General features: G+C 41.5%; 53 protein-coding genes, 1 tRNA gene and 4 pseudogenes (2 of these 58 running past the window's edge). 27 read left to right on the forward strand and 31 right to left on the reverse strand.

Annotated features, from left to right (window positions below; translation table 11 throughout):
• Positions 1 to 10 carry the start of a flagellar filament capping protein FliD gene (gene fliD / locus SLS51_RS00510; RefSeq protein ID WP_323834497.1) on the reverse strand. 1412 nt of this gene lie to the left of the window's left edge, so only the first 10 of its 1422 coding nucleotides appear in the window; the start codon lies at positions 8 to 10; its stop codon lies beyond the left edge, outside the window.
• 274 nt (positions 11 to 284) lie between these two features.
• Between fliD and SLS51_RS00515 the strand changes: the two genes are divergently transcribed.
• From SLS51_RS00515 to fliZ, 3 genes are all read left to right on the forward strand, one after another.
• Positions 285 to 1352: a FliC/FljB family flagellin gene (locus SLS51_RS00515; RefSeq protein WP_323834500.1), complete on the forward strand. Its 1068-nt coding sequence runs from the start codon at positions 285 to 287 to the stop codon at positions 1350 to 1352.
• 246 nt (positions 1353 to 1598) lie between these two features.
• Entirely contained in the window at positions 1599 to 2321 is a 723-nt protein-coding gene (locus tag SLS51_RS00520; RefSeq protein WP_323834502.1) for an RNA polymerase sigma factor FliA, read from the forward strand.
• A 52-nt stretch (positions 2322 to 2373) separates the two neighbouring features.
• A complete protein-coding gene (gene fliZ / locus SLS51_RS00525; RefSeq protein WP_011146218.1) occupies positions 2374 to 2886 on the forward strand; it encodes a flagella biosynthesis regulatory protein FliZ in 513 nt (170 codons plus the stop codon).
• 78 nt (positions 2887 to 2964) lie between these two features.
• On the opposite strand, the gene putA is transcribed toward fliZ, so the two are convergent.
• Entirely contained in the window at positions 2965 to 6945 is a 3981-nt protein-coding gene (putA, locus tag SLS51_RS00530; protein WP_323834509.1) for a trifunctional transcriptional regulator/proline dehydrogenase/L-glutamate gamma-semialdehyde dehydrogenase, read from the reverse strand.
• A gap of 491 nt (positions 6946 to 7436) precedes the next feature.
• On the opposite strand from putA, the gene putP reads away from it, so the two are divergent.
• Positions 7437 to 8921, forward strand: coding sequence for a sodium/proline symporter PutP (gene putP, locus SLS51_RS00535; protein WP_323834511.1), 1485 nt, complete (start codon positions 7437 to 7439; stop codon positions 8919 to 8921).
• Between the two features lie 78 nt (positions 8922 to 8999).
• Here putP and SLS51_RS00540 read toward each other — a convergent pair whose 3' ends face one another.
• Together SLS51_RS00540 and SLS51_RS00545 are read right to left on the reverse strand one after the other, a co-directional pair.
• On the reverse strand, positions 9000 to 9518 hold the full coding sequence (locus tag SLS51_RS00540; RefSeq protein ID WP_439126830.1) for an FGGY-family carbohydrate kinase: 519 nt from the start codon (positions 9516 to 9518) through the stop codon (positions 9000 to 9002).
• A pseudogene (locus SLS51_RS00545) lies at positions 9511 to 9873 on the reverse strand (alcohol dehydrogenase catalytic domain-containing protein); the annotation flags it as partial. The pseudogene SLS51_RS00545 and the gene SLS51_RS00540, both read right to left, overlap by 8 nt.
• A 468-nt stretch (positions 9874 to 10341) precedes the next feature.
• Here SLS51_RS00545 and SLS51_RS00550 point away from each other — a divergent pair.
• Positions 10342 to 10476: pseudogene (locus SLS51_RS00550) on the forward strand (IS982 family transposase); the annotation flags it as partial.
• Positions 10477 to 10509: 33 nt separating this feature from the next.
• On the opposite strand, the gene SLS51_RS00555 reads toward SLS51_RS00550, so the two are convergent.
• From SLS51_RS00555 to SLS51_RS24575, 3 genes and pseudogenes are all read right to left on the reverse strand, one after another.
• Positions 10510 to 11538: an alpha-xenorhabdolysin family binary toxin subunit B gene (locus SLS51_RS00555; protein WP_323834513.1), complete on the reverse strand. Its 1029-nt coding sequence runs from the start codon at positions 11536 to 11538 to the stop codon at positions 10510 to 10512.
• A gap of 42 nt (positions 11539 to 11580) precedes the next feature.
• Positions 11581 to 12807: an alpha-xenorhabdolysin family binary toxin subunit A gene (locus SLS51_RS00560; protein WP_323834515.1), complete on the reverse strand. Its 1227-nt coding sequence runs from the start codon at positions 12805 to 12807 to the stop codon at positions 11581 to 11583.
• Positions 12808 to 13075: 268 nt separating this feature from the next.
• Positions 13076 to 13173: pseudogene (locus tag SLS51_RS24575) on the reverse strand (IS1 family transposase); the annotation flags it as partial.
• Between SLS51_RS24575 and SLS51_RS00565 the strand changes: the two are divergent.
• Positions 13161 to 13271: pseudogene (locus tag SLS51_RS00565) on the forward strand (Tn3 family transposase); the annotation flags it as partial. The pseudogenes SLS51_RS24575 and SLS51_RS00565 overlap by 13 nt on opposite strands.
• A 177-nt stretch (positions 13272 to 13448) precedes the next feature.
• Here the strand turns inward: SLS51_RS00565 and wrbA are convergent.
• Entirely contained in the window at positions 13449 to 14048 is a 600-nt protein-coding gene (gene wrbA, locus SLS51_RS00570) for an NAD(P)H:quinone oxidoreductase (RefSeq protein ID WP_011146225.1), read from the reverse strand.
• A gap of 379 nt (positions 14049 to 14427) precedes the next feature.
• The gene (gene cycA, locus SLS51_RS00575) at positions 14428 to 15834 is read right to left on the reverse strand and encodes a D-serine/D-alanine/glycine transporter (RefSeq protein ID WP_323834518.1); all 1407 of its coding nucleotides are present in this window, start codon (positions 15832 to 15834) and stop codon (positions 14428 to 14430) included.
• Positions 15835 to 16085: 251 nt separating this feature from the next.
• On the opposite strand from cycA, the gene SLS51_RS00580 reads away from it, so the two are divergent.
• Positions 16086 to 16161 (forward strand) — tRNA-Lys (locus SLS51_RS00580).
• A 176-nt stretch (positions 16162 to 16337) separates the two neighbouring features.
• Here the strand turns inward: SLS51_RS00580 and SLS51_RS00585 are convergent.
• Positions 16338 to 16886: an Ail/Lom family outer membrane beta-barrel protein gene (locus SLS51_RS00585; RefSeq protein WP_323834521.1), complete on the reverse strand. Its 549-nt coding sequence runs from the start codon at positions 16884 to 16886 to the stop codon at positions 16338 to 16340.
• Positions 16887 to 17194: 308 nt separating this feature from the next.
• Positions 17195 to 18133, reverse strand: coding sequence for a DNA-binding transcriptional regulator DsdC (gene dsdC / locus SLS51_RS00590; protein WP_323834523.1), 939 nt, complete (start codon positions 18131 to 18133; stop codon positions 17195 to 17197).
• Positions 18134 to 18374: 241 nt separating this feature from the next.
• Here dsdC and dsdX point away from each other — a divergent pair, with 241 nt between their 5' ends.
• Together dsdX and dsdA are read left to right on the forward strand one after the other, a co-directional pair.
• Positions 18375 to 19712, forward strand: a complete 1338-nt coding sequence (gene dsdX / locus SLS51_RS00595) for a D-serine transporter DsdX (RefSeq protein WP_323834525.1) — start codon at positions 18375 to 18377, stop codon at positions 19710 to 19712.
• 675 nt (positions 19713 to 20387) lie between these two features.
• Positions 20388 to 21719, forward strand: coding sequence for a D-serine ammonia-lyase (gene dsdA / locus SLS51_RS00600; protein ID WP_323834527.1), 1332 nt, complete (start codon positions 20388 to 20390; stop codon positions 21717 to 21719).
• 92 nt (positions 21720 to 21811) lie between these two features.
• Here dsdA and SLS51_RS00605 read toward each other — a convergent pair whose 3' ends face one another.
• A complete protein-coding gene (locus SLS51_RS00605; RefSeq protein WP_323834529.1) occupies positions 21812 to 23533 on the reverse strand; it encodes a phospholipase D-like domain-containing protein in 1722 nt (573 codons plus the stop codon).
• Positions 23534 to 23978: 445 nt separating this feature from the next.
• Here SLS51_RS00605 and SLS51_RS00610 point away from each other — a divergent pair, with 445 nt between their 5' ends.
• From SLS51_RS00610 to SLS51_RS00635, 5 genes are all read left to right on the forward strand, one after another.
• Complete coding sequence (locus SLS51_RS00610) at positions 23979 to 24215, forward strand: TA system antitoxin ParD family protein (protein ID WP_323834531.1); 237 nt, start codon at positions 23979 to 23981, stop codon at positions 24213 to 24215.
• Positions 24184 to 24489, forward strand: coding sequence for a type II toxin-antitoxin system RelE/ParE family toxin (locus SLS51_RS00615; protein WP_323834533.1), 306 nt, complete (start codon positions 24184 to 24186; stop codon positions 24487 to 24489). Before SLS51_RS00610 ends, SLS51_RS00615 begins: the two co-directional genes overlap by 32 nt.
• Before the next feature lie 655 nt (positions 24490 to 25144).
• Positions 25145 to 26200, forward strand: a complete 1056-nt coding sequence (locus SLS51_RS00625; protein ID WP_323834535.1) for an alkene reductase — start codon at positions 25145 to 25147, stop codon at positions 26198 to 26200.
• Between the two features lie 181 nt (positions 26201 to 26381).
• Positions 26382 to 26783, forward strand: a complete 402-nt coding sequence (locus tag SLS51_RS00630; protein ID WP_323834537.1) for a nuclear transport factor 2 family protein — start codon at positions 26382 to 26384, stop codon at positions 26781 to 26783.
• A 206-nt stretch (positions 26784 to 26989) separates the two neighbouring features.
• Positions 26990 to 27454, forward strand: coding sequence for an Rrf2 family transcriptional regulator (locus SLS51_RS00635; RefSeq protein WP_323834539.1), 465 nt, complete (start codon positions 26990 to 26992; stop codon positions 27452 to 27454).
• A gap of 58 nt (positions 27455 to 27512) precedes the next feature.
• Here SLS51_RS00635 and SLS51_RS00640 read toward each other — a convergent pair whose 3' ends face one another.
• Positions 27513 to 28553, reverse strand: coding sequence for a LacI family DNA-binding transcriptional regulator (locus SLS51_RS00640; RefSeq protein ID WP_323834541.1), 1041 nt, complete (start codon positions 28551 to 28553; stop codon positions 27513 to 27515).
• A 273-nt stretch (positions 28554 to 28826) separates the two neighbouring features.
• On the opposite strand from SLS51_RS00640, the gene SLS51_RS00645 reads away from it, so the two are divergent.
• From SLS51_RS00645 to ulaA, 3 genes are read left to right on the forward strand one after another with little or no spacing between them, the layout of a single operon-like run.
• Entirely contained in the window at positions 28827 to 29270 is a 444-nt protein-coding gene (locus tag SLS51_RS00645) for a PTS sugar transporter subunit IIA (RefSeq protein WP_323834543.1), read from the forward strand.
• Between the two features lie 28 nt (positions 29271 to 29298).
• Positions 29299 to 29586, forward strand: coding sequence for a PTS sugar transporter subunit IIB (locus tag SLS51_RS00650; protein WP_323834545.1), 288 nt, complete (start codon positions 29299 to 29301; stop codon positions 29584 to 29586).
• Between the two features lie 13 nt (positions 29587 to 29599).
• Complete coding sequence (ulaA, locus tag SLS51_RS00655) at positions 29600 to 30856, forward strand: PTS ascorbate transporter subunit IIC (RefSeq protein ID WP_011146242.1); 1257 nt, start codon at positions 29600 to 29602, stop codon at positions 30854 to 30856.
• 321 nt (positions 30857 to 31177) lie between these two features.
• On the opposite strand, the gene SLS51_RS00660 is transcribed toward ulaA, so the two are convergent.
• The 6 genes from SLS51_RS00660 to SLS51_RS00685 form a co-directional block, all read right to left on the reverse strand.
• Positions 31178 to 31873, reverse strand: a complete 696-nt coding sequence (locus tag SLS51_RS00660; RefSeq protein ID WP_323834548.1) for a helix-turn-helix transcriptional regulator — start codon at positions 31871 to 31873, stop codon at positions 31178 to 31180.
• A gap of 180 nt (positions 31874 to 32053) precedes the next feature.
• On the reverse strand, positions 32054 to 32875 hold the full coding sequence (locus SLS51_RS00665; protein ID WP_323834550.1) for a helix-turn-helix transcriptional regulator: 822 nt from the start codon (positions 32873 to 32875) through the stop codon (positions 32054 to 32056).
• 121 nt (positions 32876 to 32996) lie between these two features.
• Positions 32997 to 33284: a hypothetical protein gene (locus tag SLS51_RS00670; protein ID WP_323834551.1), complete on the reverse strand. Its 288-nt coding sequence runs from the start codon at positions 33282 to 33284 to the stop codon at positions 32997 to 32999.
• A gap of 378 nt (positions 33285 to 33662) precedes the next feature.
• A complete protein-coding gene (locus SLS51_RS00675) occupies positions 33663 to 34439 on the reverse strand; it encodes a MurR/RpiR family transcriptional regulator (protein ID WP_323834553.1) in 777 nt (258 codons plus the stop codon).
• A 300-nt stretch (positions 34440 to 34739) separates the two neighbouring features.
• Positions 34740 to 36098: a 6-phospho-alpha-glucosidase gene (locus tag SLS51_RS00680; RefSeq protein ID WP_323834555.1), complete on the reverse strand. Its 1359-nt coding sequence runs from the start codon at positions 36096 to 36098 to the stop codon at positions 34740 to 34742.
• Between the two features lie 13 nt (positions 36099 to 36111).
• Entirely contained in the window at positions 36112 to 37653 is a 1542-nt protein-coding gene (locus SLS51_RS00685; RefSeq protein WP_323834557.1) for a PTS transporter subunit EIIC, read from the reverse strand.
• A 976-nt stretch (positions 37654 to 38629) separates the two neighbouring features.
• Between SLS51_RS00685 and SLS51_RS00690 the strand changes: the two genes are divergently transcribed.
• The 10 genes from SLS51_RS00690 to SLS51_RS00735 all read left to right on the forward strand — a co-directional run bounded on the left by SLS51_RS00690 (position 38630) and on the right by SLS51_RS00735 (position 49302).
• A complete protein-coding gene (locus SLS51_RS00690; protein WP_011146249.1) occupies positions 38630 to 39250 on the forward strand; it encodes a tyrosine-type DNA invertase in 621 nt (206 codons plus the stop codon).
• 464 nt (positions 39251 to 39714) lie between these two features.
• Complete coding sequence (gene fruB / locus SLS51_RS00695) at positions 39715 to 40842, forward strand: fused PTS fructose transporter subunit IIA/HPr protein (RefSeq protein ID WP_323834559.1); 1128 nt, start codon at positions 39715 to 39717, stop codon at positions 40840 to 40842.
• A 197-nt stretch (positions 40843 to 41039) separates the two neighbouring features.
• The gene (fruA, locus tag SLS51_RS00700; protein WP_323834679.1) at positions 41040 to 42707 is read left to right on the forward strand and encodes a PTS fructose transporter subunit IIBC; all 1668 of its coding nucleotides are present in this window, start codon (positions 41040 to 41042) and stop codon (positions 42705 to 42707) included.
• Between the two features lie 152 nt (positions 42708 to 42859).
• Positions 42860 to 43765 (forward strand): GntR family transcriptional regulator YhfZ, encoded by a 906-nt coding sequence (yhfZ, locus tag SLS51_RS00705; protein ID WP_113024330.1) that lies wholly within the window; start codon positions 42860 to 42862, stop codon positions 43763 to 43765.
• Between the two features lie 23 nt (positions 43766 to 43788).
• Positions 43789 to 44145, forward strand: a complete 357-nt coding sequence (locus SLS51_RS00710) for a PRD domain-containing protein (RefSeq protein WP_323834562.1) — start codon at positions 43789 to 43791, stop codon at positions 44143 to 44145.
• 117 nt (positions 44146 to 44262) lie between these two features.
• Positions 44263 to 45441, forward strand: coding sequence for a YhfX family PLP-dependent enzyme (locus SLS51_RS00715; RefSeq protein ID WP_323834564.1), 1179 nt, complete (start codon positions 44263 to 44265; stop codon positions 45439 to 45441).
• Between the two features lie 43 nt (positions 45442 to 45484).
• Positions 45485 to 46375, forward strand: coding sequence for a phosphotriesterase-related protein (locus SLS51_RS00720; protein ID WP_323834681.1), 891 nt, complete (start codon positions 45485 to 45487; stop codon positions 46373 to 46375).
• 11 nt (positions 46376 to 46386) lie between these two features.
• Positions 46387 to 46746, forward strand: coding sequence for a DUF2620 domain-containing protein (locus tag SLS51_RS00725; RefSeq protein WP_323834566.1), 360 nt, complete (start codon positions 46387 to 46389; stop codon positions 46744 to 46746).
• Between the two features lie 10 nt (positions 46747 to 46756).
• Positions 46757 to 48118 carry a YhfT family protein gene (locus tag SLS51_RS00730; RefSeq protein ID WP_289993905.1) on the forward strand — a complete coding sequence of 454 codons (1362 nt, stop codon included), beginning with the start codon at positions 46757 to 46759 and terminating at the stop codon, positions 48116 to 48118.
• 47 nt (positions 48119 to 48165) lie between these two features.
• The gene (locus tag SLS51_RS00735) at positions 48166 to 49302 is read left to right on the forward strand and encodes an aminotransferase class V-fold PLP-dependent enzyme (protein ID WP_011146258.1); all 1137 of its coding nucleotides are present in this window, start codon (positions 48166 to 48168) and stop codon (positions 49300 to 49302) included.
• 286 nt (positions 49303 to 49588) lie between these two features.
• On the opposite strand, the gene SLS51_RS00740 is transcribed toward SLS51_RS00735, so the two are convergent.
• The 12 genes from SLS51_RS00740 to SLS51_RS00795 form a co-directional block, all read right to left on the reverse strand.
• Complete coding sequence (locus SLS51_RS00740; protein WP_323834570.1) at positions 49589 to 50284, reverse strand: PAS domain-containing protein; 696 nt, start codon at positions 50282 to 50284, stop codon at positions 49589 to 49591.
• Positions 50285 to 50431: 147 nt separating this feature from the next.
• Positions 50432 to 51103 carry a helix-turn-helix transcriptional regulator gene (locus tag SLS51_RS00745; protein WP_323834572.1) on the reverse strand — a complete coding sequence of 224 codons (672 nt, stop codon included), beginning with the start codon at positions 51101 to 51103 and terminating at the stop codon, positions 50432 to 50434.
• Positions 51104 to 51130: 27 nt separating this feature from the next.
• Positions 51131 to 51811 carry a LuxR C-terminal-related transcriptional regulator gene (locus SLS51_RS00750; RefSeq protein ID WP_323834574.1) on the reverse strand — a complete coding sequence of 227 codons (681 nt, stop codon included), beginning with the start codon at positions 51809 to 51811 and terminating at the stop codon, positions 51131 to 51133.
• 296 nt (positions 51812 to 52107) lie between these two features.
• Positions 52108 to 52788 carry a helix-turn-helix transcriptional regulator gene (locus SLS51_RS00755; protein WP_323834576.1) on the reverse strand — a complete coding sequence of 227 codons (681 nt, stop codon included), beginning with the start codon at positions 52786 to 52788 and terminating at the stop codon, positions 52108 to 52110.
• Positions 52789 to 52818: 30 nt separating this feature from the next.
• Complete coding sequence (locus tag SLS51_RS00760; protein WP_165577455.1) at positions 52819 to 53499, reverse strand: helix-turn-helix transcriptional regulator; 681 nt, start codon at positions 53497 to 53499, stop codon at positions 52819 to 52821.
• A gap of 29 nt (positions 53500 to 53528) precedes the next feature.
• Complete coding sequence (locus SLS51_RS00765) at positions 53529 to 54209, reverse strand: helix-turn-helix transcriptional regulator (protein ID WP_323834579.1); 681 nt, start codon at positions 54207 to 54209, stop codon at positions 53529 to 53531.
• 29 nt (positions 54210 to 54238) lie between these two features.
• Complete coding sequence (locus SLS51_RS00770; RefSeq protein ID WP_323834581.1) at positions 54239 to 54922, reverse strand: helix-turn-helix transcriptional regulator; 684 nt, start codon at positions 54920 to 54922, stop codon at positions 54239 to 54241.
• Entirely contained in the window at positions 54912 to 55052 is a 141-nt protein-coding gene (locus SLS51_RS00775; RefSeq protein WP_439126827.1) for a hypothetical protein, read from the reverse strand. Before SLS51_RS00775 ends, SLS51_RS00770 begins: the two co-directional genes overlap by 11 nt.
• Positions 55053 to 55082: 30 nt before the next feature.
• Entirely contained in the window at positions 55083 to 55763 is a 681-nt protein-coding gene (locus SLS51_RS00780; RefSeq protein ID WP_323834583.1) for a helix-turn-helix transcriptional regulator, read from the reverse strand.
• A 30-nt stretch (positions 55764 to 55793) separates the two neighbouring features.
• A complete protein-coding gene (locus tag SLS51_RS00785) occupies positions 55794 to 56474 on the reverse strand; it encodes a helix-turn-helix transcriptional regulator (protein ID WP_323834585.1) in 681 nt (226 codons plus the stop codon).
• A gap of 30 nt (positions 56475 to 56504) precedes the next feature.
• The gene (locus SLS51_RS00790; protein ID WP_165577451.1) at positions 56505 to 57185 is read right to left on the reverse strand and encodes a helix-turn-helix transcriptional regulator; all 681 of its coding nucleotides are present in this window, start codon (positions 57183 to 57185) and stop codon (positions 56505 to 56507) included.
• 29 nt (positions 57186 to 57214) lie between these two features.
• Positions 57215 to 57671: the 3' portion of a helix-turn-helix transcriptional regulator gene (locus tag SLS51_RS00795; RefSeq protein ID WP_323834587.1), read on the reverse strand. It continues 227 nt past the right edge of the window; 457 of the gene's 684 nt are visible here — the last part of the coding sequence; its start codon lies beyond the right edge, outside the window; it ends in the stop codon at positions 57215 to 57217.

The following is a 57671-nucleotide window of genomic DNA, read 5'->3' on the forward strand; positions in this document are numbered from 1 at the left end:
TGCTAGCCATTTATTGACTCCTTTATTAGTAAAGCTTTATTGAACCGGTTATCGGTAAGTTTTTGGAAAAGTTTACTAATAAAAATAATTTTTCTATGGTAGGAATAGTCGTGAAGAACCGACGCTGTTTGGCTTATCAGAGCAGCGTGATAAAAAAGAAAAAGTTTTTTCAAGAAAAATTAAAGGTTCTTTGAGGAACGCCGATAAAACTGTTGGCGGTGATGAACACCGTGGGTAAAACCCAAACTTATATATCGACTTGATTTTAAAAAGGAACTCTAATTATGGCACAAGTCATCAACACCAACAGCCTGTCCCTGCTGACTCAGAATAACTTGAATAGATCCCAGGGTGCTTTGGGTAACGCTATCGAGCGTCTGTCTTCTGGTCTGCGTATCAATAGCGCGAAGGATGACGCGGCTGGTCAAGCGATCGCTAACCGTTTCACTGCAAATGTTAGAGGTTTGACTCAGGCAGCACGTAACGCTAATGACGGTATCTCTATTGCACAGACTACCGAAGGTGCGCTGAACGAAATTAACACCAACTTACAACGTATTCGTGAACTGACTGTTCAGTCACAAAACGGCAGCAACTCTGAAAGTGATATCAAATCTATCCAGGAAGAAGTGACTCAGCGTTTAAAGGAAATTGATCGTATTTCTGAACAAACTCAGTTCAACGGTGTTCGTGTTTTGCGTGAAGATAGCAAAATGACCATTCAAGTTGGTGCTAATGATAACGAAGTTATCGACATCGATCTGAAAAAAATCGACAAAGAAGCTCTGGGACTGGGAACATTCACTGTTTCTACGGAAGTTCCGCACGGCGAAGTAGTTAAACAGGTTGACGATGGTGCAGGTGGGAAGAAAGATATCGATCACACTGCCGACGCTAAAGTTAAAGACTTGAAAAATATAGAATTCTATGAGGCTGTTAATGAAAAAGGTGAAGTTGATCCTGGTAAATATGTTGTCAAAGGTACTGACGATACAGATGGCAAAGTAAAATATTTCGAGGCCACTATTGCTAAAGATGGTAAATTAACAGCAGGTAAAGACATCACTGCTAAAGCATCAGAAAAGCCTCTAGAAACTTTGGACAGCGCTCTGGCACAAGTTGACAGCCTGCGCAGTTCTTTGGGTGCTATCCAAAACCGTCTGGAATCTACCGTTAACAACCTGAACAACACCGTTAACAACTTGAGCGCAGCTCGTAGCCGTATCGAAGATGCTGACTACGCAACCGAAGTGTCTAACATGAGCCGTGGTCAAATTCTGCAACAAGCGGGTACTGCGGTTCTGGCTCAGGCTAACCAAGTGCCTCAGAATGTAATGTCTCTGCTGCGTTAATCGCTCAGCTAGGACAATATGTGAACCTGATTCACATAAAAATCCAAACAAATCAAGGATCGGCTCGCCGGTCCTTCTTTTTTAGGAGTTTATCAGGAACAGCCTAAAATTTGTGATACTATTAGGCAGACAATAAATTTCGCATAGGTGAAAAAGAAGTGTTTTTACTACATTGTTCAAACGATTGCCCTTGTTAGGGGATTGGATAATGATGGTTAGTCTCTTTTTCCAAAGGTGTCTGTTGTTGTGAGCGATTTGTATACCGCCGAAGGCGTGATGGACAAAAACAGCCTCTGGAAGCGCTACGTACCATTAGTTCGCCATGAAGCGTTAAGGCTACAAGTTAGGTTACCCGCGTGTGTGGAGCTGGATGATCTACTTCAGGCCGGGGGAATCGGCTTACTAAATGCGGTGGAACGTTTTGATTCCTTACAGGGAACCGCGTTTACCACTTATGCGGTACAACGCATCAGAGGTGCAATGTTGGATGAGTTAAGGAGCCGTGATTGGGCTCCGCGTAGCGTGCGCCGTAATGCGCGCGAAGTGACGCACATCATCCGTAAACTTGAGCAAGACTTAGGCCGTCCAGCCAGTGAGCAGGAAGTTGCTAAAGAATTAAAGATTGATCTGGTAGAATATCGGCAGATACTGTTAGATACGAATAACAGTCAGTTGTTTTCGTATGACGAATGGCATGAAATGCATGGTGAAAGCTGTGAACCTGTCATTGGAGAGGGGCATGAAACAAATCCCTTACAACAATTGCTGGAAAGTGACGTTCGTCAACGGGTAATTGAAGCTATCGATTCGTTACCTGAACGAGAAAAAATGGTTCTGACGCTGTATTATCAGGAAGAACTTAATCTGAAAGAGATTGGCGCAGTACTTGAAGTCGGGGAGTCCCGTATAAGTCAGCTACACAGCCAGGCGATTAAACGCTTGCGGGCACGCTTAAATCCGGAAAAGTAACTTTTTTGCTTATTTGTTTTTTGTTTAAGACTACACACAGGGCTTATCTCTTATGTCTGTTACAACACAAAAGAAACGGCCGCTCAGCCGTTACATTAAAGACTACAAACATAGTCAAACTCATTGCTTGCATTGTCACAAGGCTCTTGACCGTATCTCTTTGGTTTTTAATGGCCAAGTGATCAACAAAGAGTCCATCTCCGAGATGACGGAGTTGATTGATGACAAGACCTGGGATGAGCTGCAAGATAAATTTGTCGCGTTATGTCGTTTTTGCAGTGAGATTTATTGCAATAGCGAGACAGATTATTTTGACATCATGTCTTTCAAACAGTACCTGTTTGAACAGACTGAAATGAGTCATAGTACTGTTCGTGAGTATGTGGTTCGTTTACGACGTTTGGATGAATTGCTCACTTCAAGCAATTACCCTGTAAAAGAGTTCACAACAGAGAAAATTCAGGAAAAACTGAGTGAAAAGCTGTCACAGTCGGCATTCAGTAACTACAACATTGCTTTGCGCAAGTATGAACAGTATTTGAGCTGGCAGCAGGGCGGTCACTAAGCTGGAAATATAAACAGCAAAGAGATGATTAATTTTGGGGGAACACATTTGATGTGTTCCCCTTAGCTACAGCCGAAATTAACCGATAGTCATCAGGCTGGCATTACCCCCCGCTGCCGCGGTGTTAATGCTCAGTGAGCGTTCATGTAGCAGACGTTCTAACAGCAGATTAGTTTCTCCACGGGCAAAACCTTGTACGGAAATGATAATGCCTTTACGTTGAGCGACTTGTTCGCAAACTTGACGCAGTTGATCAGAGTCGCCGTGGTAAATAACCGCTTCGAATTCCGTGTCTTCACTCTGCCAGTCCTGAACCAAATGGATTGATTTACGGACGCTATCTGGCAATTGACGAAACAGTTGCTGATGTAATCCATCATTTTGCCATAGCAACTGGCAGCCTACAGACAGTGTTGCTGCCAGTTGGATCAATGTATCTTGTTGATTATCCGCCAGACACAGCACCTGACCACGAGGTAACAAGGTGTAAGTATTGCGTTCGCCTGTCGGCCCCGGTAGCAGGCGAGTGGTACCACCTTGTGCCAGCAATTTATATTGTTGAATTAACTGATTTAGCTCTTCATTGTGCTGATTGTCTGCCCATTCTGTCAGTGCATCAAAGGGCGCCATCAGTGCTGAACGGGCATTGGCATCCAATGGATATTCAGCATCCTGACGTTCCAACGTTTGGTTGATTGCGTTTTGAGGGCGGCAAGAGAGCAGACGATACAAATAGAGTGGGCCGCCGGCTTTTGGTCCGGTACCGGACAAGCCTTCACCACCGAATGGTTGTACGCCAACAACAGCGCCTACCATGTTGCGGTTAACATACAGATTGCCGACTTTCGCTTTAGCGGTAACTTGTGCAATCGTTTCATCAATACGGGTATGGACGCCAAGGGTCAAACCATAGTTGGAGTTATTAATCTGATCCAGTAATTTATCCAGTTCATTACGTTGAAAACGAACAACATGCAGAACCGGGCCGAAAATCTCCTGTTTTAATTCATCAAAGCTTTCCAATTCAATCAGTGTCGGTTTAACGAAAGTGCCTTGATCCCACTCTTGATTGTCGAGCACATTATCTTGTGCTGCCTGATAAATCGTGCGCCCTTTGGTACGCATTGCTTGAATATGGCGATCAATACCGGCTTTGGCTTCCGCATCAATGACCGGGCCGATATCGGTAGAAAGACGTTCAGGATTACCCATCCGGCATTCAGACATGGCGCCTTTCAACATAGTCATGGTGCGTTCTGCCACATCATCTTGAATGCAAAGGATACGCAAGGCAGAACAACGTTGACCCGCACTGTCAAAAGCAGAGGCGACCACATCCATAACAACTTGTTCTGTTAGCGCGGAAGAGTCGACAATCATGGCATTTAGGCCACCAGTTTCGGCAACCAGAGGGGTTGGACGCCCTTGTGCATCAAGTCGTCCGGCAATATTACGTTGTAATAGGCCGGCCACTTGAGTGGAGCCAGTAAACATCACGCCTTGCACTCTCTCATCACCCACCAGAAGAGCACCGATGGTTTCACCTTGACCGGGTAATAATTGCAATGCGTCGTGGGGAATCCCTGCTTGATGCAATATTTTGACCGCTGTTGCCGCAATTAATGGGGTCTGTTCCGCAGGTTTTGCTAATACGCTGTTACCGGCAGCCAATGCAGCCGCTATCTGCCCGGTAAAAATGGCTAATGGGAAATTCCACGGGCTGATACAGACAACCGGCCCCAGTGGGCGATGAGTATCATTAGCGAAATCATGGCGAACCTGTCCCGCGTAATAATGGAGGAAATCGACCGCTTCACGTACTTCAGCAATCGCATTATTAAAGGTTTTGCCGGCTTCCCGAACCAAAATACCTAATAGCGGTTGCATCTGGTTTTCCATCAATTCCGCCGCACGAACCAGAATAGCAGCCCGTTCTGATGGTGGCGTTGCAAACCAGATTGCGCCAGCTTCTGTTGCGACATCCAGCGCATGACTGACTTCCTGTTCAGTTGTTTCACGAACATAGCCGACAATATCCGAAGGGGCCGCCGGGTTAATAACCGGTTTGGCGGCCGGTAACTCACCTTGATGGTGATAATTGCCGCCCAGTAGTGGCTCGCTATGCTGCCCTTCGGTAGCAGAACTTAATAGTGCACAGGAAAGAGAAGCCAGACGATGTTCGTTGGCAAGATCCAAACCGGCTGAGTTTGCGCGATCTTTGCCATACAAATTGTGAGGCAGAGGGATTTTAGGATGTGGAAGACCGATTTGGCCGTCGGTTTCGGCCAGCTTCTGGACTTTTGTCACTGGATCGGCAACCAGTTCATCCAGTGGTAATGTGGTATCGGCGATACGGTTGACAAAAGAGGTGTTAGCGCCGTTCTCCAACAGACGACGGACCAGATAAGCCAACAGTGTTTCGTGAGTGCCTACTGGTGCATAAATACGGCATGGGCGGTTTAACTTACCATCAGCAATTTTCCCGACCACTTGTTCATACAATGGTTCTCCCATGCCATGCAAACACTGAAATTCATATTGACCAGGATAATAGTTTTGGCCCGCCATATGATAAACAGCAGCTAAAGTATGAGCGTTATGGGTAGCGAACTGAGGATAAATCAGATTAGGTACTGACAATAGTTTGCGGGCACACGCTAGGTAAGAAACGTCAGTATAAACTTTGCGCGTGTAAACTGGGTAACCTTCCAGCCCGTCGATTTGAGCACGTTTAATTTCGCTATCCCAGTAAGCGCCTTTTACCAGTCGCACCATCAGTCGACGGCGGCTGCGCTGTGCTAAGTCAATAACTGTATCGATAACAAAGGGGCAGCGCTTCTGATAAGCTTGGATCACGAAACCAATGCCATTCCAGCCAGCCAGTTGCGGTTCAAAACAGAGTTTTTCCAACAGATCGAGAGAAATTTCCAGACGATCTGCTTCTTCGGCATCAATATTGATACCAACATCATATTGGCGTGCTTGTAATGTCAGGGAAAGCAGGCGTGGATATAGCTCATTCATGACGCGTTCATATTGAGCACGGCTATAACGCGGGTGCAGGGCAGAAAGCTTAATGGAAATTCCAGGCCCTTCATAAATGCCGCGGCCATTAGATGCTTTCCCGATAGCATGAATCGCTTGTTGGTAGGAAACCATATAATTCTGAGCATCTTCCTCAGTTAAAGCGGCTTCACCTAGCATGTCGTAGGAGTAACGGAACCCTTTTTCTTCCAGCTTACGTGCACTTGCCAGCGCTTGAGCGATGGTTTCTCCGGTCACAAACTGTTCACCCATCAGGCGCATTGCCATATCTACGCCTTTACGCACTAATGGTTCGCCACTCTTACTGATAATGCGATTCAGTGAATTGGAGAGTTTAGCTTCGTTATGGGTAGAAACCAGTTTGCCGGTAAACAGCAGCCCCCAGGTTGCCGCATTGACAAACATGGATGAACTTTGGCCCAGATGGGAATGCCAATTGCCGTTACTGATTTTGTCGCGGATCAGCGCGTCGCGAGTGGCTTTATCAGGGATACGGAGCAAAGCTTCCGCAAGACACATTAGCGCAACGCCTTCCTGAGATGAAAGCGAGAATTCTTGCAATAACCCTTGAACCAGACCTGAACGACCCATGCTGTTTTTCTGGTTACGTAATTTTTCTGCAATGCTGTAAGCCAGCTTATGAGTTGCTTGTGCCTGATCTTCCGGCAATTGTGCCTGTTGTAACAGCATGGGAATGGCTTGTGTTTCTGGCAGGCGATAGGCCGCAGTAATTGCGGAACGTTTTACTGATTGAGGCAGGATATGCTCAGCGAAGTCGAGGAAAGGTTGATGAGCAGAATCTGTTACCGTTTCTTCTGCGATTATCTTCTCCTCTTTAACATCTTGATTGGACGAGAGTTCAGCGATCTGTTCATCATTTTCAAGACGTTCAAGATAATTAAAAATAGCTTGTTTAATTAGCCAATGTGGAGTGCGGTCAATCCGTTGTGCCGCAGCTTTAATGCGATCACGCGTTGCTTCATCAAGCTTCACGCCCATTGTTGTACTACCCATCTTTGCTCCTTAATAGGTAAGGTTTATCTAAAATTGCATGATAATATCTGACATGTTGCAACTTTGTGCAACCTTATGAGAATCGCTTGTTTTATTTTTGTGAAATTAATCTAGTTATTATAATTAGGTGGATATATTTATTCTTGTGATTTTATTTGATTGATACATATATATTGGTTTAGCATTTTGTGGCTAACATAGGGATGTAACCCTGAAATGGTTAAAAAGTATAATTTTTAAATCAAATAAATGTGATTCAGTCAACGTTTTTTGTAAAAAATGGCGTTAATTAGTTGTTAAATTACCTGATGCTAATCTAGGATTCACTGTAACTTTCTAATTTGGTTACAAAAATAATTATTTCAATTTAGAATTATGGGCCATTTTTAGGTGCAATCAGGTGCAACGTTCCTGAACCTGACAGGGAAAACTCTGTGTACCCGGGAGAACTGCGGATTTGCAAAACACAGATAACACTATGGAGAACTTGCATGACAGTAAATACACCAATGCTAATCACCTTTATTGTCTACATTACTGGAATGTTGTTGATAGGTTTTTGGGCTTATCGTTCAACTAAAAATTTTGATGACTATATCTTGGGAGGAAGGCGATTAGGTAGCGTGGTAACGGCTTTGTCTGCCGGTGCTTCGGATATGAGTGGCTGGTTATTAATGGGCTTACCTGGCGTGGTCTATTTCGCGGGGATTTCAGAAAGCTGGATAGCCATTGGCCTTGCTTTAGGCGCTTACTTGAACTGGAAATTGGTCGCAGGCAGGCTACGTATCCAGACCGAAATCAATAATAATGCGTTAACATTACCGGACTATTTCACCAGTCGTTTTGACGATAGTAGTAAAATTCTACGTATTATTTCTGCGTTGGTTATTTTGATCTTCTTTACTATCTATTGTGCTTCTGGCGTGGTTGCCGGAGGATTGTTATTTGAAAGTACGTTTGGTATCAGTTATCAGAAAGCTATGTGGCTCGGTGCCGCAGCGACGATTGCTTATACTTTCCTTGGCGGCTTCTTGGCGGTCAGTTGGACTGATACGGTTCAGGCTTCATTAATGATCTTTGCACTTATCTTGACCCCAGTTATCGTTATTTTCTCTGTGGGTGGCATTGATACCTCTCTGGCGCTGATAGCAGCAAAAAGCCCGGCTTATATGGATATGTTTAAAGGGTTGAACTTTATTGCCATTATCTCGTTGTTAGGTTGGGGATTAGGTTATTTTGGTCAGCCACATATTCTGGCGCGTTTTATGGCGGCCGATTCCCATCACACTATCCGCAAGGCTCGTCGTATCAGTATGACCTGGATGGTGTTATGTTTGGCAGGCACTATTGCTGTCGGTTTCTTCGGTATTGCTTATTTTGAAATGCATCCTGAACTGTCTGGCCCGGTCATAGCCAACCGTGAGCGTATCTTTATGGAATTGGGGGTTATTCTGTTTAATCCGTGGATAGCGGGCATTTTACTCTCTGCTATTCTGGCCGCGGTGATGAGTACCTTAAGCTGTCAGTTGCTGGTGTGTGCAAGTGCTTTGACGGAAGATCTTTATAAACCCTTTATCCGTAAATCTGCCAGCCAGAAAGAATTGGTATGGGTGGGGCGTTTCATGGTGCTGCTGGTGGCGGTCATCGCGATGGTGATAGCAACCAATCCCGACAATAAAGTACTGGCTCTGGTAAGTAATGCATGGGCTGGATTTGGTGCTGCATTCGGCCCGGTTGTACTGATTTCTGTTATCTGGAAACGTATGACACGTAATGGCGCATTAGTGGGGATGTTGGTAGGGGCCGTCACGGTATTGGTGTGGATGAAATACCAGTGGTTTGCGTTGTATGAAATTATTCCTGGCTTTATCTTGGCTTCGATTGCGATCGTGGTTGTGAGTCTGTTGGGTAAAGCGCCGAGCAGCGCAGCACAACAGCGTTTTGTTGATGCTGAGGCGCAATACAAGACTAAATAAGGTAAATTGGAATAAAGGTAACCAACAAACCTCGTTTAAAATAGCGAGGTTTGTTTTTTCATCATGAAAAATATGTTGTCATATTTTCACCTCTGGATATTCAGTAGTCAGCAGAGATAAATAATCTTGATAAAACACATCATATAATGCGGCCGTTTCGGGAGTTGGAATGGTGCGGGTTTCTTCATCAAGATGAACAAAATGTTGGCAAAAGTGGGCGAGCTGCACTTGTTTATCTTTTTCTTCTGTCAAGGAATCACACCACATAGCTTGAATAGCCGCACCTAATGCGGCAGCTTCTTGGTTAGTGACACAAATAACAGGCGTATTCATGACATCAGCCACAATTTGCCGCCATTTTTTGCTGCGAGCGCCGCCGCCGGTCAAACGGATCTCATTAATTTCAATCCCTTGCTTGCGAAATAATTCAATACCAAAACGTAGTTCGTACGTGGCACTTTCAACCGCAGCCAAAATGAAATTTTGTTGATTCATATTGCTAGTATTCAGGTTATGGAGACTCGCTTTGGCACGGGGGAGTGGTGGAACACGTTCACCATTAAAAAACGGTAGCATCATCAAACCATTAGCAACCATCAATAGGGGGTGTCGCCCAGAAACGGACTTCTGGATCTAAGTTATAAATACCTGCCCGTGATTGTGGTGATTGCAGATTAGGAATGCCAGGTTCCATACAGACCCGATCGCCGATTTTTAAGTGAGTCACATTTTTACCTACGGCGGTGATGACACCTGATGCTTCGTGCCCGAGGATCATCGGCTTTTCGACAATAAATGGCCCAATACGACCATATTGATAATAATGCACATCACTGCCGCAAATTCCCACCGAGTGAATTTTTATCTCAACATCATTTTCACCCAATATTTCGGGGGTTTCCCAGTCTTGAATTGAAATCTGACCTGCTTTTTCTAATACTAATGCTTTCATGATCTGCCCTCTTATTTGGATATTATCGATATCATTTATTTGGAGGGATATTAGATCGAAAATTATTATATTTATGTGATTTAAGTTAAGGTCTTATTAAATGGTGATGTTTTTGCGTTAATATTAAAAAGTGAATTGTTAAAAAGCAAATTGTCCACTTGGTTACTCTTTTAATATGTATATTGACAATGTAATGATATCATTAATAAGAATATAAGCGTGAGCAAATAACTTTATATTGAAAAAATAATAGTTTTTTTAGCAAAAGGTATATTCAACTCAAGAGTAAAGCGTTTGGATATTTGAATTCGATAAAGATCGTGATATGTCGTTTTTGCGTGACTGAATGGGTTTAAGTGATTAGCATTTAATTGAAAACGGATTACTCAAATGTCATCGCGAAGCTTCCCTTTCTCTCAATGAAATCATGACGCTCCTCATTTTATTTCATAAAAATATTTCTTAGATGAGCATTCAAGGCACCGTAGTCAGCTCGGTTTTTTATTGAAAGTCGTCGCAGGCCTAATCGCTTATACATTCCAACCTAAAAAACCGAGCTTGAATTTACGGGATTCTGATATCGCTATTCTTAAACGAAGTTGACATTACCAATATATTTATTTCTATTCCAACATATTATATTGATATTACCAAATTATCCAAGAAATTTAATTGTCCGTTTATCAGATTGGTTAGATAGTCCTGATTAATATTCTTATCTGATAATTCGTGTAATTGACTGGAGAATAAACGCCATGCTTTTTCTAGTTTACCTACCTCGTTAAGCATAGTGGTGCGTTCTGTATCGATTTGCATCACATCTTTTAAACCGGAAAACCTCAGCTCTGTTTCCTCTAATGTCGTTTTCAGTGCCTTAGATTCTTGCATGGTATGATCAATTTGTTCAGTGAGCTTCATTCTGGCATTTTCCAAATCGATGTACTTCAATCCTTCAGAAATTTTGCCCAATACTTTTTTTACTATCTCAATACTTTGTTTAATAATTTCTTTTTCAGGTTGAGCGAAATTCAGGCCATCGATGTCATTGGTATTTGGGAGATAATCTTTAAACATATCCGCAATATTTTTTACGCGAATAACATCCTGACTTTCGATAATTTTATCCCGTTCGGCATCTAACTTTTTTCTTTCTTTGGTTTTCTGTTCAATATCACTCTGCAATTCTGCCTTTTGTTTTTTTGTTTTCGCCAACACATCTTCAAAATGTCCTGCAATCACTATATCGTTAATATCATTAATTTTTCCAGTCAGTTTGTTGATTCTATCATCGAAATTAGCAATCACATTGTGAATATCTTTTGATAATTTCTGAATAAATTGATCGCGTGCTTTTAGTATGTCACTGCGCTTCTCATCACTCAAATCATGGGCTTCCAGGGCTTTATCAATTTTACGGATTGATTGGAAAATATCTCCTGCTAAAAATTGACTTAATATTGGTGGTAATTTTGATAAAGATTCACTTACCAATTCACTGAGTTCACGGCTATAGGAGCTGACTCGCTCGGCTTTCTCTGCAATAGCTGTAATACCGGATGTTTGTTGTTTTGCTAAAAGCCAAATTTTATTTACAGTCTCATCCAAGGATTTGATATTAACTTTTGGATACTGGATTTCTTTTTGTGAGATGATGCTTTCAGACACTTTTTAATATTCCTTTTTTACTTTATAAATTAATTTAAGAAATTATTTAGAACGTTTTTTATATTCCTCCAATGCTTCATCAAAAATTTTAACCAATTTTTCAGCAGAACCTTGAACTTCTTTCCAGGGGCTAATAGCTTGCTTAAATGTTTCCTCAAACATTAAAAGCATCGATGCATTATCAATTTCAGCAAACGATTTTTTGGAGAGATTAATTTGCTCTAGCATTGTACTCCACATGACATCCAAGTGTTTTAGGGCAACTTCTGCATCTTGCATACAGGAACGAATACTAAGGAAGTGTAAGGATAAATTTTGGATTGCCGTTTGTAATGCGCTTGTACCTTTAATTTGCTCTTGTAACTCTTTGACTTTCTCAATCAATTCATTTTTCTGTTTACGCGCATTTTCTGCTTTAGGACCAAAAATACTACCGGTAATCACCACGCCAATAACACTAATCGCGCCAGACAATGACGATTCAACATATTGATCATAGTCTTTTTGGAGTTGCTCAATATCTCTTTTTTTCTCATTAATCTCATCTTGCAGCTCTTTGACAGTTGTAGAAAGATTATTATCATCCATTAGTTTTTTCTTGATATCAACCTGTGGCAGTAATCCATCAGCTGTTTTGCCATCTGATAAAGTTCCACCAAACAGTGTGATTTTAAAGTCGGTTATTGCATCTTTAACTTGCTGGCTATTCTCCCTATATCCTTTTACATCTTTCTCCATGCTTTCTAGGATACTTTTCAATCCGATTGCTACTTTTTTATCAACATCGGTATAAGTTATTTTGAATAATTGCTCATTGGTTGGTTTGCGATTATTGTATGTGTTTTTTAATGTCTCTATACTGTCTGTAATCGGCATTTTTTCAATGATTTTGATTATTGACTCTCCCTTTTGGGTAATTTGTTTTCCTGCATTTTCCAGATCGATACTCTGCCGTTGGACTTTATCTTCTACCTCACTCCAGCTAAGCGCATGGTTATGAATTTCTTCAAATAAAGTCTTAATATTTTCAGGTTTTAAACCCTCAATATTAGTATCATTGTAATGAATATATTCTTTTACCGTCGGCAAAGTAAAAGGAAGTTCTAAGCCATTTTTAACGTATAATTTGATATTAATGAGGTCTTCTTTAGTAAAGATTCCCGCTGAACGGGCTACTCCTTGCACTTGGCCGGTTAATATATTTAAAGTAGCAGCGGGAACTTCTGATTCAGGTAATTTATTTTCTTCTAAAGATTGATTTAATAACATATTGTTATCCATTAGTGCTGATGATTTATTAAATTCAATTTAACTATATATTTAATGTTATGAAAACCTTTTTATTTAATTACAATTAAAATATGTTTTCTTGCATGGACTTTAATGACAAATGTAAATATTTTCATCTTAAAATTTAGCTTAGTTTATTTTTATATTTCTTTAAGGAAAATATTTATCAAACTGAAATTTGACTTTAATAAGATTAAAATAAAAAAGTTTAATAATATGGTTATGTATTTAAAAGTTAGATTGCCTATTAAATGTAGTATTCGTGTTCAATGAAAGTCCCTATGACCTTATCGTGCATTTGGAATGGCTCATCATTTTTCGGTTCAGCCTTTTTACGTGAACACGGTCAGGCTATTGATGTCGAACTGTTACAATGCCTGTCCCCGCTGGGATGGGAGCACATCAATCTGACTGGTGATGACCTCTGGCGCAGTAGCGCCAAAAATGTTTTTGCTATTCATGGTGTTGATAAGAATAGTGCACCAGATTTCTTTAAAGGGGCGGCAGAAAAAGACGAAGGTGAGCACAACCGATCTGGAAAGTGGGTTTATGCATCGCATCAGTAAGCCTTACCTCCAGCGCCTGGCGCGTTAGCTCAGTCTCTTCGCCTTCGTATCATGTTAATCTTTCAGTTTTTTAGCGATCTTTGCTACATGCTCACCTTGATAACGAGCGATCTTCAATTCATTTTCATTGGGGATGCGTGAACCATCACCGTCAGCAATAGTACTGGCGCCGTAGGGGGTTCCTCCCTGCATCTGAGAAATATCGCCAATTTCAGGAATACCGTAACCAATTGGTACAATAATAAAGCCGTGGTGAGCGAGCGTTGTCCAGGTTGAAGTAATCGTCATCTCCTGACCACCACCAACGCCTGTGGAAGTGAAGACACTAGCGACTTTGCCGTACAGTTTACCTTCGGCCCACAGGCCACCGGTCTGATCTAGAAAGTTTCTCATTTGGCCGGCCATATTACCAAAGCGGGTTGGGGTGCCGATAATTATGGCATCATAATCAACCAGCTCTTGTACGGATGCAACCGGAGCAGATTGATCTACTTTACCACCTGCTTTGGTAAATGCTTCTGGTGGAATGGTTTCTGGTACGCGTTTAATCGTGACTTCTACGTCAGCGACTTTTTTAGCGCCTTCTGCCACTGCGGATGCCAGCGCTTCAATATGACCGTACATGGAATAATAAAGCACAAGAATTTTTGTCATATTACTTTCTCCTACAAGGTTAAAAAGTGGCTGCGAAGTTTACAATAATAGCAGCTTGTTATTTAAATTCATCAATACCCTTCATCTTTCAAGTTGCTTCTTTGTTGGCTGCACTCACTCACCCCGGTCACATCGTTATCTATGCTCCCGGGGATTCGCTCCCTTGCCGTCGCGATCCATCTTGAAATCCATTGGGTAAATATTATTGATGGAATGAGGTGAAATGATCACGTTATGAAAATTGCCTAATGCTTTTGTAAGGAAGATTTTCTTAACCGATGGAGTTAAGTGTAGTGGTAATTTTTCAGCTTGCAGCAATAAAAAAGACCTGTGGAGTATTATTCCAACAGGTCATATAGATATTAAAGATTTGAATAAGTTAGCTGTACAAACGTGTTCTACGTTTTTTTACAATTTGAAAACCGATAATTAAGATCAGAAACCAAACAGGCGTGATGATTAATGCCTGGCGGGTATCATCCCGTAAAGTGAGTAATATCAGAACAAATGCAAAAAATGCCAGACAGACCCATGGCATGATAATACCCAATGGCATTTTATAGGTTGAAGCCTTATGTAATGCCGGGCGACGTTTCCGGTAAACCAAATATGAGCATAGGATCATGCTCCAAATAAACATAAACAGAATAGCTGAAATGGTAGTTACTAAGGTAAATACATGCATAACATCAGGAATTAAATAAATCAGCACCACACCACAGGATAAACATAAACAGGTGAAGATTAACCCCGATGCAGGCACGGAACGGCGAGAAAGGCGGCTGAATTGCTGTGGTGCATCACCTTCTTTTGCTAACCCAAATAGCATGCGGCTAGTGGAGAAAACACCGCTGTTGGCTGAAGAGGCGGCAGAGGTTAATACCACAAAGTTCACGATACTGGCGGCGGCGGGTAAACCAATCAGAACAAACAGTTCAACAAAAGGGCTTTTGTCTGCCATGATTGAACGCCACGGTGTGACTGACATAATAATTATCAGCGCCAGCACGTAGAAGGTGATAATACGAATCGGGATGGCATTAATGGCTCTGGGAAGCGATTTCATTGGATCTTTAGTTTCTGCGGCCGCCGTGCCGACTAATTCAATGCCCACAAAGGCAAATATAGCTATCTGAAATCCGGCAAAAAATCCGCTTAACCCTTTGGGAAAGAATCCACCATCATTCCATATATTTGCCAGTGAAGCGGTATGACCGGCTGGAGATTGAAAATGCATACCAATCAGAACAGCACCTGTCACGATTAAAGCGATAATGGCAACGATTTTTATCATAGCGAACCAGAATTCCATTTCCCCGAATAATTTCACTGTAGCCAGATTAAGGGAGAGCAGTAGTGAAACACAGAGTAGGGAAGTAAGCCATTGTGGAAAGTCTGGTTGCCAATAGCTGATATAGGAAGTGATTGCGACTACATCGGCGATACCGGTAATGACCCAACAGAACCAGTAAGTCCAGCCGACGAAAAAACCTGCCCAAGGACCGAGTAAATCGGCGGAGAAATCACTGAATGATTTATAATTCAGGTTCGAAAGCAGTAGTTCTCCCATTGCGCGCATCACGAAGAACAGCATGAAACCGATAATCATATAAACGAATATGATCGATGGTCCGGCGAGAGAGATTGTTTTCCCTGATCCCATAAACAGACCCGTGCCAATGGCGCCGCCAATAGCGATAAGTTGTATATGCCGGTTGCTTAGATTGCGTTGCAACTGTGTTTCCCCGGTTTTAGTGGAAAGCGAAGTGTGTATATTTTCTGCCATAGTAATAGTGTCCAATATTTTCTTAGGTAAATTGTTACGGCTCTTTAAGTGGCCTTATATATGATGATGTTTGCAAAAAATATTGTGACACAGATTACTATAGTAATAACAGCTTGATCTCACTTTAAAAACAAATTGGTTACAATTTAACTTGTTAATGCTGTTGGAATTGGGTATGAATTCTCCGCCGAGAAAAAAATAGCCATAATATATTGACGACAGCTTTGTATCGGGGAATAATTGTCCATATTGGGTTGTTAGCTCAGTCGGCAGAGCAGTTGACTCTTAATCAATTGGCCCGGGGTTCGAGCCCCCGACAACCCACCAGTTAAGGTTAGTTGAATGAATTAATGACAAGCTATTAATTGTCAATAAGCCTTCTTAAGCGATAGATTGAATTCTTGATATACAGAATTGGGTCAAGAGTATTTTTATAAATCACCAAGGTTACTAATCGAATAAAATATTCAACCTTGGTGATGATACATTGCTCATTGATTAAGTTAGAAACGATAGCCGACAGTTATATTAAAACCGTTAGTAAATAAATGATCTTTTTCGTTTCCGTCTTTAATACTAAAACGGCTACCTTCATAACCGGCAGTAATTGAGGTGTTGGTTGTTGGGTTGATAATAAAACCCGTTCCCCAACCTAAAGTATTTTTGCTTGTTGATTCCTTCTCGATATATCCACCACTATAGTGGGCAGTAGATTTATCATTTATTCTGGATAGCCCGAGTTGCCCATATAAACTAATGTAGTCATTAATTCTATAGGTTGGGCCAATCATTACAGAATAGTACTTCAAGTCCTCCCCTGTGTAATATTTTGTCTCTTTTTCATCTCCTTTAGCAAAGGTAAATGATGATAATAGCCCCCATTGATCATCAAGTTCATATCGGTAACTTAATGTTGCACCATTTAGTGCACTTACACCTTGTGGTTTCACGTAGGCGTATCCGATTGAAGCTGTATGTTGTTCTGCTTGAGCAGGTAAAGTTATCGCAGATACAGAAAAGATAACTCCACAGTTTAATAACAATTTTTGCATTTCATTACACTCTATATACTTCTAAAATAAACGACTTTATAACGCATTTAAACGATTTGCTTACTAGCAGTTGTGATGAATATCATAACTTACACCATGAGTATATATTTTTTGATTAAATTTAGATGTTATTTTCAAATAATTACATTATTACTGACTTTTTAAGGATAGAAATAGTGATAAAAATAACGGGTATAAATAATGGGATTGAAAGTACGGTAGAATCCGTTGTTAAATTCTGTGGCGACTAACTGTCGCCACTTAAAATAGAGCAGGTTTGTTATATCCGTTAATGGTTGGCTATATTTTTATTCGTCTATAGTTGATTTTAGCCATTGGATAAAGGCATTGACTTTCTCATTCTGTTGTTGAGGCAGGGTACAGGTATAGTAATATTGTTTACATAATACTTCAGTGTTGGGAAAGGGGGCGACTAATTCATTGTTTTCAATTTTTTCCCAAATCATATTTTTTCTTCCCATTGCAACACCTGCATGGTGTATTGCAGCAACGGCAGCTAAATCGGAACGATCGAAGACAATACACTTTTGTGATGGCTCCAGTGTCATGTCAAAGTGTTCTGCCCAAGTATTCCACTCTTTGGTATCAGAGTCGTAACTCCATGCTTGTTTATCATGCAATAGTGTGCAGTATCGTAGATTGTCAATATTTCCCATTAGATCATGTTTTTCAGCATACTGCGGGCTACAGACCGGGGTAATATACTCACTCATCAGATATTGATGTGATAATTCGTTGGATATAATATCATCAAAATAGATCGCAAGATCGATACCATAACCGCGGAAATTCACATTTTCATTACCGACTAAGATGTTCAGGTTAATGGATGGATATAGCTGATTAAAATCAGCTAATTTAGGCACTAACCAGCATTGGGTAAAGGTCGGGCGGGAGTAAATAGTCAGGTTACCCGATAACTCCTGATTTTTTATTTCCAGAATTTCCTGATTTAGGTGTTCCAGCGTTGATTTAATTGTCCAAAATAAACGCTTTCCTTCACAAGTTAATTCAATTTTTCTGTGAAAACGTTGGAAAAGTTTGAATCCTAACTCTTGTTCCAGAGAACTGATTCGATGGCTGACCGCACTGGCAGTGATAGCTAATTCGTCAGCAGCCAGAACAAAAGAGCAGTGGCGAGCGGCTATCTCAAATGTATGCAGCTTTGATAACTGGCTTCCATTGAGTAACTTATTTACAACCATGAAATTATCATCTGTGTACATATTTATCGTGTTTCTAGTTCATCGACGACGGATAATATAACCGTATCATTAAGGCGGTATGTTTCAGATAGTTTTAGTGATTTAAATCGCAAATAAAGTGAAAATTTTGATCGGTATCACTGAATTGGCTCAATCTGATTCATGCATGGCTATGTATTAATCATTTGTCAAAAATTGAATATTCATATTCAATAATGAAAATTCGTGTGACGAACAAAGGTTAACTATGGGGAATGATTAAGTGGATTCGCAACCTTGGGTGATTGGTACGTTACTCACAAGTATTGTGTTAATTGTATTGACGATAATTAAATTAAAAATTCATCCTTTTCTTGCTCTATTGTTAGCCAGTTTTTATGTCGGTGCCTTAATGGGAATGAACCCTGTTGAAATGGTGAGCGCCATTCAAGAGGGAATCGGAGATACGCTAGGTTTTTTAGCTGTAGTGATTGGTCTGGGGACCATTCTTGGTAAGATGATGGAGATATCCGGCGCGGCAGAGCGGATTGGTATCACATTGCAAAAATGCCGATGGTTGTCACCTGATATCATTATGGTACTGATTGGTCTGGTTTGTGGTATTACGCTGTTTGTCGAAGTCGGGGTGGTATTGTTAATTCCACTGGCATTTTCTATTGCCAGGAAAACCAATACGTCATTGCTGAAATTAGCGATCCCATTATGTACAGCGTTGATGGCGGTTCACTGTATTATTCCTCCGCACCCGGCTGCATTATTTGTGACGAATAAACTGGGTGCGGATATTGGCTCGGTGATTGTTTATGGGCTGATAGTTGGCCTGTTTGCCGCTTTGGTGGGGGGGCCATTATTTCTGAAATTTCTCGGTAACCGTCTGCCTTTTAAATCGGTTCCGGCTGAGTTTTCTGAAATTGCAGTTCGTCGAGAAGAGGATTTACCCTCTTTAGGCATGACATTGTTTACTGTGTTATTGCCAATTGGGTTAATGTTGGCTAAAACGGCTGCTGAATTAAATATGGAAAAAGGTACCACGTTTTATACGGTGCTGGAATTTATTGGTAATCCTATTACAGCCATGTTCATTGCCGCGTTTGTTGCCTATTACACTTTGGGCATTAAGCAAAATATGGGAATGAGTACGCTGTTGACGAAAACGGAAGATTGTTTCTCTTCTATCGCCAATATTTTATTAATTATCGGCGCGGGCGGAGCATTTAATAGTATTTTAAAAGTCAGTGGCCTCAGTGATACGTTGGCCGTTATTTTGTCGAGTCTGGATATGCACCCAATTCTTTTGTCTTGGTTGGTTGCCATTATTTTGCATGCGGCGGTTGGTTCAGCAACAGTCGCAATGATGGGGGCAACAGCGATTGTTTCGCCGATGTTGCCGTTATATCCAGATATTAGCCCTGAAATCATTACATTGGCGATTGGTTCTGGTGCTATCGGCTGTACTATTGTGACGGATTCACTGTTTTGGTTGGTTAAGCAATATTGCGGAACAACGCTCAGTGAAACTTTTAAGTATTATACAACCGCAACATTTATTGCCTCTGTGGTTGCGTTGGTTGGGACGTTTCTTCTTTCTACCGTCGTGTAATGGCGACCATTATGTAATGGAAAGAGGTAACCGCTCAGTTTGAAAAATAAGAATAAGAAGTGCGAAGTGTCAATACCAGGGAAGCCTATAAAATAGGCAGATTTATATCTAAAATAATAAATAAGATATACCCTACGGATTTCAAGCTGCATCGCGGCGGCAAGGGAGTGAATCCCCGGGAGCATAGCAAACTATGTGACCGGGGTGAGCGAGTGCAGCCAACAAAGAGGCAGCTTGAAAGATAACGGGTATAAACATTAACGTAGCAATCAAAATAAGGGGAAGATAAAAAATAAATAAATACCCTATGGATTTCAAGATGCATCGCGACGGCAAGGGAGCGAATCCCCGGGAGCATAGCGAACTATGTGACCGGGGTGAGTGAGTGCAGCCAACAAAGAGGCAACTTGAAAGATAACGGGTAAAGTATGATGTGCTGATATATTGTAGGAAGTTGTAGTAAACATAACATATTGAATATAATAAGAAATCCCAATAATCAAGCAAGTAAGAGTTATTTTATATATCCCATAGATTTCAAGATGGATCGCGACGGCAAGGGAGTGAATCCCCGGGAGCATAGATAACGATGTGACCGAGTGCGGCCAACAAAGAGGCAACTTGAAAGATAATGGGTATATACCAGGGAAACACTCATCTTGGGTTAATACATATATGAAACGTACTGAAATTCAACAATTACTAAATGAATATCCGTTAGTAAAAAATTTGATGGAATTAGAGGAAATCTTCTGGTTTAACCCTTGTAATACCACCTTGAAAGAGGGATTGCCTTTTGTCGGTTTGGGCGCTGATGATGTTGAGGATGCTGAAGCACGCTTGGATCGTTTTGCGTCTTATTTATGTAAAGCTTTTCCAGAAACAGCCGTCACACATGGCATGATTGAATCAGAAATAGTGGCTATACCTACGATGCAAAAAACACTGGAGCAACATTATGGTGTGGGTATCACAGGGAGAATTTTGCTTAAAAAAGATAGCCATTTGCCCATTTCCGGTTCGATTAAAGCCCGTGGTGGAATTTATGAAGTGTTAACTCACGCGGAAAAATTGGCATTACAGGCGGGGTTGCTTTCTGAAAACGATGATTACAGCAAACTGTTTTCAGAAGAGTTTAGACGGTTCTTTAATCAATACAGCATTGCTGTAGGTTCTACCGGCAATTTGGGGCTTTCCATTGGTATTGCCAGTGCAAAACTAGGCTTTAATGTCAGCGTGCATATGTCCGCCGATGCTCGTGAATGGAAGAAGCAAAAGCTGCGTTCACATGGGGTCAATGTCGTGGAACATGAGCTAGATTATGGGGTAGCCGTGGCCCGAGGGCGTAAAGAAGCCGAATCTGCTCCTAACTGTTTCTTTATTGACGATGAAAACTCCCAAACGTTGTTTCTGGGATACTCTGTCGCAGGTGGACGGGTAAAGGCGCAGTTTGAGCAGATGAATATTGTGGTTGATGAAGATCACCCACTCTTCGTTTATTTGCCGTGTGGCGTCGGTGGCGGTCCGGGGGGTGTTGCATTTGGATTGAAACTGGCTTTTGGTGATCATGTGCACTGCATTTTTGCTGAACCGACCCATTCTCCCAGTATGTTGTTGGGGGTATATACTGGTTTGCATGACAATATTTGCGTACAGGATATCGGGATCGACAATATCACTGCTGCTGATGGTCTTGCGGTAGGCAGGGCTTCCGGCTTTGTTGGGCGTGCGATGGAACGTTTGCTGGATGGATTTTATACTGTTCAAGATCAGGAAATGTATAACCTGTTGGGCTTACTGGATCGTGATGAAGGTATTCGGTTAGAGCCTTCGGCGTTAGTTGGGATGGCGGGCCCTGCTCGTGTGAGTGGAAACCTTGATTACCTGAACAATAAGAACCTTTCAGCAGAAAAGATGAAACTGGCTACGCATTTGGTCTGGGCAACCGGCGGTGGTATGGTACCCGATGATGAAATGACAAAATATTTGGCGACAGCCAAAATCTAATTGGTCTCCTGAAAAGTCATTTCCTTAATGTTTTTTAAATGATATACCCGCCAGCAGTTGGCGGGTATATATCAGAACACTTGTTATTTACATCAAGTATTTTTGTAATTAAATGAATGTGTTCCTGAATATTTCCACAACGGTTCCCAGTAGGATTCTATAAAAGTTTTCACCGCATCTTCTCCCTCAATAAGATAATTGAACTCCGAAAGATACCCCGGATAGAGATTATCAGAACCAACCACATAGAGTTCATCATCAATTATTGTTACTTTTGCATGATTCCCAGGAGCAGGGGGAACTTTGGGATATACCGGACCACTTGCTTTAATTAAGGATCGGAATGGGCGTCCTATAGCACCTATCTGTGGAGGTCTTTCAGAAAGAGACGGTTCTTTTAGCGTAGCAGTATAAGAATTTTCATCCGGGGTTGGCCATCTGTATGTAATCCCTTCAATCAAAAGATCTTCAGGTACTTTGTCTGTAAAGAAAAAAGGGGCAACTTCTATTCTTTTCAGTGCGGCTTGCCTGATTCCATCCGGATCTTCCAGCTTCTTATCGGTATGCTCATCATGTGTCAAATAGTATTTAAATATTTCAAACGTTCTTTTGGCTCCAGAACCAAAAGAATATTGATCACCCGCAGCACCGGCTGCTGCATCAAGTGGCGATACAACAATTTGAACTTCCAGTTCGGGGTTGGAAAGTAATGCTTCGATCAACCATCGGCACACATGATGATCTCGCCATTGTTTTTTCCACGCACTGACAAGATCCTGTTGGGACATGCGAATTTTTTTCTTTGCATTCTTTATTATAAACTCTTTCATTATTTCAGAGCCTTTTTTATAATCCGTTCGCATATCAGGTCCAGACCAATATTTACCTACGGATAATATCCTGCTTGCTTTCTTATATTCTGGGTCCTTAGGTGGATTTTTTAGGCATTCTTCTTTTTTTCTATCGATATATTCAGTAACGCGCTCTTTTTTTAATGGATCTTCCGGCCTTCCCATAAGACCATTTGCATTAACCCATCTATTTTCATCTATATCAAAGAATTCTTTAGTTAAGAGGTCTGTATTAGCCACCCACATGTTATTTAAAAATAATTGTGAGCTTAATGATGCCGTTCCTATAACTTTAACAGAGACATCATGAACTGGAGGGTAATTTTTAAAAAGATCCATATTTAAATTATGGCCGCCGACAAATGACTCAATTCCATCAACTGCGATAATTTTTGTATGATTCCATGTCATTCTGGTATCATCTTCTGGAAACATTTCTTCTGGCAGCACTTTCTTCTCTAATGATACTTTAAGTCCGTCTACTATTCTGTAAAACCGACCAATCCATATTTCAGGTATACACTCCCAATGATCTCTCCTTTCTTGAATTAATTTAATAATATCATTCTTCAATGCCAGATATTCAGGGGTACCTTCAAAGTATGAATTCACACCGTTTAACAACGATGTTGGTGTTTGAGCGAATAAGAACCTTATCTGAGTTCTCTCCTTCCTGTTTATTTTTTTGGTAAATGCACTATCAATAGCGGATAAGATAACTTTTCTCCACTCTGCATCCGGGGCATTTAAGGAGGAAATATCGCAGCGATAACGCATGTTTTCCAGAATGCTTACAATAGCATCTTCAAATTCCGCTGCTCTTTTAACCGCCTGTGGCATTATCTCTTTTCCAAAAGGGAGCCCCCATATTTGGGGAGTATCAAATATTTTTACGTAGTTGATTTCACTTGTTTTATTGAAGTAACCGTCCAGTTTTTTTTGTAAACCATCCAATAAATTCATATATGCATCCTCCGGGAAACAATTTTTTTACATATCAACAGCAGTCTGCCAGCATCAGGCAACCCATTTATAATCATAATCAATTTTTGATAGGAGGAGGCTAAAAAAGATAAAACTGGGATCACGTATTTTCAAACGTAGGTTATTACATCTATACCCTATGGATTTAAGGGGGGGAGAATCGATTTTTCTGAGTCATAAGTCCCGAAATTCAAGTGATATCGACAATTCAATGAGGCCAGTTTTATTGAGGATGAGAATAAAATTGGTCTTGCTGTGTCTTATTACGTTGAGCAGGGGATTTTGAGAGGTTCCCTTTTGTATCACGGGAATAGACATGTTGAAATCGTAATCAATGATTGCATAATGCGATAAAATGTTGCATTTTATACACATGCGTTTTATATCGCATGGAGTACAAAATCCCAGAGGGGTAAACTAAATTATGGCTATCAGTATACGTTTGGATGATGATTTCGTGAATGATGTAAAAATTCATGCAGAAGCTTCAAGCAGAAGTGTACCTAAGCAAATCGAGCATTGGGCTAAGATTGGCCGCATTGCGGAGGAGAACCCTGATTTGCCGTACTCTTTTATCCTTGATTCTTTATTGGCAAAAAGCGAAGTCAATAGCGGTAAGGTGTCGCGTTATGTCAGAAGGACAAAAAGATCCAAAGATTGATGTTTATGAAACAAGACGTTTTTCTAAGGCATTATCCAGGTTATCTGAAGATCTTCTTAGGATAGTAGAAGATGAGATTGATAGAATAATTGATAACCCTGAAATCGGTGAGCAGAAGAAAGGTGATTTAAGTTTCCTTCGAGTTCATAAATTTCAGTTAAATAACCAGTTAACATTGCTTGGTTATTGCTGGGTTGGAGGGAAAATAGAGTTATACCCGTTATCTTTCAAGTTGCCTCTTTGTTGGCTGCGTTCGCTCACCCCGGTCACATAGTTATCTATGCTCCCGGGGATTCACTCCCTTGCCGTCGCGATCCATCTTGAAATCCATAGGGTATATACCTGCTGAACTTTGGCTCTCATGAAAATTTTTATCAGGAACAAAAGCGACACAGAAAAGCGGATTTAAAATTCATTGGATAGGGGTTCTATACCCTATAGATTTCAAGTTGCATCGCGACGGCAAGGGAGCGAATCCCTGGGAGCATAGATAACTATGTGACCGGGGTGAGTGAGCGCAGCCAACAAAGAGGCAGCTTGAAAGATGACGGGTATATCTATTAGAGCGTTTTAAGGCTGCGTATTGCGTAGCCTTTTTTATACCCCTCATTCAACGAATCTCTATTCACTTAAATCAAAGGCGACAAATGGCCTATGTCATTCTTAAGCAAAGTCATTGTTGTGTCATAACATTATTATCTTGCAGATATTCTGGCATCTGACATTTTTATCCTGTTGCAATATGTAACTGTGTAAGTTACATTGATTCATGTAAAAGAAGCAGCCTGCGACTAAAGACTCGGGAACCGAATCAAGAGAAAGAGTTCACACTCCCTAATTAACGCTGTTTGTTTCTGGTATGACCTGGCTATGCAGTTATTGATGATTTGCAACGAAGTGCATTTATTAATCTATATGAGAGAAAAAATATGCCTACACTTTTTGACCCCATTCGCATTGGTGATCTCGACTTGCCAAATCGCATCATTATGGCTCCTCTGACACGTAACCGTGCAGAAGGAGAAGGGCGTGTCCCTAATGCGCTGATGGCGGAATATTATGCTCAGCGCGCTTCTGCTGGTTTGATTATCAGCGAAGCGACTTCAGTCACTCCGCAAGGCGTTGGCTACGAGAATACGCCGGGTATTTGGTCAGATGAGCAAGCTGCTGGTTGGCGATTGGTCACGGATGCTGTGCATGCTGCTGGTGGGCGTATTTTTATACAGCTTTGGCATGTGGGGCGGATATCGGACCCTGTTTTCCTTAATGGAGAACGGCCGGTGGCGCCAAGTGCAATTGCGGCTGGTGGTCATGTTAGCTTATTACGCCCAAAACGTCCTTTTGTGGTTCCGCGGGCGCTTGAGTCTGAGGAGATTCCCGGCATTGTCGAAGCATTCCGGCGCGGAGCAGAAAATGCGAAAATGGCAGGATTTGATGGAGTAGAAATACACGGTGCCAATGGATATTTGCTCGATCAATTCTTGCAAGATAATGCTAATCTGCGCACAGATCAGTACGGAGGTTCAGTCGAAAATCGGGCTCGGTTGCTGCTGGAAGTGACAGACGCTTGTATTTCAGTTTGGGGATCATCACGTGTTGGTATGCATTTGTCGCCACGTGGTGGTCATTACTCTATGGCGGATTCCAATCCTGTGGCGACGTTCGAATATGTCGCACGTGAACTCGGTAAACGTGGTATTGCTTTTATCTTCTCGCGTGATGCGGTCGTTGATGGTGACTTAAGTAAGGTAATAAAAGAAGCTTTTGGGTCAACCTATATTGCTAACGAGGAACTGACTAAAGAAAGTGCCGAGCAAGTTCTTGCTGACGATTGGGCTGATGCAGTGGCTTTTGGTCAATTGTTTATTGCTAACCCAGATTTACCTCACCGGTTTTTAATTGAAGCGCCATTTAATGAACAACAACCAGAAACTTTTATGGTTCCTGGTGCTATAGGCTATACTGATTATCCAGCGCTTACCTAGGTAAGGGGATATCTTACCCGCAATGGATAGCCTAACATGAAAGATGTTCGAATTGTTTTCCGGGGATGTTAATTTAAAGCTTTAATGGCGCTTTTTAGTTGAACGTCCCAAGATATCTGGCCGACTCATTTTATAAGAGCCGGTCATATTTCATTGCAGGATAATTTGAAGGAGAATGATAATGTCAGATTCATTAAATGTATCTATTGTTCGTCGTTTTTATGACTCTATGGGTGATATTGATGTTCTTCGCCAGATCATGGCGAGTGATGTTATTTGGGATGTTACTGAAGGATCTCGGTATGGTGGGGTTTATGAAGGAATTGAAGATATATTGAATAATTTCTTTGTGCCACTTCTTAATGATGTCGATGAATTCGTTGCAGATGGCTCTGAATATTTTGAGTCAGATGATCATGTCATTGTTTTGGGTAATTATTTGGGACGGGTGAAGCGTGGTAAACGATTCATTTCTCGTTTCGTTCATATATGGACAGTGAGGGATGGGCAGTTAGTTAAATTACAACAAACTGCCGATACGCTTCAAATTGAGCGTGCTCATACAGATTATTCCATTCGGTAATATTGGTTATCATGCTTGTAACATTAACTGGGCCAAACAATAGCATACGGCGGCAAAACGGGAGGAGTAGGAATGTTAATCAGACAAGTTAACATTCTGAATTTCATTTCTTGTTATGTGACGAAATTAGTGACATAATGCGCGGTCTTTTTATTCATGTTCTGCTATTCTTCCATAACATCCTTTAAGGTATACAGGATCCTCCAGTGCCAACATCTACCCGTTTTGCTGTTGCTATCCATATTCTCACCGATATTGCGCTTCACCACGGACAAGCCGTGCGTTCTGAAGATATCGCAAAAAGCGTGAATACTAATCCGACGGTTGTTCGCCGGCTCTTAGGTGCCCTTGCGGAGGCTGGTCTGACTTATTCGCAAATGGGGCAGGGAGGCGGAGCGTTACTCGCCCGGCCGTCGAAGCAAATCTCATTATTAGATATTTATCGCGCAGTTGAAGATCCTCTGTACTTTACGTTGCACCGTTCTAAACCTAATCCCAAGTGCTATATTGGGCACAATATCACCCCAGTATTAGAAGATGAATTCTCGCGTGTTACCTGTGTGCTAGAAACCGCTTTGACTGAAACGACGGTGGCTGACATAGTCAATAGGGTTGAGGATTGCGCGGGCTTTCCTTTCGCGCCACATGATCTCAGTCAGCAGATAAAATAGTTACCACGGTTACAGGCTTTAATGACAATTGATGTTTCATCATGGCGTTATCATTTTGCTAAGCACTTTGTCTAGGCTCGAACTTATACGAAAATAGGTGATATCGGTTGTTTTGATGTTTTGTTTCATCTTCACCTTGTTGAGTGAGCAGTTTTATCAGCAATTTTCCGGTGTCCCTGCCTATTTGGGGATAATCAATGCGAATTGATGTCAGTGTTGGTTGTGTGTGGTCACAGTTATCTGAACCGTCCAGACAAGCAACAGCCAAATCAGCGGGTATTTTAAGTAGACGCCGCTGACATTCAAACATGACACCTAGAGCGATCACTTCATGACTGCAAATCACACCTTCCAGTTCAGGTTGACGTAATAACATTTCAGTAATTGCCTGGCGACCAAATTGCATGCTAGCAGTATCTGAGGTAGTGATATTTTGGTCAGCATTCTGATAGTGATGCAGCATGGCTTTATGCCAGCCATTAATTTGCTGATGGCGTAAACGGCTGTCCATTTGGGCGCCAATATAACCGATATGCTTGCGGCCATTATTCAACATATGTTCAGTCAACGTATAGGCAGCCGCGGAAAAATCGGTTCCTATATTAATTGCCGTTTGCTGTTGATGAGGACTTGCAACATTAATAATGGGAATATTGATATGAGAAATATTGCCGTGAGTTTTATCTGCCAATTGCGAACCAAAAATCACCAGTGCTGCTGCATTGCTTTGCAGTAATGTCATGATAATTTCAGCTTCTTTATTATGGTTATATTCATGACATCCAAGTAAAACTTGAAAGGCATGTTTATTCAGCACTTGTTGCAGTGATTGTATAAACGTAGCGCTAGCTTTATCTGTTAGTGAGGGCACAAGTACCGCGATAATATTACTTTGGCCCGAAGCAAGTACGCCGGCAGCGCCATTTGGGATATATCCCAATTCTTGTATAGCGTGTTCAATTTTTTCTCGTAATTTATCCGATACCATTTCTGGTGTTCTCAATGCGCGTGAAACTGTCATTGAACCGACACCGGCATACTTAGCAACATCTTGTAATGTTACTCGCCCTGTATTACGGCGTTTTCGTGTCTTTTTCATCAAAATATTTTTCTATTTTTTTAATTAACGGCTATGAATTTGACGATGGAATTCTACCTGATCTCAGGCAAGTCGTGGGAAAAAACCATGATGTACTTTCGCTTGCTGGTGAATTAATCAAATAACAAATGATAGCGCTATCACAATTATGAGTGACGATCATAGATAGCGCTATCATTTGTGACTAATATCACTAGCAGAGGACCGAAAACGGAAGACGGAAGACAGAGGGCGGATGGTAGGGCGGAGTGAGATTTTAATTAGGGGAAATTGATGCTAAAGACGTTACTCACCCAAGATGTGATCCAAGTGATACCGGATGTTAAAAATTGGCGCGAAGCGATCGCGATGGCTTGTCAGCCTTTGGTGGAAAATGGGGCCATTTCTGCTTGTTATATTGATGCTATTTATCATTCGCATGAGGTCATTGGTCCCTATTATGTTGTTGGGCCGGGAATGGCGATGCCACATGCCAGACCGGAACAAGGGGTCAACAAATTAGCTTTAGCGTTAACTGTGATTAGCAAAGGCGTGGAGTTTGGTTCTGAGGAAAATGATCCGATCAAATTGTTGATTGTCTTAGCAGCAACTGACAGCAATAGTCATATTGACGTGATCGCTCAGCTCGCTGAGTTGTTTGATAATCAACAGGATGTCGCATTGCTGATGAGTGCCAAAAGTAAAGAAGAGATTCTTGCCGTGATTAACCAGTATTAAGTCGTTATTTTTGCTATGGGGAAACAGTATGAAAATCACTGTCGTTTGCGGACATGGGTTGGGTACCAGCTTGATGATGGAAATGAGCATCAAAAATATTCTGAAAGAGTTGGGAATAGATGCCAGTGTTGATCACATCGATTTGGGATCAGCAAAAGCAACTCAAAGCGACATTTTTGTCGGTACTAAAGATATTGCAGAACAACTGGTTATTCAGGCAGTCGATGGCAAAATTGTTGCGCTGGACAATATGGTGGATAAATCGGCAATGAAAGTACGTCTGTCCGTGGCATTAGTTGAACTTGGTGCACTGTAACCGGGAGGTTGTCATGGAATTTTTTCATTTTCTGATGAGTGATGTCCTGTCAGAACCTGCGATTTTGGTGGGGTTTATCGCGCTTGTTGGTTTGATCGTGCAAAGGAAACCGGTGACTGAATGTATCAAAGGTACCATAAAAACCATTATGGGGTTTTTGATCTTGGGGGCGGGTGCTGGATTAGTCGTCTCTTCACTGGGAGGTTTTGCTGAAATTTTCCAACACGCTTTTGGTATTCAGGGAGTCGTACCAAACAACGAAGCAATTGTTTCTATTGCGCAAAAGAGTTTTGGTAAAGAAATGGCAATGATCATGTTCTTTGCTATGGTGATCAATATTTTGATTGCACGTTTTACCCCGTGGAAATTTATCTTTCTGACTGGGCACCACACATTATTTATGTCCATGATGGTCGCGGTGATTCTGGCAACAGCAGGGATCAAAGGCTCGATGCTAGTGGCTATTGGTTCTGTGGTTGTTGGCGTTGCTATGGTTTTCTTCCCGGCGATTGCCCATCCATATATGAAGAAAGTAACAGGTTCTGACGACGTTGCTATTGGGCATTTTTCCTCGCTTTCTTATGTTTTATCTGGTTTTATTGGCAGCAAACTAGGAAATAAGGCCCACTCAACCGAAGAGATGAATGTTCCGAAAAGCTTGCTGTTTCTGCGTGATACACCGGTTGCCATCTCTTTTACGATGGCGATTATTTTCATGATCAGTTGCTTATTCGCTGGCGGTGATTTTGTGAGAGAAGTCAGTGGTGGGAAAAATGGATTTATGTTCTCGCTAATGCAATCTATTACCTTTGCCGCAGGTGTATACATTATTCTGCAAGGTGTGAGAATGGTCATTGCAGAAATCGTTCCTGCGTTTAAAGGAATTTCTGACAAATTGGTACCAAATGCTAAACCTGCGTTAGATTGCCCGGTTGTCTTTCCTTACGCACCTAATGCAGTATTGGTAGGATTTTTGAGCAGTTTTGTGGCGGGTGTTATCGGTATGTTTGTGCTGTATGCACTTGGTATGACGGTCATTATTCCCGGCGTTGTGCCGCACTTTTTTGTTGGTGCGGCGGCCGGGGTTTTTGGTAATGCGACAGGGGGGCGTAGAGGCGCTATTCTCGGGGCTTTTGCCCAGGGCTTTCTGATCACCTTCTTACCCGTATTTCTGTTACCCGTTTTGGGGGATATCGGGATTGCTAACACGACATTCAGTGATGCTGACTTTGGCGCATTGGGCATTCTGTTAGGTATTATTGTTCGTTGATTGTGGCGTATCTGGATCTTGGAATGGAAACAGGGGGTTATAAGCACCCTGTTTCTTGGTAAAATGTTGATATAAACCATTCGACCATGATAAAGCACCTGTCAGTGCTCATGGGAATCTCTTGGTTTCATCGTTTTTTATATAAAGTCTTCAACAGAAATAGAAAAGTAAATTTTCAAAAAAATGATTATTTAGTCACGTTTTTAGCCCTTTATTTTGATTTATCAAATTGTTATCCGTATATCAGTTAGGGGAAATTTAAGCAAAGTTCAGGTTAATTAAACAGGTCAGAGAGAAATATGTAATAATGAAATCGATTATTTATAGCAAAATATGGCCTATAGATTGAAGGTATTGGGGGGGAATATAAAGATCATAACTATTCTCTTTGCAAAGTGTTCTTAACTCAATGGCTGAGCTAACTGATAGTTTCTCATAGATACTTTCGAAATATTTTTCCACAGTGCGATATGAAATTTTCATTTCATCAGCGATATATCTATTATTAACGCCACGGCAGAATAAAAAAATGATTATCCATTCTTTCTCTTTTAATAGATTGTTAGGTTGTTGAAATCGGATTGATATAGGAATATTGTTCTCCATATAATGAGATACGGTAAAGTTGTGTATTTCTCTGGCATGAGCAATTATGCCAATACACTGTTTATTTTCATCCATTAATGGATATTTATCACAGAAATAGGATGTAGCTTGCTCATTTTTGGTATGAGGGAAAGTGCTAAGAGATGATATTCGTTGCATACCCTGTAACACCTTATGATCATGTTCCTCAAAAAGATGAGAGAATTGATTAACTGGCGAAGGTAATTCTTTATCGGTATACCCAATAATATCAATATTTTCAGGTAGCTTATTAGCTTTAATAAACATTTTATTTGCATAAATAAAGCGGAACTCCTTATCTTTTACAAACCACGGTTCTGAGCTTTTATCCCACATATTAGTTAATTGAGGAGTAATAAAAGGGACTTTTTTACATCCTGATTGACTCATATTTGACCTTTATAACATTATTACCTTATATACCCGTTATCTTTCAAATTGACTCTTTGTTGGCTGTACTCACTCACCCCGGTCACATAGTTTGCTATGCTCCCGGGGATTTGCTCCCTTGCCGTCGCGATCCATCTTGAAATCCATAGGATATAAAAAATTTGAATAAATAGACGATATTTATAAGTAAGACAATAAGAACCTTTTTGGCGCATAGAGATCAAAACTATTTAGTCGGCAATATTCCTCCAGTTGTGAGTCTGAGTTAACTTTCAATTTATTATAAATCTTTCTTATATATTCCTCTATGGTTTTATCTGAAATTTTGAGTAATTGACAGATTTGTGTCCTACTGTATTTTTGTAGAAAAAGAAAGACAACTTCCCATTCCTGTTCAGTCAAGAGATGAGTCGGCGATTGAAACATAATAGAAGGGGGTAGTTTACTGTGAAATAGCCGAGTCAGTGAATTATCCTGAACTTTCCAGGCATGGAAAAGAATACCGATGCATTCACCTTTATCATCATCGAGTGGAAATTTTTCTTGGAAATAAGATGATAAAACTTTATCTTGCCCAAATACATGTGTCTCTAATGATAAAATACTTTCTCTATTTTTTATTACCTGCAAATCATGTGTAATAAAATCTTTGGCAAATTCATTGCCCCTCCAGGGAATATCACTATCATATTTACCTTCATAATCATAGTTGGCATTTATATTTTGAAGTTTAATTAATGCATCATTACCATAGAGAAAACAGGAAGATTTATCTTTTACTCCCCACGGTTCATTGCTTGCTGCCAATGTGTTGATTATTTGTAACGAAATAGTTGAGTTTTTTCTAGTCATATTTGTGTAATATTTTGATTTAGGAAAATATAATGCTTTCTTGTGGCAAAAATTTTTCTGGTGTGTCGCGATCAACATCGTTAAGACAACAATATACCCGTCATCTTTCAAGTTGCCTCTTTGTTGGCTGCACTCGCTCACCCCGGTCACATAGTTATCTATGCTCCCGGGGATTCACTCCCTTGCCGCCGTGATGCATCTTGAAATCAATAGGGTATATACCCGTCATCTTTCAAGTTGCCTCTTTGTTGGCTGCATTCGCTCACCCCAGTCACATAGTTTGCCAGGTTAGAGAAAAATCTTTTGCTTTATTGGTATCAAAGAGAGTATTAATACAACTTCCTGAATCTTCATATTTTGCAATAGGCAAGGGTAACTCACTTGCTGAAAATTCGATAATATCAGAATTTTCAGATAAGTTGAGTCGTTGGCAAAAAAGCGGATTTGCATAGATAAATGTTGACCGGCAATGTTTAGTTTCCCAAAGATCATGACTATTTTCCCACATGTAAACTAATTGCGGAGTGATATTATTTTGTTTGTTTTTTATATTTAACATGGCAACTCCTTAATGAGTCTTTAAATCATTATCTGAAACGTTTTTTTAATGATTACACTTAAAATAACCTGATTATATAAGAGATTGCAATAATTAATTCGTAGAGAAATAAAATTTATTGATTTTTACACATATCTGTTAATTAAATGGGTTATTATTCTATGTAAAAAACACCTCTATGTAAAAAATACCTCTATGTAAAAAATACCTCTATGTAAAAAATATAATCATTAATATTGTTTATTTCTGAAATTATTTAAATCGTCTTTATACAGGTTTGATTTAATCCTTAACATCTCTTTCTCTGTTTTTCTTTTTCTTTTTCTTTTCCTTTTCTTTGTCTGTCGAGATCATGTTGTATGGCTTGTACTCAATGAATTAAGACGTTGCTTGTAATAATAGTAAATCAATGAGCATGATCAGATTAGACTCGAATGAAGTTATTTCGTTGATTTCTGCATCGAAATAAATTGCCTCGTCATACAGTGCAAAGTGCACATCAGCCAGTGAAGCCAATGGATTAGCAGATGAGCGGGTAAATGCAATGACTGTCATACCAACATTATGAGCAATGCGGACTTTATCCAATACTTGTTCTGTCTGGCCGCTGCGAGAGATAGCAATAAAAACTTCGTATTTCACCGCATTACTTAGGAAAATCTTACGGCTATCGCCTGGACCGGATTTAAAAGCCGTTTTCCCTAATATTTGCAATTTTTGCGTCAAGTAATCGGCAAATAGTCTGGAGAAACCGGCGCTATAGAGAAAAAAATTCTCTTTCTCACGTAGCAGAGTGCTAAAGCGTGACATTTTTTCTGGTGTAATTAAAGAGAAAGTTTTACGGTAATTAGTCACGAAATGTTCAAATGCATCAGGAATTATCTCCGCAGGATGGGGTTGAATATTCCCGGAAATAGACGTTCCACTGGATAGCAATTGTTTACAGTACCAAATAAATTCACTATAGCCACTGAACCCCAGTTTCTGACATAAACGCATAATAGTGGCGGGAGAAATGAACGTAGCTTTTGCTAGCTCACGTACTGTAATTTGCCCAATTAACAATGGATGTGCGGTTAAATAGGATAATACGCGGTATTCCGCGCGAGTTATTCTTTCGCTGTGCTGTAATAAGGGTGCTAATCGATTATCCATTATCTATTATCCATTATTTATCCAGTGATAACAGGCAACATAGGCAGCATAGGTAGCCATATCATATAGGTGTTTTTGAGCTTACTGATTCTGCATAAGCATCAATAACTTAAATATTGATTTTGTCGGCCGGTTAAAGTCAATAGAGAGGCTTATCAAACACCTCCGCTATATGTTCGGCAATTGAATTGTGGTGAATTTTCTTAATCTCCTCAAGATAGTGATTGCCGGACAGTGAGCCGGCTCGCATAAAAATCTGCTTTACTATGCAAGAAAGGCAGATTATAGGTTAAATATGGGTTAAATTGCTTCACCTTGGTGCCAGGCTGGATTAAGCGTAGGCCAATAACCTTGGTTGGCTTCGATCATTTCATCCAGAATCGCTTTGGCTTGTTGCATGGTAGGGACGGTACGATTCAGTGTGAATGCTTGCAGCACTTTCTCATAGCTACCTTCTAGTGCCGCTTCCACTAACAACTGTTCTGAAGCCAGTTGTTGCGCTAGCAGCGCTTGATGGAACAGTGGTACGTTCCCCATACATACCGGTTCAGGGCCTTGAGCGGTAATGTAAGCAGGTACTTCCACCATGGCATCATAAGGTAAGTTAGCGATAGCGCCTCTGTTCTCGGTAATGACCAAATGGCGCTGACGCAAATCAAAAGCCAGTGAACATGCTACATCAACAATAAAAGCGCCATGTACCCCTACATGGAAAGCGTCGGGTAAAATGCCGGTATGTTTAAACTCAGCCGCTGCTTTAAGCAACTTCTTTTCGCGCCCGTCCATCACTTCATTGGCACGGGTATAGTCAGGATTTTGGTGCTCAACAATATGGTTTGGCATCAGATAGTATTGCAAATAGGGGTTAGGCACATAATCAGGAAAATGGTCCATGAGCGGCTTGATATTACGCCAGGTTTTAACCCATGACGGATCGGCATGTTGCGGATCTGTCTGTGCGGCATTAGCAGTCAGTAAACCATGCTGAGCGATATGGCGACGCAATTCAGGCAAATGATCTTTTCCGTTCACCCATACTTTGGTAAACCAGCCGAAATGGTTCAGACCAAAGTAATCGACAGTAATATCGTGGCGATCCACTTCTAAAATTGCTGCCATGTTGCGCATGGCGGCCACAGGCATATCACAGATATTGAGTACGCTAGCTTGTGGACGTAGACGGCGTATTCCTTCAGCAACGATAGAGGCAGGGTTGGAGTAATTTACGATCCAAGCGTTGTCTGCGTAGCGCTCCACTAAATCGATCAGTTTCACCATTGGCATGATAGTACGTAGGCCATAAGCCAATCCGCCAAGACCACAGGTTTCCTGACCAATTACGCCGTGGTGTAAGGGGATCTTTTCGTCCTGTTCTCGCATTTTGTACTGACCGACGCGTATCTGGGCAAAGACAAAATGGGTACCACTAAAAGCGGTTTTTGCCTCGCTTGTCACGACAAAGCGAATCGTCTGGCTATGCTCGCGTATCACTTTTTCGACTATCGGCGCGATAGTGTTTTGTCGGTGAGTATCGATGTCATACAAACGAATTTCCGCTAGTGGGAAGTCGTTTAGCCGTACCATCAGGCTTTTGACGATACCTGGCGTATAGGTACTACCGCCGCCAGCGATAGTTAAAATGAAAGGGGCGTTAGCCATATTTATGCTCCTGTTAAAGTGCTTCTTCCACGGCTTCACGTATTTTTTGGACGTGCAGACTGTAAATTACCTGAACGTTATTTCCCTGACAGATGACCCCTTTTGCACCGGTTGATTTAAGCCTGTTTTTGTCAATGAGCGTGGTGTCATGTACTGTTATACGTAGTCGGGTGTAGCAGTTGTCGATAGCGACAATATTTGCTGTACCACCTAACCCGCAGATGATTTGTTGTCCTGGTTTGTCATCATTGGCAACTTGATACTGTTGCTTGCTATAGAGGCGTGTTTCCTGATCGTTATTTTCGCGTCCCGGGGTTTTCAGGTCGTAATGTAAAATGAGGAAACGGAATGCGAAGAAATAAATCACCGACATGATTAGCCCCACGGCGATATACATTGGCCAGTTAGATTTTTCGGTGCCGAGCGGTAAGTTGTACAGTATGAAGTCGATTATGCCATTGGCGCCGATAGCATGTACGCCGAGTAGATAGAACAGCATAAAACCTAAACCGGTTAGCACGGCATGAACACCAAATAGTAGCGGAGCAACAAACAGGAAAGAAAATTCAAGTGGTTCGGTCACGCCTAACAAAAAAGTGGTCATAGCGGCGGGGATGAGAACAGCTTTTGCTGCACTTTTCTTTTCTGGGCGGGCAGTCACATACATTGCCAGTGCAGCGGCAGTCAGGCCAAACATCTTGCTGATCCCTCGTGCATCCCATACCACGCTGTTACTGAGTTGATGTACAGCCGGGCAGGCCATTTCAGCGAAATAGATATTACGAGCTCCTTGATGTACAGTGCCGCATACTTCTGCAATGCCCCCTAATTCGGTATACAAAAAGGGTGTGTAAACCAGATGATGTAAACCTAAGGGGATCAAAATGCGCTCCAGAAAGCCGTATATGGCGACGCCAAATGCTCCAGATTCATGAATACCGTGCGCAAGGGCACTGATGCTCCGTTGCGCATAGGGCCAAATATCACTCATTAAGTAACCCGATATAACGGCCAGAGGGATCATTAGAATGGCAACAAAACAGTGCCCGGAATAAATTGCCATTACACCATTAAACTGTTTTGACGAATAACGGTTATAGCAATAGCCAGCCAGTGCACCGATCAATATCCCGGCAAAAGCCCCCATTTCCAATACTTGCACACCTAGCACCATTCCTTGACCAACATTGCGCATTTGCGTTTCTGGCACCAATTTTCCCTGTAATGCTAAAGTGACGTGCATGGCGTTGATAAAAATGACGAAAGTAACCAGACCGATCAATGCGGCATAACCTTTATTGCGTTTTGCCAGCCCGATAGGGATCCCAACAGCAAAAATCAACGCCAGATTGCTCAATATTGAAATAGCAGATTGGGCGATCAGTTTGCCAGATTGCTGAATTAACCCGTGGTTTAAAAATGGAAGATATTCTGCAAGGTTACCGTTTCCCAATACATTGCCAAAAGCAATAAACAGCCCGACAATAGGGAGAATTAACACCGGGCCATACAAAGATTTGCCAAGGTTTTGTAACGTATTAATGATTCTTTTCATTAAACTTTTGTTCCCTGCTATGGATATTATTTAATGACATAAAACTAAAGAGACAGATTAAGAATAACAGCATAGGGAGATAAAATGACACTTACCCGATTGTTTTAAATAACAAATAACGGGAAAAGTAACATGTAACTTTTAAACGTGTGATTATGCTCGCAAACTAATTTTTGTTGTAAATGATTGGCGGAGAAGGGCAATAATGGGTCATAATATTGAGGTTTAAAAAATTTATAAAAGGCATCATTGATGACGATATGGATAAAATCTGGTAGTAGTTTGAAAAGCTGAATATTGTATCTAGCTGATATACCAGATTATTTTGCATAGCTGATCGTCTACCCGTGTTACCAGTTTGTTAGATTTGCTGCCCCGTCGGTTTCTTCTAGCAAAGATATATACCCTATGGATTTCAAGATGTATCGCGACGGCAAGGGAACGAATCCCCGGGAGCATAGATAACGATGTGACCGGGGTGAGTGAGCGCAGCCAACAAAGAGGCAACTTGAAGGATAACGGGTATAGTGAGATTAAATGTTTATCGGAAGCTGGAAGCCGGAAAACATTGCTGCATCAACATCCTTCCTTAGTGATTTGAACCAGACATCAATCTGACGGACACGTCCTTTTGTTAAAATGGTTATTGGGCCTATCGCTGCGATTTTTGTTGGTCATTCTAGCCAAAAAGCCTTATTTGGTCGGGATCGGTTAATTGAATCACTATTTTTCTTTTGGCCTTGTGATGGTAAGAATAGGGGGAAATTACCGGAGAACAGACATTGAATATCTATCCATTACGCAGCTTGAGCATAGATCAAGTACAGAAACAGAGGTTTTATACAGTCATCTGCCGCTATTCTGGCGCAGGTTTAATTACTATGGGGGATTTAGGGTTGGTTCCGGGTCTTAATCAGTTACAGATAACGCAGCGTGTTAAATGCGTTGCAACAAAGAATATTTGGGATAGACCATAATGGGTCAGCGAAGACATCTAACGCAATACGAAGTGGAAAGAATGCTGGAAGTGGCGAAAAAGGGCCCTAATGGGGAGCGCGACTATTGTCTGGTATACATGAGTTTTGTTCATGGCTTACGTGTTAGTGAAGCCAGGTATCTACGGATATCTGATCTGGATTTGGAAGATGGCAGTTTGTATATCCGGCGTTTAAAAGGCGGATTTTCTACTATTCATCCTCTTTTAGGCTATGAAATCCAAGCGATCAGGGAGTGGCTAAAAGTCCGTAAAACCTTCCGAGGGGCAGAAAGTGATTGGTTGTTTCTGTCACGTAGCGGAAACCCACTGACTCGCCAGCGCATTTATCAACTTATTAGTCAATTAGGACGATTGGCTAATATTTCCGTAGGCTCTCATCCGCACATGTTGCGCCATGCCTGTGGTTTTGCACTTGCAGATAGGGGGATAGATACTCGGTTGATACAAGATTATCTTGGGCACAGTAATATTCGCCATACAGTACGGTATACCGCCAGTAATGCAGAGCGTTTCCACGGTGTTTGGGGTGTAAAAAGGAATCGGCACCGAGAATTACACTTTGATTACGTCCCAAATGAAAATCCTTGTCCAACTGAATAAGCGATTCTGATGTATGCGCCTGTTAAGGCGCATACATAAAGACCATCTTAGACCATCTTAAATAGCGTGACATTTAATATTCTCATATTGAGAATTCTTACCATCGCTATAAACTTTTCTTCTAAATAAGCGTTTCGGAATGAGTTGACCACTACATTTGGATTGCATCATTGATAAATGCGGTTAAACCTGTTCCCTCTGTCGATGAAAAAAATGTTTCACAGAACCCTCAAGGTTTACCAAATCTCTTAAACCGGAGATAGACAAAAAACGATGGCTGGAAAAATGTGAGTAATCTCAAAAAATTGCGATTTTATTTCACATAAGTATTGAATGAAAATTGGTCATGTTCCACACTCGTTGAAACGTTTCAGTTTTTTATCTCTTTTTCTTTTTATTGGACTTAATACTTTTTTCTCTGCGTCAACTGAAACGATTCTATTTTTGGTAATAGGGAGAAAATTATGTTCCAGTTGGCTCTGCAAAATATCCATACGGGTGCAATTGCGACCGGTAAAGAGGATGCCATTCGTCAGGTGGCGGCCATGCTAGCCGCGAATGGTAACGTCGGTGATACCTATGTTGACGGCATGTTGCAACGTGAAAAGCAAATTTCCACCTACCTTGGCAACGGTATCGCCATTCCACATGGCACGTTAGATACTCGCGATCTGGTCATGAAAACCGATGTACAGGTATTTCACTTTTCACAGGGTGTTGAATGGGATCAAGGTGCGATGTGTTATGTGGTTATTGGTATCGCCGCGCGTTCCGATGAGCATTTGGCACTACTGCGTCAGTTAACACACCTACTGAGTGATGATCGTATTGCAGAACAGCTAAAAACTATTGAGTCAGCACAGGCGCTGCATAGCTTGCTAATGGGAGAAGTTCAGCAGCCTGAGTTTAAATTCGATACCAGCTTGATTACGTTAGATGTTAATGCCCGCGATCTGATGACATTACAGGCATTGAATGCCGGGCGGTTACAGCAAGCGGGGGCCGTGGATACGACCTTTGTTAGCAAAGTGATTCACAGTAAACCACTGGATCTTGGGCAGGGCATTTGGCTCAGTGATAGCCCTGACGGTAACTTAACCAGCGCTGTGGCAGTGAGCCGATTATTCACGCGGGATAACGAACCCGTGGTGATGTTGTTGACGGTGGCGGTTGCTGACGACCAACCGCTAAATGTGTTGCACCACCTAAGTGACTTGCTATTAGCACAAAAAGCGGAATGTTTGCTGAAAGCTGATGCGCCGACAGTACTGACATTACTGACCAGTGGCGTACTGACGCAGAGCCCCATATCCAGTGGGGAATTTGTCCTGTGCAACGAACATGGCTTACATACTCGGCCAGGTGCTGTGTTGGTCAATGTTATCCGGCAATTTTCCAGTGAAATTACCCTCATCAATCTTGATGGTGCCGGTCAACCGGTAAACGGCCGTAGTCTGATGAAAATCATGACATTGGGCGCTAAAAAAGGCCATCGGCTTCACATTACTGCCAATGGTGATGATGCGCCGCAGGCGATAGCGGCCATTGGTGAAGCGGTGGCCTCCGGTTTGGGGGAGGGGCGGCGAGAGTAGAAATCCCCCATTTGCCGTGATAATGGCGCATGTCGATCTATACCTTATGGATTTCAAGATGCATTGCGGCGGCAAGGGAGCGAATCCCCAGGAGCATAGCAAACTATGTGACCGGGGTGAGCAAGCGCAGCCAACAAAAAGGCAACTTGAAAGATGACGGGTATACAACCCTTTTAGCTAACAGCAGGAGAAGCATGATGAAAATGCTGCTTATCGTTGACCCTTCACTCGGACTTGCCGGAAGTTATCTGGTGAAAACAATCCTCAGTGCCGCTGCGGCGGAAAACGAACTGACACTGACAGAAAATCCAGCAGAGGCCGATTTGGTGGTCGTGACTGGCAGTCGCATCCCCACCGATAACACATTGAACGGTAAGCTTGTTTATCTCGGTGACACGGAACAGGCATTGCATGCGCCGAAAAATTTCTTTCAGCAGGCAAAAGCTGACGCCAAGCCGTATCAGATACCGGCAACGGACATCAGTTGTGATACAAAACGGATTGTCGCGGTGACGGCTTGTCCTACAGGGGTAGCGCACACCTTTATGGCCGCTGAGGCCATCGAAACCGAAGCCAAAAAGCGCGGCTGGTGGGTAAAGGTGGAAACGCGTGGTTCAGTAGGTGCGGGCAATGTGATTACGCCGGAAGAGGTGGAAAAAGCGGATCTGGTGCTAGTCGTTGCCGATATTGACGTAGATCTGGCGAAATTTGCCGGAAAACCGATGTACCGTACTTCCACCGGGCTGGCGTTGAAGAAAACAGCGCAAGAATTTGATAGGGCGCTAGCCGAAGCCAAGCTTTTCGAGCCGGAAGGGCAAAATGTTAAAACTGACCAGAGGGAAGATAATACCGGTATCTATCGTCACTTGTTGACGGGCGTCTCTTATATGTTACCGATGGTGGTGGCGGGTGGCCTGTGCATTGCATTGTCATTTGCTTTTGGCATCACGGCATTTAAAGAATCGGGTACATTGGCGGCGGCGTTAATGCAAATCGGTGGTAGCTCAGCTTTTGCTCTGATGGTCCCGGTACTGGCAGGTTACATCGCTTTCTCGATCGCTGATCGCCCAGGTCTGACACCCGGTTTAATTGGCGGCATGTTGGCAACTAGCACGAACGCGGGATTTATTGGCGGTATTATTGCGGGTTTCCTCGCCGGTTACGTAGCGAAGTTGCTTAACACCAAAGTGAAATTGCCGCAGAGTATGGCTGCATTGAAACCGATCTTGATCATTCCGCTATTTGCTAGCCTGATCACTGGCCTGATTATGATTTACGTTATTGGTAAACCTGTCGCCGGTATTATGGCGGGGCTAACGTATTGGCTTTCTCACATGGGGACAACCAACGCACTCCTGCTAGGCGCCATTTTGGGCGGGATGATGTGTGCTGATATGGGGGGAGCGATAAACAAAGCGGCCTATGCGTTTGGTGTCGGCTTGCTTAGCTCACAAACCTACGCGCCAATGGCGGCCATTATGGCTGCGGGGATGGTTCCCCCGCTGGCTATGGGAGTGGCAACACTGATTGCCCGGCAGAAGTTCGATAACGTTCAGCGGGAAAGTGGTAAAGCCGCATTGGTGTTAGGACTCTGCTTTATTTCCGAAGGCGCGATTCCCTTTGCTGTCCGTGATCCGATACGTGTGCTCCCATGTTGTATCGTTGGAGGTGCGGTGACGGGAGCGATCTCTATGGCAATAAGTGCGCAATTAATGGCACCGCACGGTGGCCTGTTTGTGCTGTTGATTCCAGGTGCTATCACACCAATACTGGGTTATTTGATGTCGATTATTGTCGGTACTTTGTTGACAGGGTTTATCTATGCATTGCTTAAGCGTCCAGAAACGACCACAACTAAACCATAAAAACAGAAATTATTAACTATCAAATTAAAATCATTGAAATTTCAGAAAATTACCTATTTATTCGTGACCTCATTCGCATTTTTACTATTTTTCGATTGTCATTTGCCTGCTTAAATTAGATATAAATATATTCAAAAAAATGAAGAATTATTATGAGTCATGGGCTGCTTAAAAAAGAGGGGGTTGCTCAAGCGTGTCTGGCACGTTATCTGCTAGGTGAGCGCTGTGGTAATCGGCTGAAAACGATTGAAGAGCTGTCATCTGACTATGGGTTATCTGTTGGGTTAGTTCAGTTTGCATTAAAAAAACTGGAAAGTTCTGGCGCGGTTTATGTGGAACGACGGGGGCGTAATGGTAGCTATTTGGTCAGTATGGATCACAAAGCACTGTTAGCCCATGCTGATATTAGTAACGTAGTTTGTGCAATGCCGCTGCCTTATACCCGATTGTATGAGGGGCTGGCGAGCGGTCTGAAAGCGCAATTTGAGGGCATTCCATTTTACTTCGCCCACATGAGAGGTTCAGATGCTAGGGTGGAATGCTTGCGTAAGGGTATTTATGACTTGGCGGTGGTATCACATTTGGCGGCGCAAACTTATCTGGAACAAGGTGATGTTTGTATTGTGCTTGAATTGGGGCCACATACTTATGTTGGTGCACACCAACTGATTTATCGCAAAGGAGGTGAACATAATATCCGTCGTGTTGGGTTGGATCATCGTTCTGCCGACCAGAAAATCATGACTGAAGTGTACTTTGCCGGGCAGGATATCACGTTGGTGGATATTTCTTACCATGAGAGCCTGTATAAGGTCGCGAAAGGTGACATTGATGCCGTGATCTGGAACGTCAGCAGAGAAGTTGAACTCAGTTCCAGAGAGCTTATTGCAGTACCGCTCAGTGGAAGTGCATGTTTTACCCGAGCCTCTGAAGCAGTGATTTTAACCAGAGCTGATGACATTCTGATGCAACAACTTTTACGCACGATGGTAAATACAACAGAGTTATTAGTTCATCAACAACGTGTACTGGCAGGTCAACAGGACCCAAGTTATTAATTTGGCATGGATGGCGTTAACGCGTGGAAAATCGGCTGAATCTGTTCTATCAGGGAAATGTCATTGATCAGGATATTCATGATGGCATGTTACAAGTTGTGGCGCAGCTTGAAAACGATTGGGAAATTCCTGTCAGGAATGCGTTAGGGGAAATAGTAATAACACATATGGCCAACGCGTTAATGCGCTCACGCCGGGGAGAACAAATCAGTTCAATGGATAATGAACTGCTGATGGAAGTGCGTCAATCGAGAATCTTTTCTCATTTGCAAGCAATTAACGCTTCGCTGCTGGCACATTTTGACGTGCAATTACATCCCTGTGAAGAGGGTTATCTGCTGGCAAATTTGTTTAGCCTTTGGGCGGCAAAGGGGCAGTGATAATACCACCATAGAGATGAGGGAATTTTTTTTCCATCAAATATTCAAAAAAATGATGATTTAACATCTAACTTAATGCAGTGGCATTGATCGCCGAAGGAGTACAGGAGGTACTGCATGTTTATACATGCACTGAACAAACAAAATCCGGCACTGATTGAGGCAGCCCAGACATTATGGGCGCAAGGGGTCTTACTGCCTGATACTTATGTGATTGACGTGGATCAGGTTTTAGAAAATGCCAGACGATTGCTTGCGGTAGCGGAGCATTATGGCATTGCTCTCTATCTGATGACCAAACAGGTTGGGCGTAACTCCTGGTTGGCACGTAAACTGATGGAATTGGGTTATCAGGGTGTCACCGCGGTGGATTTTAAAGAGGCTAGAGCCTTGATACGTGGGAAGATCCCGGTGACTCATGCAGGCCATTTGGTACAGATCCCTCGTAATATGGTCTCCTCAGTGATGCAGCAACACCCGGACGTGATCACAGTATATTCTTTAGAAAAAGCGGAGGAAATTTCCAGTCTGGCGCAGCGTGAGGGAAATGTGCAACGCATTATGCTGAAAATCTACGATGATCATGACCATTTATATCCGGGTCAGGAAGCGGGTTTTCACTTGTCGGGATTGCACACCATCGTTCAGCACATTATGGCAATGCCCGGTGTAAAACTGACGGGGTTGACACATTTTCCTTGCTTGTTGTGGCAAGAGGATCAGCAGCAGACACTGCCGGCGCCAAACTTATTTACTTTACTGAAAGCAAAAGACATTTTACGACAAACTGGGGTTGAGGTGACGCAGATAAATGCGCCATCGGCGTCAAGCTGTAGCACACTGCCGTTACTGGCAAAGTATGGCGTGACCCATACCGAGCCCGGGCATGCGCTAACAGGAACCATCCTTGCCAATTTTCGGGGAGAGCAGCCAGAACGCATTGCTATGCTCTACCTGACGGAAATATCCCACCGATTTAACGGTAACAGTTACTGCTATGGGGGCGGTTATTACCGTCGTGGACGGGCGCATAACGCGCTGATATTCCTGCCAAACGGCCAGATCGCCGCCACGCACCTGTTACCGATGGATGACACCAGTATTGATTACCACTTTCCTCTGAGCGGTGAATTTCCGGTCGGCTGTGCTGTCGTGCTGTGTTTTCGCACCCAGATATTTGCTACCCGCAGTGATGTGGCGTTAGTTAGCGGTATCCAGTCAGGGCATCCGGTCTTGGAAGGGCTTTATGACAGCCAGGGAAACCCTATCCCGATTGATGGAGAAAATGGTCTGTGAGCAGACGCAGTTCCACTCTCTTCGTCTGAGGACCGCCTTACTCATGACCCAGAAAAACAGAATTGACGCGTCCGGCTATACCTATGTACATGAGCACCTGCATCTCGATTTATCATCATTTAAAAACAACATTGACTGCCGACTGGATCAATACGACCTGATTTGTGAAGAGATGAAAACACTGGTCAGCTTGGGTGTACACAATATTGTGGAGATGACCAATCGTTACATGGGACGTAACCCACAGTTTATGCTGGATCTGATGCGGGACTCCGGCATTAATGTAATAGTTTCAACTGGCTATTACCAATCTGCCTTTTTTCCTGAACATGTAGCACATACCACAGCTCGACAACTGGCGGATGAAATGATCGCAGAGATTGAGCAGGGTATCGACGATACAACGCTGAAAGCCGGCGTGATTGGGGAAATTGGTTCCAGTAAAGGGGTAATTATGCCGGATGAAGAGAAAGTCTTTCATGCTGCGGCTATAGCTCATCTGGAAACTGGGCGTCCTGTTTCGACACATACGACATTAAGCACGATGGGTCTTGAACAACTGGCATTACTGAAAAAGCACGGTGTAGATGCTGAACGCGTGGTTATTGGTCACTGTGATCTTAAAGATAATCTGGACAACATCTTGCGCATCATTGAACAGGGGGCCTATATCCAGTTCGACACGATTGGCAAAAACGATTACTACCCGGATGAAAAGCGGATCGCTATGTTACAGACTCTGGCCCAACGTGGCTTGCTTAACCGCGTCATGTTATCGATGGATATTACCCGTCGTTCTCATTTAAAAGCCAATGGTGGCAATGGATTTGATTATTTAATCACCACCTTTGTGCCGATGCTAAACCGGGCTGGATTAACGCAAACCGATATTGATTTGATGTTACGTGATAACCCCATGCTATTTTTCAACTAAAGGAAAAACCTATGAGATTTGTTATTGGAGGACAAATTGAGAAACAAAAAATTGCTGAAACTTTACGCCATCTGGCTGGGGATAAAGCCTCATCCATTACCGTGATGGGTGACATAGATGCCGCTATGGCGCTTAAGCGTGGTGATGCGGATTACTATTTTGGCGCCTGTAATACCGGTGGAGGCGCTTTGGCAATGGCAATTGCTATTGTTGGTATTGACAAATGCGCCACCGTCAGTATGCCAGGCAAGATCTTGCCTGATGAAGAAATTATTGCCCATGTAAACGCCGGGAAAACCGCATTTGGTTTTACCGGTCAGGATATAGACGCGGTTATTCCGGTAATTATCAAGGCTATTCTTTCTTCATGAGGAGAGAAAAATGGAATATGAATTTTTCACCCGTTTAATGGAAATTGATCCATTTAAAGCGGGTTTATTGGCGGTGATTGGTGGGATATCTGCCATGATGGCTAACCGCGGTATTGCAGTATTTCATGATGGGCTACGTCCTTTAATGCCGGAACATCTGGAAGGGCGTATGAATCGTAAGACCCTGGCTGCCACCAGTTTTGCCCTAAGTTTTGGGTTAGTTATCGGCTTTGGTATTCCGTTCTCGCTGACCGCCCCGATTATTCTGGTGCATAGCTTATTATTGGGAACCGATGTCATTGGTACGTGGTGTGCAAACAGTAAAAAAGGTTTCATACTTTCTGCTGTCTTGGGAGCGCTGTATGCCGTTGCCTTGATGACCGGTTTACGATCGGTTGTCGATATCTTTGCCCATTTACCGGTTAATTTCATGGGCAACCTGAGTAAAGTTGGCGATCCTATCGTAGCCTGCTTTGCACTATTTCCTGCGATTGTTGTGGCCTATCAATACGGATATGGCAAAGGAATATGGGTACTGATTGCGACATTGGTGGGGTATATCGCGACCAAAGCGGTAGGATCATTAAGTTTTGGTGGGGCTCTGAGCAAACCGGTGCAATTGGATCCTAACGGGATAGCCCTGCTGATCTCAATGATTGTGATGTTCTACTTCGCGATGAAACAGCGTGCTCCCAAAGCTGGCGAGGGATCTGCTCCGGCCAAAGGGGCGAATGAGACGCTGGTTGGGCTATTCTCCACGCGGATACAGCGCATTCAAAATAACATCTGGTTGCTGGTATTAAGTGGTGGTTTGACGGCGGTAGCGGCTTCAATGTCACTCAGTCTGCTGGCGGAAGGTCCGGTATCCTTGCAACTGATGGCGCAGGGGGAAGGGGCTAATGCCATGCTGGTGGCGCTTGCCAGAGCGATCAGCTTTGTGCCGTTAGTCGGTATGACCGCCATTGCTACCGGGGTTTATAGCCCGGTTGGTATGAAGTTCGTGTTCGTCGCCGGATTAGTCACGAATAATCTGTGGATTGCCTTCATTGCCGGTAGTTTGATTATGTTTATGGAAATCAAACTGCTGGCGAGAATTGCTATCTGGTTGGATAAATATCCCGGCGTCAAAGCTTGTGGTGAGCATATTCGTACTGTTATTACCCGCATGTTAGAAGTTGCCTTATTGGTGGGGGGAATGATGGCTGCCAACGCTATTCTGCCGGGCATGGGATTTATGGTGGTGGCGGGGATTTATCTACTCAACCGTACGGCTAAACGTCCTTTGGTTGAAATGGCGATTGGGCCGATTGCAACGATTGTGGTTGGGGTGTTAGCTAATGTTATTTATCTGTTCTCCCCCTTTATTTTGTGATGATAAAAATAGAGGGGGGGAAGTGAGGGAGAACAGGAGAACAGATAGTGAACACCTATCCATTACCTAGTCTGAGCATGGAGCAGGCGCAGCACAAACAGTTTCATTTAGTTGACATTATTTGCCGCCATTTTCCCGGTGCGGATTTCCTCACTACCGGAGATTTAGGGCTGGTGCCGGGATTGAACCGGCCACAGATAACGCAACGCGTTGAACAGGTCATTGCCGATTTCTTTTCTGCTGAGGCTGCTGTGTTAGTACAAGGGGCGGGAACCGGGGCAATACGTTGTGGGCTATCGGCATTACTTAATGCGGGTGATCGCTTGCTGGTTCATGATGCGCCGTTATATCCCTCGACGGCGATTATTGCCGAGCAGATGGGCTTGCATCTGGTGCGGGCCGATTTCAATCAATCCGAACAAATACGGGCTGCGATTTTGCAACATTTACCGGTGGCGGGGTTGGTACAACACACGCGGCAGAAAATTGATGATGCTTATGAGCTGGCAGACGTTATATCACTGCTGAATGCGGCATCACTACCGGTTCTGGTTGACGATAACTATGCTGCCATGAAAGTGGAACGTATCGGTTGTGAATGGGGCGCGGCGTTATCGGCCTTCTCCAGCTTTAAACTGTTTGGCCCGCAAGGTATCGGTGTTGTGGTAGGTCAACAAGCGGCAATAGAGCGCATTCGGCGTAGTATGTATTCCGGTGGCAGTCAAGTACAGGGATTTCAGGCATTGGAAGTATTGCGTGGATTGGTATTTGCTCCGGTGATGCATGCTGTGCAGGCTCAGGTGAGTGAAACATTAGTGGTCCGGCTTAATCAGGGGATCATACCGCAGGTGAAACAGGCGTTTATCGCCAATGCACAATCGAAAGTATTGCTGGTGGAGTTTTATGATGAGATTGCCGAACAGGTACTTCATGTTGCTCATCAGCTTGGTGCACTGCCATATCCGGTGGGCGCTGAATCAAAGTTTGACATTCCGCCACTGTTTTACCGGTTATCTGGTACATTCCGTCAATCTGATCCCACGTTAGAGAGACGGATGATAAGGATAAATCCTAATCGAAGTGGTGCGGAGACAGTGATAAGGCTGCTGAGTCAAAGCTGTGCACAGGCTGCTTCCTTGCTACATCCTCAACCACTCCCGATATACCGCTTTCCATCAGTATGAGAGGCAGACAACAAGTTCGTTCTTGGGTCTCGTTTTCATTTTGCCGGCGCGTGTGACGATGCTCGACGTTGTGAAACACTATACGGGACGCTAGTCCCGTCGAAACGCCCCTCCCGCCTTATTTCGGCGAGAGTAGATTCATTCCCTTGCCGTCGCGATGCATCTTTAAATCCATAGGCTATAAATCCTGAATTAACGTAAAGGTTGGCGATGTCATTAATTGTATCCCTAATTATTATCTAAATAATTAATAGAATTATTAATAATTAACAGTAAAATCGATTGTTTATAATATAAAATGGCCTATTGATAGAAAATACTTTGATGGAATATAGAGATCATACCCTTTTTCTTTGCAAAGTAATCGTAACTCAGTCAATGAGCTGACCGATAATTTTTCATAAATACTTTCAAAATATTTTTCCACCGCATGGCATGAAACATTCATTTCAATGGATGTTTCATTATTATTCATACCGCAGCAAAATAGAAAAATAACCATCCACTCTTTCTCATTTAACAAATCATTAGGTGGTCTGAGGCTGGCTGACGTTGGTATATGCTCTTTAATATAATGATAAACCGTAAAGTGCTCCAATTCTCTGGCGTGAGAGATAATGCCGACACAGTGATTATCCTCACTCATCAATGGATATTTTTCGCAAAAATAGGATTTAGGCGGCCGACCATTACCTTGAGGATAAGTGCCGACAGAGCATACTTTCTGCATACATTCTAACACCTTGCGATCATGTTCTTTAAAGTAATGGGCAAAACCATTAACAGCTATTGGTAATTCGTCAACGGTATACCCTATAATACTAAAGTTTTCCGGTAACTGAATGATTTTAATAAACTTGGTATTTGCATAAATAAAGCGGGATTCCTTATCTTTTACAAACCAAGGATCAGGGCTTCTGTCCCATACATGTGTTAACTGACGGGTAATAAAAGGGACTTGTTTTAATCCTGATTTATTCATAAATATCCTTTAAGATAATTATTGCTTTTTTAACTTATTGAATGTAAATACATCATTGAAAGCAAAGCATATTTCCATAGGGCCGTATATTTTATCAATAAATAACTAACAAAGGTAGCATGTAGAAACTGGGGAATAATACGTAATCTAAGACAATAAAAACCTTTCTGGGATATAGTGCTCAAAATTATTGGCTCGAAAATACTCTTCCAACTGTTGACTGGAGTGAATCCCGATTTTGCGATATATTCTTAGCATATGTTCTTCAACCTCATGATAGGCGATATTCAATATTTTCCCAATCTGTTTTTTGGGCTGTTTCTGTAAGAAGAGAAAGATAATATCCCACTCCCGTTGAGTAAAAAGATCGGAGGGGGGCTGGAATAGCAAGGATGGCGGTAATTTATCATAATATTGATGTAGGCAGGTCAATGAATACTCTTTAGCCTTCCACATATGGTACATAATTCCCATACAATGACCATTATCATGATAAAGAGGCAATTTTTCACAAAAATAGGATGACAAAGTTTGCTCTTGCCCAAAAACATGGGTTTCAAGTGAACAGACTCTTTCGCCTTTAGTCATGACACTTTTATCGTGGAGAATAAACTCCCTGGCGAATTCAGCACCATCCCAGGGCAATTCATGATCATAAAGCCCTTCATAATCAAATGACGCTTTAAAATTATGGATAAATTTTTTTGTGGCTGAATTACCGTAGATAAAGTTTGAAGAACTATCCTTGACTCCCCACGGTTCATTACTTATTTCCATTGTATTAATAACTTGAGGTGATAGTGCATGGTTATTTTTCATATTAGTCAAACTCTTTTATTCTAAAGGTTAAAGAAAAACTCTGTTTTTTGGATGGATAAATTTCTTTGGCATATAGAGATGATAATCATGGGTGCGACAATACTCTTCCAATTGATCACTAGAATGAACCCCAATTCTTCCATATATCCGTGAAATATGAGTTTCAACCGTACGATAAGAAATATTTAACACCTTACCGGTTTGTTTACTGCTATGCTTTTGTAGCAAAAGGAAAATAACATCCCATTCCCGTTGAGTAAAGAGATCGGTTGGTGGCTGGAACATAATAGATGCCGGCAGTTTTACATGAAATAGTTGAGTAAGTGAGAAATCTTGGGCTTTCCATCCATGGATAAAGATACCGATACATTTGTTTTCATCATTATAGATTGGATATTTTTCCGAAAAATAAGATGATAGAAATTTATCTTTCCCATATGTATGTGTTTCAAGTGAACATATTCTGTTTCCTTGTTTCATAACACTTTTATCGTGAATAACGAACTCTTTTGCAAATTCAGCCCCGTTCCAGGGAAGTTCACTGTCATATTTCCCTTCATAATCAAATAAATCCGGGATATTTTGCATTTGTCTAAGTGCCGAATTACAAAAAATCCAGCATGAGTTTTTGTCTTTGATTGCCCAAGGTTCATTACTTTGTTGCATAGTATTAATAACTTGAGGCGAAATAATTAATTCATTGTCCATGTTATCACTCCTATTTTTTCTAGCCTTAAAATTCGATTATTGATGTTTAATCTGATAATCAATTTAACTCACGATTACCCCAAATCCTAGGATAGTTCATTATCATAAAACCCTTAATAATCAAATAATTGTTAAAGTTATGAATAAGTTTTTTTAGCTGCATTGCTGTAGATAAAGTTTGAAGAACTATTCTTTATTCCCCACGGCTCATTGTTCATCTCCATTGTATTAATAATCTGAGGTGATATTGCATAGTTCTTCTTCATATTAGTGAGAACTCCTTTGTAATCTAAGGATTAAGGAAACGTTCTGCTTCCAGGTTGCACAAATCTTTTTGGCACATAGAGATCATAATCATTGGTGCGACAATATTCTTCCAATTGACGACTGGAATGAAGACCAATTCGTTTACATATGCGTGAGATATGGTTTTCAACCGTACGGTAGGAAATATTTAACATTATACCGATTTGCTTATTGCTATATTTGTGTAACATAAGGAAAATAACATCCCATTCCCGTTGAGTAAAGCGATCGGTTGGTGGTTGGAACATAATATTGGCGGGCAATTTTCCACGGAGTAATCGGGTGAATGAGAAATCCTGAACTTGCCAACCATGATATATTGTTCCTATACAGCTTCCGTCTTCATGATAGAGAGGATATTTTTCAAAGAAGTAAGAGGACAGAATTTGCTCTTTAAAAAATTTATGTGTTACAAGTGAGCATATTCGTTCTTCTTTTTCCATTACTATTTTATCATTGGCCATATACTCTTCAGAAAATTCAGCTCCGTCCCAAGGAAGATCATAATCATAAAGACCCTCATAGTCAAAGGAACGTGAAATATTTTGAACGCGATTACACGCTTGATTAGCATAAATAAAGCATGAATTTTTGTCTTTTATTCCCCAGGGATCATTACTCTGCTCCATTGTATTAATAATCTGAGGGGAGATAACATAATTCTTATTCATATTAGTAACAACTCCTTTGTAATCTAAGGGTTAAGGGAATATTCTGCTTCCAGATTGCACAAATCTTTTTGGCACATAGAGATCATAATCATTGGTGCGACAATATTCTTCCAATTGACGGCTAGAATGAAGACCAATTCGTTTACATATGCGTGAGATATGGTTTTCAACTGTACGGTAGGAAATATTTAACATTATACCGATTTGCTTATTGGTATATTTGTGTAATATCAGGAAAATAACATCCCATTCTCGTTGAGTAAAGAGATCGGTTGGTGGCTGAAATAATATAGATGCAGGAAGTTTTCCACGAAATAATCGGGTGAATGAAAAATCCTGAGCTTGCCAACCATGATATATAATGCCCATACAGCTTCCGTCTTCATGGTAAAGAGGATATTTTGCAAAAAAGTAGGATGACAGAATTTGCTCTTTTCCATGTATATGTGTCTCAAGTGAACATATTCTTTTTTCCTGTTCTACCACTTTTCTGTCATGGGCCATGTATTCTTTAGCAAATTCGGCACCATCCCAGGGCAATTCATGTTCATAAAGCCCTTCATAGTCAAAAGAGCTTGAAATATTTTGAAGACGTTTACATGCCTGATTGACATAAATATAGCGTGTGTTTTCATCCTTTATCCCCCATGGCTCATTACTCTGCTCCATTGTATTAATAATCTGAGGGGAGATGATATAGTTCTTCTTCATATTAGTGAGAACTCCTTTTAATCTAAGGGTTAAGGAAACATTCTGCTTTCTGGGTGTACAAACCTTTCTGGTACATAGAGATCATAATCATTGGTGCGACAATATTCTTCCAATTGACGGCTAGAATGAAGACCAATTCGTTTACATATGCGTGAGATATGGTTTTCAACCGTACGGTAGGAAATATTTAACATTATACCGATTTGCTTATTGGTATATTTGTGTAACATCAGGAAAATAACATCCCATTCCCGTTGAGTAAAGCGATCGGTCGGTGGCTGGAACATAATATTGGCGGGCAATTTTCCACGAAGTAGTCGGGTGAATGAGAAATTCTGAACTTGCCAACCATGATATATTGTTCCTATACAGCTTCCGTCTTCATGATAGAGAGGGTATTTTTCAAAGAAGTAAGAGGACAGAATTTGCTCTTTAAAAAATTTATGTGTTACAAGTGAGCATATTCGTTCTTCTTTTTCCATTACTATTTTATCATTGGCCATATACTCTTCAGAAAATTCAGCTCCGTCCCAAGGAAGATCATAATCATAAAGACCCTCATAATCGAAGGAACGTGAAATATTTTGAACACGATAATTAGCTTGATTGGCATAAATAAAGCATGAATTTTCATCCTTTATTCCCCAGGGCTCATTACTCTGCTCCATTGTATTAATAATCTGAGGAGAAATGACATGGTTCTTTTTCATATTAGTGAGATTCCTTTTTAATCTAAGGGTTAAGGGAGCATTTTGCTTCCAGGTTGCACAAATCTTTCTGGCACATAGAGATCATAATCATTGGTGCGACAATATTCTTCCAATTGCCGACTGGAATGAAGACCAATTCGTTTACATATACGTGAGATATGATTTTCAACCGTACGGTAGGAAATATTTAACATTATACCAATTTGCTTATTGGTATATTTGTGTAATATCAGGAAAATAACATCCCATTCCCGTTGGGTAAAGAGATCGGTCGGTGGCTGGAACATAATATTGGCTGGCAATTTTCCACGAAATAGTCGGGTGAATGAGAAATCCTGAGCTTGCCAACCATGATATATCGTTCCTATACAGCTTCCATCTTCATGATAAAAAGGGTATTTTTCAAAAAAATAAGATGAAAGAATTTGTTCTTTTCCAAATGGACATGTTATAAGTGAACATACTCTTTCTTCTTTTTCCATCACTTTTTGATCATGAGCGATGTACTCTTTGGCGAATTCGGCTCCATCCCAGGGCAATTCATGATCATAAAATCCTTCATAATCAAATGACTCTTTAAAATTATGAATAAGCTTCTTTGTTGCTGAATTACCATAAATAAAACATGAGTTTTTATCTCTTATTCCCCAAGGGTCATTACTTTGCTTCATTGTATTAATGACTTGTGATGAAATAATTAATTTATTGTCCATGTATTACTCCTTTTTCTTTAGCTGCATTGCTGTAAATAAAGTTTGAAGAACTATCCGATATTCCCCACGGCTCATTTTTCATCTCCATTGTATTAATAATCTGAGGTGATAGTGCATAGTTCTTCTTCATATTAGTAACAACTCCTTTTTAATCTAAGGATCAGGGAAACATTCTACTCTCTGGATGCACAAATCTTTTTGGTACATAGAGATCATAGTCATTGGTGCGACAATATTCTTCTAATTGACGACTAGAATGAAGACCAATTCGTTTACATATGCGTGAGATATGGTTTTCAACCGTACGGTAGGAAATATTTAACATTATACCGATTTGCTTACTGGTATATTTGTGTAATATCAGAAAAATAACATCCCATTCCCGTTGAGTAAAAAGATCGGTTGGTGGTTGGAACATAATAGATGCCGGCAGTTTTCCACGAAATAGCCGGGTAAATGAGAAATCCTGAGCTTGCCAACCATGATATATCACGCCCATACAGCTTCCGTTTTCATGATAGAGAGGATATTTTGTAAGAAAATAGGATGATAGAATTTGTTCTTTTCCGAATAAATGTGTTTCGAGTGAACATATTCTTTTTTCCTGTTCTATGACTTTTTGATCATGAAGCATATATTCTTTGGCAAATTCGGCTCCATCCCAAGGTAATTCATGTTCATAAAGCCCTTCATAGTCAAAAGAGCTTGAAATATTTTGAAGATGTTTACATGCCTGATTGACATAAATAAAGCATGAGTTTTTATCTTTTATTCCCCAGGGCTCATTACTCTGTTCCATTGTATTAATAATCTGAGGAGAGATGACATAGTTCTTATTCATATAAGTAACAACTCCTTTTTAATCTAAGGATTAAGGAAATATTCTGCTTTCTGGATGCACAAACCTTTCTGGTACATAGAGATCATAATCATTGCTGCGACAATATTCTTCCAATTGGCGACTGGAATGAAGATCAATTCGTTTACATATGCGTGAGATATGGTTTTCAACCGTACGGTAGGAAATATTTAATATTATACCGATTTGCTTATTGGTATATTTGTGTAATATCAGAAAAATAACATCCCATTCCCGTTGAGTAAAGCGATCAGTAGGTGGCTGGAACATAATATTGGCGGGTAATTTTCCACGAAATAGTCGGGTGAATGAAAAATCCTGAGCTTGCCAACCATGATATATTGTTCCTATACAGCTTCCGTCTTCATGATAAAGAGGATGTTTTTCAAAAAAATAAGATGAAAGAATTTGTTCTTTTCCATGTACATGTGTTATAAGTGAACGCATCCTTTCTTCTTTTTCCATCACCATTCTGTCGTGAGTCATGTATTCTTCAGCAAATTCGGCTCCATCCCAAGGAAGGTCATAATCATAAAGCCCCTCATAGTCAAAAGAGTTTGAAATATTTTGAACACGTTTACATGCTTGATTGGCATAAATAAAGCATGAGTTTTTATCTTTTATTCCCCAGGGCTCATTACTCTGCGCCATTGTATTAATAATCTGAGGAGAGATGACATAGTTCTTCTTCATATTAGTAACAACTCCTTTTTAATTTAAGGGTTAAGAAAACATTTTGCTTTCTGGATGCACAAACCTTTCTGGCACATAGAGATCATAATCATTGGTGCGACAATATTCTTCCAATTGACGACTGGAATGAAGACCAATTCGTTTACATATGCGTGAGATATGGTTTTCAACCGTACGGTAGGAAATATTTAGCATCCTACCGATTTGCTTACTGGTATATTTGTGTAATAGGAGGAAAATAACATCCCATTCCCGTTGAGTAAATAAATCAGTCGGTGGCTGGAACATAATATTGGTGGGTAATTTTCCATGAAATAATCGGGTGAATGAAAAATCCTGAGCTTGCCAACCATGATAAATAGTTCCCATACAACTTCCGTCTTCATGATAAAGAGGATGTTTTTCAAAAAAATAGGATGACAGAATTTGTTCTTTTCCAAAAGTATGTGTTACAAGCAAACATACTCCTTCTTCTTTTTCCATCACCTTTTGATCATGAGCGATGTATTCTTTGGCAAATTCGGCCCCATTCCAGGGTAATTCATTATCATAAAGCCCTTCAAAATCAAAAGAACGTGAAATATTGAGAAGACGTTTACATGCCTGATTGACATAAATGTGGCATGAGTTTTTATCTTTTATTGCCCAGGGGGCATTACTTTGCTCCATTGTATTAATAATCTGAGGGGAGATGACATAGTTCTTATTCATATTAGTGAGAACTCCTTTTAATCTAATGGTTAAGGAAACATTTTGCTTTCTGGATGCACAAACCTTTCTGGTACATAGAGATCATAATCATTGGTGCGACAATAATCTTCTAATTGACGAGTAGAATGAAGACCAATTCGTTTATATATGCGTGATATATGGGTTTCAACCGTACGATAGGAAATATTTAGCATCCTACCGATTTGCTTACTGGTATATTTGTGTAATAGGAGGAAAATAACATCCCATTCCCGTTGAGTAAAGAGATCAGTCGGTGGTTGAAATAATATAGAGGCAGGAAGTTTTCCATAAAATAGCCGGGTGAATGAAAAATCCTGAGCTTTCCACATATGATATATAGTTCCTATGCAATCCCCGTTATCATGGTAAATAGGAGTTTTTTCACAAAAGTAAGACGATAGAAATTTATCTTTGCCAAACAGATGTGTTTCAAGAGAACATACCCTTCCTCCTCTTTCCATTACA

The organism is Photorhabdus africana, from assembly GCF_035181445.1.
GTDB lineage: Bacteria > Pseudomonadota > Gammaproteobacteria > Enterobacterales > Enterobacteriaceae > Photorhabdus > Photorhabdus laumondii.

What these genes read in the sequence shown, in the direction of transcription:
- SLS51_RS00515 (WP_323834500.1), top strand. Translation starts at nt 285, where the DNA reads ATGGCACAAGTCATCAACACCAACAGCCTGTCCCTGCTGACTCAGAAT.
- fliZ (WP_011146218.1), top strand. Translation starts at nt 2,374, where the DNA reads ATGTCTGTTACAACACAAAAGAAACGGCCGCTCAGCCGTTACATTAAA.
- putA (WP_323834509.1), bottom strand. Translation starts at nt 6,945, where the DNA reads ATGGGTAGTACAACAATGGGCGTGAAGCTTGATGAAGCAACGCGTGAT.
- putP (WP_323834511.1), top strand. Translation starts at nt 7,437, where the DNA reads ATGACAGTAAATACACCAATGCTAATCACCTTTATTGTCTACATTACT.
- SLS51_RS00540 (WP_439126830.1), bottom strand. Translation starts at nt 9,518, where the DNA reads ATGGTTGCTAATGGTTTGATGATGCTACCGTTTTTTAATGGTGAACGT.
- SLS51_RS00560 (WP_323834515.1), bottom strand. Translation starts at nt 12,807, where the DNA reads ATGTTATTAAATCAATCTTTAGAAGAAAATAAATTACCTGAATCAGAA.
- wrbA (WP_011146225.1), bottom strand. Translation starts at nt 14,048, where the DNA reads ATGACAAAAATTCTTGTGCTTTATTATTCCATGTACGGTCATATTGAA.
- cycA (WP_323834518.1), bottom strand. Translation starts at nt 15,834, where the DNA reads ATGGCAGAAAATATACACACTTCGCTTTCCACTAAAACCGGGGAAACA.
- SLS51_RS00585 (WP_323834521.1), bottom strand. Translation starts at nt 16,886, where the DNA reads ATGCAAAAATTGTTATTAAACTGTGGAGTTATCTTTTCTGTATCTGCG.
- dsdC (WP_323834523.1), bottom strand. Translation starts at nt 18,133, where the DNA reads ATGTACACAGATGATAATTTCATGGTTGTAAATAAGTTACTCAATGGA.
- dsdA (WP_323834527.1), top strand. Translation starts at nt 20,388, where the DNA reads ATGAAACGTACTGAAATTCAACAATTACTAAATGAATATCCGTTAGTA.
- SLS51_RS00605 (WP_323834529.1), bottom strand. Translation starts at nt 23,533, where the DNA reads ATGAATTTATTGGATGGTTTACAAAAAAAACTGGACGGTTACTTCAAT.
- SLS51_RS00610 (WP_323834531.1), top strand. Translation starts at nt 23,979, where the DNA reads ATGGCTATCAGTATACGTTTGGATGATGATTTCGTGAATGATGTAAAA.
- SLS51_RS00615 (WP_323834533.1), top strand. Translation starts at nt 24,184, where the DNA reads ATGTCAGAAGGACAAAAAGATCCAAAGATTGATGTTTATGAAACAAGA.
- SLS51_RS00625 (WP_323834535.1), top strand. Translation starts at nt 25,145, where the DNA reads ATGCCTACACTTTTTGACCCCATTCGCATTGGTGATCTCGACTTGCCA.
- SLS51_RS00630 (WP_323834537.1), top strand. Translation starts at nt 26,382, where the DNA reads ATGTCAGATTCATTAAATGTATCTATTGTTCGTCGTTTTTATGACTCT.
- SLS51_RS00640 (WP_323834541.1), bottom strand. Translation starts at nt 28,553, where the DNA reads ATGAAAAAGACACGAAAACGCCGTAATACAGGGCGAGTAACATTACAA.
- SLS51_RS00645 (WP_323834543.1), top strand. Translation starts at nt 28,827, where the DNA reads ATGCTAAAGACGTTACTCACCCAAGATGTGATCCAAGTGATACCGGAT.
- SLS51_RS00650 (WP_323834545.1), top strand. Translation starts at nt 29,299, where the DNA reads ATGAAAATCACTGTCGTTTGCGGACATGGGTTGGGTACCAGCTTGATG.
- ulaA (WP_011146242.1), top strand. Translation starts at nt 29,600, where the DNA reads ATGGAATTTTTTCATTTTCTGATGAGTGATGTCCTGTCAGAACCTGCG.
- SLS51_RS00660 (WP_323834548.1), bottom strand. Translation starts at nt 31,873, where the DNA reads ATGAGTCAATCAGGATGTAAAAAAGTCCCTTTTATTACTCCTCAATTA.
- SLS51_RS00670 (WP_323834551.1), bottom strand. Translation starts at nt 33,284, where the DNA reads ATGTTAAATATAAAAAACAAACAAAATAATATCACTCCGCAATTAGTT.
- SLS51_RS00675 (WP_323834553.1), bottom strand. Translation starts at nt 34,439, where the DNA reads ATGGATAATCGATTAGCACCCTTATTACAGCACAGCGAAAGAATAACT.
- SLS51_RS00680 (WP_323834555.1), bottom strand. Translation starts at nt 36,098, where the DNA reads ATGGCTAACGCCCCTTTCATTTTAACTATCGCTGGCGGCGGTAGTACC.
- SLS51_RS00685 (WP_323834557.1), bottom strand. Translation starts at nt 37,653, where the DNA reads ATGAAAAGAATCATTAATACGTTACAAAACCTTGGCAAATCTTTGTAT.
- SLS51_RS00690 (WP_011146249.1), top strand. Translation starts at nt 38,630, where the DNA reads ATGGGTCAGCGAAGACATCTAACGCAATACGAAGTGGAAAGAATGCTG.
- fruB (WP_323834559.1), top strand. Translation starts at nt 39,715, where the DNA reads ATGTTCCAGTTGGCTCTGCAAAATATCCATACGGGTGCAATTGCGACC.
- fruA (WP_323834679.1), top strand. Translation starts at nt 41,040, where the DNA reads ATGAAAATGCTGCTTATCGTTGACCCTTCACTCGGACTTGCCGGAAGT.
- yhfZ (WP_113024330.1), top strand. Translation starts at nt 42,860, where the DNA reads ATGAGTCATGGGCTGCTTAAAAAAGAGGGGGTTGCTCAAGCGTGTCTG.
- SLS51_RS00715 (WP_323834564.1), top strand. Translation starts at nt 44,263, where the DNA reads ATGTTTATACATGCACTGAACAAACAAAATCCGGCACTGATTGAGGCA.
- SLS51_RS00720 (WP_323834681.1), top strand. Translation starts at nt 45,485, where the DNA reads ATGACCCAGAAAAACAGAATTGACGCGTCCGGCTATACCTATGTACAT.
- SLS51_RS00725 (WP_323834566.1), top strand. Translation starts at nt 46,387, where the DNA reads ATGAGATTTGTTATTGGAGGACAAATTGAGAAACAAAAAATTGCTGAA.
- SLS51_RS00730 (WP_289993905.1), top strand. Translation starts at nt 46,757, where the DNA reads ATGGAATATGAATTTTTCACCCGTTTAATGGAAATTGATCCATTTAAA.
- SLS51_RS00740 (WP_323834570.1), bottom strand. Translation starts at nt 50,284, where the DNA reads ATGAATAAATCAGGATTAAAACAAGTCCCTTTTATTACCCGTCAGTTA.
- SLS51_RS00745 (WP_323834572.1), bottom strand. Translation starts at nt 51,103, where the DNA reads ATGAAAAATAACCATGCACTATCACCTCAAGTTATTAATACAATGGAA.
- SLS51_RS00750 (WP_323834574.1), bottom strand. Translation starts at nt 51,811, where the DNA reads ATGGACAATGAATTAATTATTTCGCCTCAAGTTATTAATACTATGCAA.
- SLS51_RS00755 (WP_323834576.1), bottom strand. Translation starts at nt 52,788, where the DNA reads ATGAATAAGAATTATGTTATCTCCCCTCAGATTATTAATACAATGGAG.
- SLS51_RS00760 (WP_165577455.1), bottom strand. Translation starts at nt 53,499, where the DNA reads ATGAAGAAGAACTATATCATCTCCCCTCAGATTATTAATACAATGGAG.
- SLS51_RS00765 (WP_323834579.1), bottom strand. Translation starts at nt 54,209, where the DNA reads ATGAAAAAGAACCATGTCATTTCTCCTCAGATTATTAATACAATGGAG.
- SLS51_RS00770 (WP_323834581.1), bottom strand. Translation starts at nt 54,922, where the DNA reads ATGGACAATAAATTAATTATTTCATCACAAGTCATTAATACAATGAAG.
- SLS51_RS00775 (WP_439126827.1), bottom strand. Translation starts at nt 55,052, where the DNA reads ATGAAGAAGAACTATGCACTATCACCTCAGATTATTAATACAATGGAG.
- SLS51_RS00780 (WP_323834583.1), bottom strand. Translation starts at nt 55,763, where the DNA reads ATGAATAAGAACTATGTCATCTCTCCTCAGATTATTAATACAATGGAA.
- SLS51_RS00785 (WP_323834585.1), bottom strand. Translation starts at nt 56,474, where the DNA reads ATGAAGAAGAACTATGTCATCTCTCCTCAGATTATTAATACAATGGCG.
- SLS51_RS00790 (WP_165577451.1), bottom strand. Translation starts at nt 57,185, where the DNA reads ATGAATAAGAACTATGTCATCTCCCCTCAGATTATTAATACAATGGAG.